The sequence below is a fragment of the Chryseobacterium jejuense genome, assembly GCF_017877355.1.
Taxonomy (GTDB): domain Bacteria; phylum Bacteroidota; class Bacteroidia; order Flavobacteriales; family Weeksellaceae; genus Chryseobacterium; species Chryseobacterium jejuense_A.
This window is the reverse complement of the sequence record NZ_JAGIPR010000008.1, coordinates 115,343-173,013: the sequence shown is the minus strand read 5'-3', so window position 1 is coordinate 173,013 and position 57,671 is coordinate 115,343. Positions and strand designations below refer to the sequence as shown.

62 protein-coding genes and 1 riboswitch (2 of these 63 running past the window's edge) are annotated in these 57,671 nt (G+C 36.0%); of the genes, 34 read left to right on the top strand and 28 right to left on the bottom strand.

The features are described from left to right. Positions 1-708 carry the 5' portion of a DMT family transporter gene (locus J2772_RS16995; protein ID WP_209918804.1) on the bottom strand. It extends 168 nt beyond the left edge of the window, so only the first 708 of its 876 coding nucleotides appear in the window; it begins with the start codon at positions 706-708; its stop codon lies off the left edge, out of view. 98 nt (positions 709-806) lie between these two features. Between J2772_RS16995 and J2772_RS16990 the strand changes: the two genes are divergently transcribed. Then, positions 807-1,253 (top strand): Lrp/AsnC family transcriptional regulator, encoded by a 447-nt coding sequence (locus J2772_RS16990; RefSeq protein WP_209918802.1) that lies wholly within the window; start codon positions 807-809, stop codon positions 1,251-1,253. Between the two features lie 67 nt (positions 1,254-1,320). Here J2772_RS16990 and J2772_RS16985 read toward each other — a convergent pair whose 3' ends face one another. After that, positions 1,321-1,608: a c-type cytochrome gene (locus tag J2772_RS16985; RefSeq protein WP_089738983.1), complete on the bottom strand. Its 288-nt coding sequence runs from the start codon at positions 1,606-1,608 to the stop codon at positions 1,321-1,323. Between the two features lie 24 nt (positions 1,609-1,632). Then, positions 1,633-1,926, bottom strand: coding sequence for a c-type cytochrome (locus J2772_RS16980; protein WP_209918800.1), 294 nt, complete (start codon positions 1,924-1,926; stop codon positions 1,633-1,635). A gap of 197 nt (positions 1,927-2,123) precedes the next feature. On the opposite strand from J2772_RS16980, the gene meaB reads away from it, so the two are divergent. Continuing rightward, positions 2,124-3,116, top strand: a complete 993-nt coding sequence (meaB, locus tag J2772_RS16975; protein ID WP_209918798.1) for a methylmalonyl Co-A mutase-associated GTPase MeaB — start codon at positions 2,124-2,126, stop codon at positions 3,114-3,116. On the opposite strand, the gene J2772_RS16970 is transcribed toward meaB, so the two are convergent. Next, positions 3,113-3,664, bottom strand: a complete 552-nt coding sequence (locus J2772_RS16970; RefSeq protein WP_209918796.1) for a DUF4251 domain-containing protein — start codon at positions 3,662-3,664, stop codon at positions 3,113-3,115. The genes meaB and J2772_RS16970 overlap by 4 nt on opposite strands. 106 nt (positions 3,665-3,770) lie before the next feature. On the opposite strand from J2772_RS16970, the gene J2772_RS16965 reads away from it, so the two are divergent. Together J2772_RS16965 and J2772_RS16960 are read left to right on the top strand one after the other, a co-directional pair. Then, a complete protein-coding gene (locus J2772_RS16965; protein ID WP_045501477.1) occupies positions 3,771-4,577 on the top strand; it encodes a M48 family metallopeptidase in 807 nt (268 codons plus the stop codon). Positions 4,578-4,786: 209 nt separating this feature from the next. Continuing rightward, positions 4,787-5,098, top strand: a complete 312-nt coding sequence (locus tag J2772_RS16960; RefSeq protein WP_045501475.1) for a hypothetical protein — start codon at positions 4,787-4,789, stop codon at positions 5,096-5,098. Positions 5,099-5,135: 37 nt separating this feature from the next. Here the strand turns inward: J2772_RS16960 and J2772_RS16955 are convergent, their stop codons facing one another. From J2772_RS16955 to J2772_RS16900, 12 genes are all read right to left on the bottom strand, one after another. Then, positions 5,136-5,747, bottom strand: a complete 612-nt coding sequence (locus J2772_RS16955; protein WP_209918795.1) for an outer membrane beta-barrel protein — start codon at positions 5,745-5,747, stop codon at positions 5,136-5,138. Continuing rightward, a complete protein-coding gene (locus J2772_RS16950; protein ID WP_089738993.1) occupies positions 5,731-6,540 on the bottom strand; it encodes an ABC transporter ATP-binding protein in 810 nt (269 codons plus the stop codon). Before J2772_RS16950 ends, J2772_RS16955 begins: the two co-directional genes overlap by 17 nt. Then, positions 6,540-7,292, bottom strand: a complete 753-nt coding sequence (locus tag J2772_RS16945; protein ID WP_209918793.1) for an MlaE family ABC transporter permease — start codon at positions 7,290-7,292, stop codon at positions 6,540-6,542. The genes J2772_RS16950 and J2772_RS16945 overlap by 1 nt, the downstream gene beginning before the upstream one ends. 96 nt (positions 7,293-7,388) lie before the next feature. Then, positions 7,389-8,759 (bottom strand): exopolysaccharide biosynthesis polyprenyl glycosylphosphotransferase, encoded by a 1,371-nt coding sequence (locus J2772_RS16940; RefSeq protein WP_209918791.1) that lies wholly within the window; start codon positions 8,757-8,759, stop codon positions 7,389-7,391. 43 nt (positions 8,760-8,802) lie between these two features. Further along, positions 8,803-9,432: a 7-carboxy-7-deazaguanine synthase QueE gene (locus J2772_RS16935; protein ID WP_209918781.1), complete on the bottom strand. Its 630-nt coding sequence runs from the start codon at positions 9,430-9,432 to the stop codon at positions 8,803-8,805. A 7-nt stretch (positions 9,433-9,439) separates the two neighbouring features. Continuing rightward, positions 9,440-10,324 (bottom strand): bifunctional 5,10-methylenetetrahydrofolate dehydrogenase/5,10-methenyltetrahydrofolate cyclohydrolase, encoded by an 885-nt coding sequence (locus J2772_RS16930; RefSeq protein WP_101240560.1) that lies wholly within the window; start codon positions 10,322-10,324, stop codon positions 9,440-9,442. A gap of 26 nt (positions 10,325-10,350) precedes the next feature. Beyond that, a complete protein-coding gene (locus tag J2772_RS16925; protein WP_209918779.1) occupies positions 10,351-11,175 on the bottom strand; it encodes a class I SAM-dependent methyltransferase in 825 nt (274 codons plus the stop codon). A gap of 3 nt (positions 11,176-11,178) precedes the next feature. Continuing rightward, the gene (gene pgi, locus J2772_RS16920; RefSeq protein ID WP_209918777.1) at positions 11,179-12,819 is read right to left on the bottom strand and encodes a glucose-6-phosphate isomerase; all 1,641 of its coding nucleotides are present in this window, start codon (positions 12,817-12,819) and stop codon (positions 11,179-11,181) included. A 205-nt stretch (positions 12,820-13,024) separates the two neighbouring features. Then, complete coding sequence (locus J2772_RS16915; protein ID WP_209918774.1) at positions 13,025-13,630, bottom strand: hypothetical protein; 606 nt, start codon at positions 13,628-13,630, stop codon at positions 13,025-13,027. Next, a complete protein-coding gene (locus J2772_RS16910; protein WP_410494433.1) occupies positions 13,620-14,054 on the bottom strand; it encodes an RNA polymerase sigma factor in 435 nt (144 codons plus the stop codon). The genes J2772_RS16915 and J2772_RS16910 overlap by 11 nt, the downstream gene beginning before the upstream one ends. 101 nt (positions 14,055-14,155) lie before the next feature. Next, positions 14,156-15,031 carry a TraB/GumN family protein gene (locus J2772_RS16905; protein WP_209918771.1) on the bottom strand — a complete coding sequence of 292 codons (876 nt, stop codon included), beginning with the start codon at positions 15,029-15,031 and terminating at the stop codon, positions 14,156-14,158. Positions 15,032-15,183: 152 nt separating this feature from the next. Next, a complete protein-coding gene (locus J2772_RS16900) occupies positions 15,184-16,095 on the bottom strand; it encodes a DUF4349 domain-containing protein (protein WP_209918763.1) in 912 nt (303 codons plus the stop codon). Positions 16,096-16,305: 210 nt separating this feature from the next. Here J2772_RS16900 and J2772_RS16895 point away from each other — a divergent pair, with 210 nt between their 5' ends. Next, the gene (locus tag J2772_RS16895) at positions 16,306-17,664 is read left to right on the top strand and encodes an acyl-CoA dehydrogenase family protein (protein WP_209918760.1); all 1,359 of its coding nucleotides are present in this window, start codon (positions 16,306-16,308) and stop codon (positions 17,662-17,664) included. A gap of 53 nt (positions 17,665-17,717) precedes the next feature. Here the strand turns inward: J2772_RS16895 and J2772_RS16890 are convergent, their stop codons facing one another. Next, entirely contained in the window at positions 17,718-18,095 is a 378-nt protein-coding gene (locus J2772_RS16890) for a MauE/DoxX family redox-associated membrane protein (RefSeq protein ID WP_209918758.1), read from the bottom strand. Between the two features lie 152 nt (positions 18,096-18,247). On the opposite strand from J2772_RS16890, the gene J2772_RS16885 reads away from it, so the two are divergent. Then, positions 18,248-18,490 carry a bacteriocin-like protein gene (locus J2772_RS16885; protein ID WP_209918756.1) on the top strand — a complete coding sequence of 81 codons (243 nt, stop codon included), beginning with the start codon at positions 18,248-18,250 and terminating at the stop codon, positions 18,488-18,490. Between the two features lie 88 nt (positions 18,491-18,578). Here the strand turns inward: J2772_RS16885 and J2772_RS16880 are convergent, their stop codons facing one another. Both J2772_RS16880 and lon read right to left on the bottom strand, forming a co-directional pair. Beyond that, on the bottom strand, positions 18,579-19,691 hold the full coding sequence (locus J2772_RS16880) for an AI-2E family transporter (RefSeq protein WP_209918754.1): 1,113 nt from the start codon (positions 19,689-19,691) through the stop codon (positions 18,579-18,581). A 190-nt stretch (positions 19,692-19,881) separates the two neighbouring features. Beyond that, positions 19,882-22,287, bottom strand: coding sequence for an endopeptidase La (lon, locus tag J2772_RS16875; RefSeq protein WP_209918753.1), 2,406 nt, complete (start codon positions 22,285-22,287; stop codon positions 19,882-19,884). A 261-nt stretch (positions 22,288-22,548) separates the two neighbouring features. Here lon and J2772_RS16870 point away from each other — a divergent pair, with 261 nt between their 5' ends. The 17 genes from J2772_RS16870 to J2772_RS16790 all read left to right on the top strand — a co-directional run bounded on the left by J2772_RS16870 (position 22,549) and on the right by J2772_RS16790 (position 39,105). Further along, a complete protein-coding gene (locus J2772_RS16870; RefSeq protein ID WP_209918751.1) occupies positions 22,549-24,702 on the top strand; it encodes a peptidylprolyl isomerase in 2,154 nt (717 codons plus the stop codon). 127 nt (positions 24,703-24,829) lie between these two features. After that, positions 24,830-25,780, top strand: a complete 951-nt coding sequence (locus J2772_RS16865; RefSeq protein ID WP_209918749.1) for an MlaD family protein — start codon at positions 24,830-24,832, stop codon at positions 25,778-25,780. An 8-nt stretch (positions 25,781-25,788) separates the two neighbouring features. After that, positions 25,789-27,117, top strand: a complete 1,329-nt coding sequence (locus tag J2772_RS16860; protein WP_209918747.1) for a (Fe-S)-binding protein — start codon at positions 25,789-25,791, stop codon at positions 27,115-27,117. Positions 27,118-27,207: 90 nt separating this feature from the next. Beyond that, on the top strand, positions 27,208-27,993 hold the full coding sequence (locus J2772_RS16855) for a (Fe-S)-binding protein (RefSeq protein ID WP_045501437.1): 786 nt from the start codon (positions 27,208-27,210) through the stop codon (positions 27,991-27,993). Between the two features lie 32 nt (positions 27,994-28,025). Beyond that, the gene (locus tag J2772_RS16850; protein ID WP_209918745.1) at positions 28,026-29,162 is read left to right on the top strand and encodes a hypothetical protein; all 1,137 of its coding nucleotides are present in this window, start codon (positions 28,026-28,028) and stop codon (positions 29,160-29,162) included. A 144-nt stretch (positions 29,163-29,306) separates the two neighbouring features. Then, a complete protein-coding gene (locus J2772_RS16845; RefSeq protein ID WP_209918743.1) occupies positions 29,307-30,122 on the top strand; it encodes an FkbM family methyltransferase in 816 nt (271 codons plus the stop codon). 82 nt (positions 30,123-30,204) lie between these two features. Next, the gene (locus tag J2772_RS16840; RefSeq protein ID WP_209918742.1) at positions 30,205-30,693 is read left to right on the top strand and encodes a hypothetical protein; all 489 of its coding nucleotides are present in this window, start codon (positions 30,205-30,207) and stop codon (positions 30,691-30,693) included. 183 nt (positions 30,694-30,876) lie between these two features. Continuing rightward, entirely contained in the window at positions 30,877-32,025 is a 1,149-nt protein-coding gene (locus J2772_RS16835; protein WP_209918740.1) for a glycosyltransferase, read from the top strand. Then, complete coding sequence (locus tag J2772_RS16830) at positions 32,022-33,266, top strand: oligosaccharide flippase family protein (protein ID WP_209918737.1); 1,245 nt, start codon at positions 32,022-32,024, stop codon at positions 33,264-33,266. The genes J2772_RS16835 and J2772_RS16830 overlap by 4 nt, the downstream gene beginning before the upstream one ends. Positions 33,267-33,293: 27 nt before the next feature. Further along, a complete protein-coding gene (locus J2772_RS16825) occupies positions 33,294-33,797 on the top strand; it encodes a hypothetical protein (protein WP_209918735.1) in 504 nt (167 codons plus the stop codon). A 63-nt stretch (positions 33,798-33,860) separates the two neighbouring features. Further along, positions 33,861-35,129: a serine--tRNA ligase gene (gene serS / locus J2772_RS16820; protein WP_209918734.1), complete on the top strand. Its 1,269-nt coding sequence runs from the start codon at positions 33,861-33,863 to the stop codon at positions 35,127-35,129. Between the two features lie 230 nt (positions 35,130-35,359). Then, positions 35,360-35,539 carry a hypothetical protein gene (locus J2772_RS16815; protein ID WP_209918732.1) on the top strand — a complete coding sequence of 60 codons (180 nt, stop codon included), beginning with the start codon at positions 35,360-35,362 and terminating at the stop codon, positions 35,537-35,539. A 54-nt stretch (positions 35,540-35,593) separates the two neighbouring features. Further along, a complete protein-coding gene (gwsG, locus tag J2772_RS16810; protein ID WP_209918730.1) occupies positions 35,594-36,565 on the top strand; it encodes a grasp-with-spasm system ATP-grasp peptide maturase in 972 nt (323 codons plus the stop codon). After that, entirely contained in the window at positions 36,537-36,734 is a 198-nt protein-coding gene (locus J2772_RS16805; protein ID WP_209918728.1) for a hypothetical protein, read from the top strand. Before gwsG ends, J2772_RS16805 begins: the two co-directional genes overlap by 29 nt. Next, the gene (locus J2772_RS16800; protein ID WP_209918726.1) at positions 36,709-37,710 is read left to right on the top strand and encodes a hypothetical protein; all 1,002 of its coding nucleotides are present in this window, start codon (positions 36,709-36,711) and stop codon (positions 37,708-37,710) included. The genes J2772_RS16805 and J2772_RS16800 overlap by 26 nt, the downstream gene beginning before the upstream one ends. After that, positions 37,694-38,302: a hypothetical protein gene (locus tag J2772_RS16795; RefSeq protein ID WP_209918724.1), complete on the top strand. Its 609-nt coding sequence runs from the start codon at positions 37,694-37,696 to the stop codon at positions 38,300-38,302. Before J2772_RS16800 ends, J2772_RS16795 begins: the two co-directional genes overlap by 17 nt. A 5-nt stretch (positions 38,303-38,307) precedes the next feature. Then, the gene (locus tag J2772_RS16790) at positions 38,308-39,105 is read left to right on the top strand and encodes a GLPGLI family protein (RefSeq protein WP_209918722.1); all 798 of its coding nucleotides are present in this window, start codon (positions 38,308-38,310) and stop codon (positions 39,103-39,105) included. Positions 39,106-39,241: 136 nt separating this feature from the next. On the opposite strand, the gene J2772_RS16785 is transcribed toward J2772_RS16790, so the two are convergent. The 9 genes from J2772_RS16785 to J2772_RS16745 all read right to left on the bottom strand — a co-directional run bounded on the left by J2772_RS16785 (position 39,242) and on the right by J2772_RS16745 (position 48,818). Beyond that, positions 39,242-39,979 (bottom strand): hypothetical protein, encoded by a 738-nt coding sequence (locus J2772_RS16785; protein ID WP_209918720.1) that lies wholly within the window; start codon positions 39,977-39,979, stop codon positions 39,242-39,244. 20 nt (positions 39,980-39,999) lie between these two features. Beyond that, on the bottom strand, positions 40,000-40,725 hold the full coding sequence (locus tag J2772_RS16780) for a sulfite exporter TauE/SafE family protein (protein ID WP_045501417.1): 726 nt from the start codon (positions 40,723-40,725) through the stop codon (positions 40,000-40,002). Then, positions 40,716-41,168, bottom strand: a complete 453-nt coding sequence (locus J2772_RS16775; protein WP_209918718.1) for a FixH family protein — start codon at positions 41,166-41,168, stop codon at positions 40,716-40,718. The genes J2772_RS16780 and J2772_RS16775 overlap by 10 nt, the downstream gene beginning before the upstream one ends. A 9-nt stretch (positions 41,169-41,177) precedes the next feature. Beyond that, positions 41,178-42,632, bottom strand: coding sequence for a cytochrome c oxidase accessory protein CcoG (ccoG, locus tag J2772_RS16770; RefSeq protein ID WP_045501415.1), 1,455 nt, complete (start codon positions 42,630-42,632; stop codon positions 41,178-41,180). A gap of 95 nt (positions 42,633-42,727) precedes the next feature. Beyond that, complete coding sequence (locus J2772_RS16765; protein WP_209918716.1) at positions 42,728-43,609, bottom strand: cbb3-type cytochrome c oxidase N-terminal domain-containing protein; 882 nt, start codon at positions 43,607-43,609, stop codon at positions 42,728-42,730. A gap of 10 nt (positions 43,610-43,619) precedes the next feature. After that, positions 43,620-43,820: a cbb3-type cytochrome oxidase subunit 3 gene (locus tag J2772_RS16760; protein WP_045501410.1), complete on the bottom strand. Its 201-nt coding sequence runs from the start codon at positions 43,818-43,820 to the stop codon at positions 43,620-43,622. A 17-nt stretch (positions 43,821-43,837) separates the two neighbouring features. Next, the gene (ccoN, locus tag J2772_RS16755) at positions 43,838-46,099 is read right to left on the bottom strand and encodes a cytochrome-c oxidase, cbb3-type subunit I (protein ID WP_209918714.1); all 2,262 of its coding nucleotides are present in this window, start codon (positions 46,097-46,099) and stop codon (positions 43,838-43,840) included. A gap of 21 nt (positions 46,100-46,120) precedes the next feature. Further along, on the bottom strand, positions 46,121-46,330 hold the full coding sequence (gene ccoS / locus J2772_RS16750; RefSeq protein WP_089739059.1) for a cbb3-type cytochrome oxidase assembly protein CcoS: 210 nt from the start codon (positions 46,328-46,330) through the stop codon (positions 46,121-46,123). A gap of 109 nt (positions 46,331-46,439) precedes the next feature. Continuing rightward, on the bottom strand, positions 46,440-48,818 hold the full coding sequence (locus J2772_RS16745) for a heavy metal translocating P-type ATPase (RefSeq protein WP_209918712.1): 2,379 nt from the start codon (positions 48,816-48,818) through the stop codon (positions 46,440-46,442). An 89-nt stretch (positions 48,819-48,907) separates the two neighbouring features. On the opposite strand from J2772_RS16745, the gene J2772_RS16740 reads away from it, so the two are divergent. The 11 genes from J2772_RS16740 to J2772_RS16690 form a co-directional block, all read left to right on the top strand. Continuing rightward, a complete protein-coding gene (locus J2772_RS16740; RefSeq protein ID WP_045501403.1) occupies positions 48,908-49,621 on the top strand; it encodes a Crp/Fnr family transcriptional regulator in 714 nt (237 codons plus the stop codon). 62 nt (positions 49,622-49,683) lie between these two features. Next, positions 49,684-50,499, top strand: coding sequence for a 3-methyl-2-oxobutanoate hydroxymethyltransferase (gene panB / locus J2772_RS16735; protein ID WP_045501401.1), 816 nt, complete (start codon positions 49,684-49,686; stop codon positions 50,497-50,499). A gap of 3 nt (positions 50,500-50,502) precedes the next feature. Next, positions 50,503-50,826 (top strand): hypothetical protein, encoded by a 324-nt coding sequence (locus J2772_RS16730; RefSeq protein ID WP_045501399.1) that lies wholly within the window; start codon positions 50,503-50,505, stop codon positions 50,824-50,826. Positions 50,827-50,831: 5 nt separating this feature from the next. Continuing rightward, the gene (locus tag J2772_RS16725) at positions 50,832-51,509 is read left to right on the top strand and encodes an RluA family pseudouridine synthase (RefSeq protein ID WP_209918710.1); all 678 of its coding nucleotides are present in this window, start codon (positions 50,832-50,834) and stop codon (positions 51,507-51,509) included. A gap of 137 nt (positions 51,510-51,646) precedes the next feature. Beyond that, a riboswitch (TPP riboswitch) is annotated at positions 51,647-51,742 on the top strand. Positions 51,743-51,799: 57 nt separating this feature from the next. After that, a complete protein-coding gene (gene thiS / locus J2772_RS16720; protein ID WP_209918708.1) occupies positions 51,800-52,006 on the top strand; it encodes a sulfur carrier protein ThiS in 207 nt (68 codons plus the stop codon). A 24-nt stretch (positions 52,007-52,030) separates the two neighbouring features. Continuing rightward, entirely contained in the window at positions 52,031-53,842 is a 1,812-nt protein-coding gene (gene thiC / locus J2772_RS16715; RefSeq protein ID WP_209918706.1) for a phosphomethylpyrimidine synthase ThiC, read from the top strand. Then, the gene (locus J2772_RS16710; protein ID WP_209918703.1) at positions 53,839-54,426 is read left to right on the top strand and encodes a thiamine phosphate synthase; all 588 of its coding nucleotides are present in this window, start codon (positions 53,839-53,841) and stop codon (positions 54,424-54,426) included. Before thiC ends, J2772_RS16710 begins: the two co-directional genes overlap by 4 nt. A gap of 93 nt (positions 54,427-54,519) precedes the next feature. Next, the gene (locus tag J2772_RS16705; RefSeq protein ID WP_209918701.1) at positions 54,520-55,140 is read left to right on the top strand and encodes a thiamine phosphate synthase; all 621 of its coding nucleotides are present in this window, start codon (positions 54,520-54,522) and stop codon (positions 55,138-55,140) included. Next, positions 55,133-55,909, top strand: a complete 777-nt coding sequence (locus J2772_RS16700; protein ID WP_209918699.1) for a thiazole synthase — start codon at positions 55,133-55,135, stop codon at positions 55,907-55,909. Before J2772_RS16705 ends, J2772_RS16700 begins: the two co-directional genes overlap by 8 nt. An 11-nt stretch (positions 55,910-55,920) precedes the next feature. Further along, a complete protein-coding gene (gene thiH, locus J2772_RS16695; protein WP_209918697.1) occupies positions 55,921-57,039 on the top strand; it encodes a 2-iminoacetate synthase ThiH in 1,119 nt (372 codons plus the stop codon). Between the two features lie 9 nt (positions 57,040-57,048). Then, positions 57,049-57,671 carry the 5' portion of a HesA/MoeB/ThiF family protein gene (locus J2772_RS16690; protein ID WP_209918695.1) on the top strand. It continues 88 nt past the right edge of the window, so only the first 623 of its 711 coding nucleotides appear in the window; it begins with the start codon at positions 57,049-57,051; its stop codon lies off the right edge, out of view.

Genomic DNA, 57,671 nt, shown 5'->3' with positions numbered 1-57,671 from the left:
CAGAATACTTATTTTTCCCAGACAATAACTTAGTAATCCCTGTCCTAATATTTGAGAACATAAAGCAAGACCAAGCAATATTCCTACTTCTCTAAAGGTCTGAGGATACATAATTCCTTCAGATACTCCCGCTGTAAGGAACAATACAGGAATTGACCCAAGCCCGCTGATAAACATAATGGAAGCCGCATCCACTTTTAATCTTACCTTGTAAACACTTAATAAGAACAATCCGTAAAAAACTGATGCCAGAAAGGCGAGCAGATCTCCTTTATAACTGCTACCACCGGAAAGACTAAATTTTCCCCACATCAAAACAACGATCCCTATAACAGATATACTCAGACCTATCAGAAAATTTTTCCCAGGCTTTTCTTTAAAGAGAAAATAAGATAAAGGAACGGTAGTGAAAGGGACCAAATTTACAAAAAGGTTGGCATTCGCTACAGAGGTGAACTGAAAGGAGGTGTTCCAAAGAATAAGGTCTATAGCAAGAAACACTCCACTGAACAAAATAATGATCCAGGATTTTCTGTCAATAGTCTGTATTTTTTTATATACAAAAGGAAATAAAAAGAGTAGGGAAAACAGAATTCTGTACAAAGCAGTGTTGATAGGAGACAGGCTGCTCAGCTTCACAAAAATTCCGCCGGTAGCAAGACTCATGACGGCTAAAAAAGCCAAAAGTATATTGATATTCGATTTCATCATATGTTTTTTTGTGTTGCAAATCTCTATATTTGTTGAAAACAAATTACTTTTGTAACTAAAGATTTTAATCAAAAAACTTTCATTTCTAAATAATTATGCAATTAGACTCATTACATTATGCTATTTTGAATGAACTGCAGAAAAATTCCCGTCTGTCCAATACCGATATTGGACGCATAATAGGACTTACTGCACCAGCGGTAGCTGAAAGAATTAGAAAAATGGAAGAAGCTCAGGTAATAAAATCATTTACTGTAAATCTGGACTATGAGCAGCTTGGATTTAATGAAAATGTTATTATAGGAATCGATATTCCATATTGTGATATCCCCCCATTCTTAAAAGAGATTGAGAATATAAACGGTATTCTAAAGGTGATGAAATCTACAGGCGATTTTTGCCTTATTGTTCATCTGGTAGCTAAAAAAGTTTCCGAATTGGAAAATATAATTACCCGTTTCAGTAACCATGGAAATACTTCTACATTTCGGATATTGGCTTTCCCTTTGGAGAGAGATTCCGTATGGTTAGGTAAAAGCTGATTCAGGCATTTTAATGTCTGATAAGAATATGATATTATATAAAAAAAATAAGCTTTCAGATGAAAGCTTATTTTTTATTGGCAGAGATCAGATAGTCATAAACCATTTGATGTTGGTCATCACTAAGCTTGGCTTTAGGAGCCATTCTGCTTAAAGTATTGATCCAGCCCTGATTGTCGTGCTTGGTAGGTTCAGGCAGCTTATGGCATTTTGCACAGGAATTTTCAAAAATGGTTTTTCCTTGAGCCAACTGCTCAGATGAGGTATACTTAGGGCCTGTTACGGCCGTACTTTTAGGTCCGCAGGATACCAGGAATGCTGATGCTGCAATACCGCTTAAGATTAACTTTTTCATACCTTTATTATTTTGTTGGGTGAATTACTTTTTCACAGAAACAATATAATCATAAACCCATTTGTGCTGCTCATCCGTTAGTTTAGCCTTAGGAGCCATAGCATTCATAATTCCTACCCATTGTACAGAATTATGTGACGTAGGATCAGGCAGTTTATGGCACTTTCCACAAGAGTTTTCAAAAATAGTTTTTCCCTGGGCAATCTCCTCAGCAGTAGAAGTTGAAGTTCCTGCTGTAGCTGCAGAAGTTGAAGCTTTAGGAGTACAGGAAACTAATAGAATCCCAGTGAATGATGCCGCAGCAATGATTTTTTTCATGTTTCTTATTTTGATATATAACAAATGTAATAAATTCCAAAACCTGTTGATACTGTGTGTTGTAGTTTTGATTTAGAAGAAATAAAAATTAATATAATACGAATAATGCAAAGTGAAAATTTTTATTATCATTCTTTTATTCAGTCATTGACTCTGAACTCTTGACCATTCGCTTTTTAATTGTTAATTTTGAATCAATGAAATTTTCTACAGAAGAACTTATTGAGGGAATACAGTCAGGTAATAAACGTCTGATTGCAAAGGCTATTACTTTAGTTGAAAGTAAAAAAGCTGAGCATAGAGTACAGGCAGAAGACCTTCTGAAAAGAATTATGCCTTTCGCAGGAAACTCCATAAGAATAGGAGTAACTGGAGTGCCCGGTGCCGGAAAATCTACTTTTATTGAAAGTTTCGGTAGATTGGCTATTGCTCAGGGAAAAAAGGTAGCAGTTCTTGCCATTGATCCCAGTTCTTCAATCAATAAAGGAAGTATTCTGGGAGATAAAACCCGTATGGAAGAGCTTGCAAAAGAAGAGAATGCGTTCATACGGCCTTCCCCAAGTTCAGGATTTTTAGGCGGAGTAGCCAATACCACCTTTGAAACCATGATGATCTGTGAAGCAGCAGGTTATGATTATATTTTAATTGAAACCGTTGGAGTAGGGCAATCAGAGGTTTTAGTCGCAGATATTACTGACGTTTTTCTTTTCCTTAAAATCATTGGTGGTGGTGATGAACTGCAGGGAATAAAACGGGGAATTATGGAAATGGTGGACGTTGTTTTCATTAATAAAGTAGATCAGGATAATCTTCAGAAAGCCAAAAATACAAGACTAGAATTAAAAAGAGCTTTGGATTTTATTCCTCCAAAAGAAAAAGGATGGAAAATCCCGGTGTTACTAGGTTCTGCTTTACACAATGAAGGGCTTCAGGAAATCTATGACAAAATATCGGAGTTTATTGATTTGAAAAAGAAATCCGGACGTTTTGAAGAAATCCGTACCCAACAGGCAGAAAAGCGCTTTGAATATTGGGTTCAGGAATATATTTTATCCTTGATGAAAAAAAGTAATGTGGTAGAAGAAGCCTATCAGTGGCACAAAAAAAATGCTTCAGAGATGGTTTCTAATCCAAGCACTGAAGCAAAATTATTTGTTGAAAAATTTTTATCGGGAGAAAACAGAAATTAAAGTTTTTCCTTTTCCTGCTTTACTTCACTTTTAGAAACATATCCATCATAGGTAATAGGTTGTCTGTCATTACTTTTCATAGAAACGAATGCCTTACCATTTTTAAAGATCTCAATGTTGATCTCTTCAACAGTACTCACATCCTTAGGCTGGATTTTTACAGTCCAGGTTCCTTTTTTATTCTGAGATTTATTGATAACAAAATCCTTTGAGGTAAATCTGTACCCATTTTTATCAGTATTTCCAAAAGAGGGTGTAAATAATCTTCCAAAATACGGAAGCACTACATCTACGGTATTCTTATTGACGTCAATAGTATAATCTCCTGTGTTCAGATTCAAGATTCTGGTTGAAGTAGAATTGGGCATGGAGTTCATAACATTGATAACATCATAATTGGTAGGATTGGCTCTTTGTGCATAAAAAGTAAATTCCTGAGAATCCACTAATGCATTTACTATTGTTGGATCTGATGAACCCTGTGATGCACAACTCTGAAAGCTGAACAGAAACCCAAATATCATCAGAATATAAATATACTTTTTCATGATTGAGATAATTATTAAATTTAAATAGCAAAATGTATGCAAAAATTTCATATCAAAAATATTTTGGAATAAAAATTGTTAAGGTTGAATTATTAACACTCAAACTATGAAAGTTACACATCTATTAGGAATGGGAGCATTTGCTCTATTGGTTGCTGCCTGTACTACAAATCCAATTACAGGAAGATCGTCTTTACAGCTGGCCAATAATTCAGAAATTTTAACAATGTCTGCACAGGAATACAAAACGACATTGTCTAAAGGTAAGCTTATTACCGGAACAGCAGATGCAAAGAGAGTGGTAAATGTAGGAAACAGAATTAAAAGTGCAGCAGAGAGATATTATCAGAGTATTGGAAGATCAGCGGATCTTGCCAATTATAGCTGGGAGTTTGCTCTACTGCAAAGCAATGAATTGAATGCATGGTGTATGCCTGGAGGTAAAGTAGCTGTTTATACAGGAATTTTACCGGTTACCAAGGATGATAACGGACTTGCTGTAGTAATGGGACATGAAGTTTCTCACGCATTGGCAGGTCATGGAAATGAAAGAATTTCTCAGGCTATGATGGCTCAGTATGGAGGAGCTATTCTTGGCGGAGCTATTTCAAATGCACAATGGGCAAGTGTTTTCCAGAAAGTATACCCTATTGGATCACAAGTTGCATTGCTAAAGTATGGCAGAGGCCAGGAATCTGAAGCTGATGAAATGGGATTGTATCTGATGTCTATGGCAGGTTATGACCCAAGAGCAGCTATTCCTTTCTGGAACAGAATGGAAGCCGCTTCTTCAGGAGCAAGACAACCGGAATTCTTATCTACTCACCCGAGCCCGGATACAAGAATTTCAGATATTAATAAAGACTTACCGAAGGCTTTGGAGTATTACAAGGCTGCGGGAGGAAAAATGTAATCTATTAACTTATTATAAAAAACGGACTTATTTCTGAAATGAGTCCGTTTTTTGTTTGATAATATTTTTTCTTTTCACAAGATTTGGAATAATTATGGCATATTGATTATTGGAAATACCAATTAAAGTGCTTATCCAGTATAAAGGCTTATTAATTTTTTAGTAAATTTGGTATAGCTTTTATAACATAATCAATTAAACACAATATTATGAAGAGTTTATCAATTACCGGACTTATCCTCTTAGCAGTTTCTGCTTTATTATTTTATCTTACCACTGATTTTGCCGTAGAGCAGATTAAAATTTCTCACATCATGGGTATCATGGCTGGAGTAGGAATTGGTCTTATTATTGGCGGAATGGTTGGATATCTCAGTAAAGGAAGCGCTATAAAGGCTGAACAGAAGAAAAAAGAATTCAAGCAGCTTCAGAAAGAAAAAGAAGACTTAGAAAAACAGGCGGCAGAAATTGCAAAGCGTCAGGCTGAGCTTGAAAATCAAAATAAAAATCCTCAAATTTAAAATTTGAGGATTTAAAGTTGTTATTTTCGATTGTTGATTAAAATTTATATCCCAAACCAACCATAAATAAGTTAGGTCTGTTATCATATCTGATCTCCGAACCGGAAACTTTGTTGATGAAGTTTCTTTCGTCTTTACTGAAAGCTCCCTCGTATTTTGCATTTACAATAAGCTTTTTAATTTCAAGCTGTGCGCCGAACTGGTAGCCTACTGTAAAGTTATTTTTTGCATTTTCTTTAAAATCGTTGTAAGTATTGTCTTTGCTTAGGTTAAAGCTTCCTACCGGACCTACGAAAACGCCTAACATATTACCTAAAACGTTATATCCTAAAAGAACCGGAACATCAATACGGTTGCTCTTCACATCAAAAGTAGTATTCTCTGTTGTGAATTCATTCTTAAAGTGAGTATAATATACCTCTGGCATTAAGAAAAGTGAAGTAGGTAACGCTACCTTTAATGAAAGTCCTACATTGAACCCTACATTGTTTTTTCCTGTCCCTTCAATAGCATCATTCACTGTTCCTTTGATATTGGACCATGATGGTGAGCCTGTAGGAAATATTAAGTTGGCCTTACCTGCCAGTGAAATTTGTGCAGAAGCCCACATTGAAAACCCTATTAACGCTATACTAAGTACCTTTTTCATTATCGTCTAATTTTGTATTCTCAATTGTTTTGTTATTCTCAAGTAAATATTCTCTCAGCTCTTTAAATAGTTCTGAAGAATAAACGAAGTCAATCAGGTTTTTATTGCCTGCTGTAATCAGGATGTCTTTATTCCCTTCCCATTCCTTGATTCCAAGTCTTAGGTATACAATTTTCTCGCCAATCGTCATTACAGAGTTCATATCATGGGTATTGATGATTGTTGTAGTATTATATTCTTTGGTGATTTCATATAGAAGATCATCAATGATTTTTGAGGTATATGGATCCAGCCCTGAGTTAGGTTCATCACAGAACAAATATTTAGGATTGTTCACAATTGCTCTTGCAATGGCAACCCTTTTCTGCATTCCACCGGAAATTTCAGAAGGATATTTTTTATCAGCCTTGTCAAGGTGTACTCTGCCTATTACTTCAAAAACCCTTTTCTTTTTTTCTCTATAAGTAAGGTTAGTGAACATATCCAACGGAAACATAATATTTTCCTCCACTGTTAAAGAGTCAAACAGCGCACTTCCCTGGAATACTGTTCCAATCTCTGAACGAAGATGCTGTTTTTGATCACGGGTCATGGTATTAACATTACGACCATCAAATAATATTTCTCCGGAAGACGGCATATAAACATTCAACAGACTTTTCAGAAAAACTGTTTTTCCGGAACCACTTTGTCCAATAATCAGGTTTACCTTTCCTTTATCAAATGAAGTTGAAATTCCCTTAAGCACTTCAACATCGCCAAAACTTTTCTTAAGATCTTTTACCTCAATCATTAGCTTAATATTAATTGGGTTAAAATTAATTCAGAGATGATAATGAATACCATTGTCCATACCACAGCCTGTGTACTGGCTCTACCTACTTCCAGTGAGCCTCCCTTTACAAAGTATCCGAAATAAGCCGGAACTGTTGCAATGATGAAAGCGAAAACAGCGGTTTTGGTAAATGCATAATAAATGAATAAATTAGGCATGTACATTTGAATACCGGTGATATAATCGTTTGCCGTCCAGTTTCCTGTCAAAAGCCCGGCAATATAACCTCCGCAAATACCAAATACTATACTGATGGCAATCAAAAGAGGATTAAAAATCATGCAGGCAATGATCTTTGGAAATATCAAAAAGTTGGGTGAATTTACTCCCATGATATCCAAAGCATCAATCTGCTCAGAAACTCTCATTGTTCCGATACTGGAGGCAATGTATGAACCTACTTTGCCTGCTAAAATTAAACTGATGATGGTAGGAGCAAATTCCAATACAAGTACAGCTTTTGTTGCATATCCTACAAATGAAGGTGGGATGGGAAACGAAGAGGCATCAAAGTTGTTGAACATCTGAATAGCCACTACAGCCCCCACGAAGATTGATGTGAAGACTACAAGTCCGAAAGAATTTACTCCCAAATCATTAATTTCTCTCATGAACAGCTTCCAAAAAACCCTCATTTTCTGGGGTTTCTGCAGGGATTTTCCTAAAAGAATAATATATTCCCCTATTGCTGTGAAAAACTTTTTTAACATACCGCTAAATTAGACTTTTTTATTGAATTAGGCTAAGGTTGAAATGAAGACAGAAGTCTGGAAAATGTTAAAATTATCCTAACCTTAGCGATTGCTTTATTTTGCATTTTTGTCCCCGCCGATAACCAGTAAAATGGTTTTTAATATGATAATCAGATCCAGAACAAAACTCCAGTTCCTTACATAGAATGCATCTGCGAGAACCCTTTTTTTCATTTCTACTTCCACATCTCCCAGATCACCGCGTAATCCGCTTACCTGTGCAAGCCCTGTAATTCCCGGGGTTACCATACTTCTTAAGCTATATCTTCCGATTTTTGGTTTGTAGTAATTATCAACAGCTAACATGTGAGGACGTGGTCCTACCACAGACATTTCGCCTTTCAGTACGTTGATGAATTGCGGAAGCTCATCAAGGCTGGTTTTTCTTAGAAATTTACCCACCTTGGTGATTCTTGTATCATTTTCTTTGGTTGTACTGGTTGTAGATTCATCATTCACCACCATGGTCCTGAATTTTATGCAGCTGAATACCTCTTCATGGAAACCATATCTTTTCTGCAAGAAAAAAACAGGTCCTTTAGAACTTACCCGGATTAAAATAGCAATAATCGGGAATAGCCAGGTACAGACGAAGGCCAATACGAATATGGAAAAAAAGATGTCAAAAGCTCTCTTCATCAGGAAATTGGAATAATAATCCAATGGGTACCTTGCCTGATTAAGAATTGGTTGAGTTTGTATATAAGCAAGGTCATACAGGAAAAAGTCACTCTGAGTAATACTCGGGATCAATGAAATATGAACCTTATTGTCTTCTGCCAGTTTGAAAATCTCCGATTCTATGCTTTCACTATAAGAGTTTTCTGTAGAGAAAAACAGGGTGTGTATTCCATTTTTTTTCCAGAAATTAACAAGTTCTGCTGTATTGGCATCTGCATTCTCATATTCGAATATCCTGTATCCATAATCTTTACGTTCCTTAAAAATATTTTTAAGGATCTCAGTAGAATCACCATCTCCTAAAAACATGATATTTCGGTAGTTAACCCCTAAAGATCGTAAGTATTTAATAGAGAAGTAGATAAATGATTTTGCTAAAAAGATAAATATAAGCAGATAAAATGACAGCCAATAAATATCTGAACTGAAGAATACATTATTACTGACCTTCCCAATGAGCAGAACACCAAGTATAAAGGAGATGAAATGGATCAAAAGCCTTTCCAGAAAGAGCGTATACGTAAGGTTCCTCGGAATATTGTATATTTTTGTCCTACCGCTGAGAAGCACCCAGAACAAAAACAGCAAAACCAGGGAAAAAGTGTTCTGGTACCAGGTTTCCTTATGATACTTCAGATTTTCGTTTCTGCTTATAAAAAAGAATATGAAGATAGATGCAATAACCATGAGGTCAAGCAAAATAATGATCGATTTCAGGTATCTAGAGTATCGAATTCTCTGCATCTATCGGTATTATTACAGGAACGGCCAGCTAATGTACGTATTTTTAAGGTATATTCAGATATTTATGGGTTTGTACTGAAGCCTGCCATTCCGGATGTTCCAGAATAAAATCTGTAATCTTAGGATACATATCATCTCTTTTGCTCCATTCACTTTGAAGATAAAGCTTACAGTTTTCAGAAACTTTGGCAGCCTGTTCCTGTGCAAATGCAAAATCATGATTGTTGAAAACGATGACCTTAAGCTCGTGAGCCTTTTGATAAATCTCTTCTTTCGGTAATCCTGTTTTCTTCGGAGAAAGGGTAATCCAGTCCAGATGTCCACTCATAGGATATGCTCCTGAAGTTTCAATGTGAATAGTACAACCAAGTTCCTTTAATTTAGACGTCAGGATCTCCAGATTCCATGTAAGAGGTTCACCTCCTGTAAGAACGATGGTTTTACAATGCTTAGCAGCTGTTTCTGCAATTTCCACAGCATCCATCAACGGATGAAGCTCCGGATCCCAGCTTTCCTTTACATCACACCAGTGGCAACCCACATCGCAACCTCCTAATCTGATAAAATAAGCGGCTTTTCCTGTGTGTGCTCCTTCTCCTTGTAAAGTGTAAAAATGCTCCATTACAGGGAGCATTTTACCTTCTTTTAATAAAATATCTTGTTCTTTATTCATTTTAAAATTAGTCGTTATAGACCGAAGTTTTATAAGCAATGATGGTGTTTTTCATCAACATCGCTCTTGTCATTGGGCCTACTCCTCCAGGAACCGGGGTAATCCAGCTTGCTTTTGCTGCACAGCTGTCAAAATCTACATCACCAGCAAGGTAATATCCTTTTGGAGAATCATCGTCTACTCTTGTGATGCCCACGTCAACAATTACAGCACCATCCTTAATCATTTCTCCTTTTAAGAAATGTGGATCTCCCAGTGCTGTAATAACGATGTCTGCCTTTTTAGTATATTCTTCAATGTCTTTTGTGTATGAGTGTGTAAGAGTCACCGTTGAGTTTCCAGGGAAATCTTTTCTTCCCATTAAGATACTCATTGGTCTACCTACAATTTTACTTCTTCCGATGATTACACAGTCTTTTCCTTTAGTCTCAATATTATATCTTTCCAATAATGTTAAGATCCCGAAAGGAGTTGCCGGTAAGAAAGTATCCATCTCAAGAGCCATTTTTCCGAAGTTTTCAGGGTGGAATCCATCCACGTCTTTTCTTGGGTCAATAGCATTGATAATCTTCTCCTGGTCAACCTGATCCGGTAAAGGTAACTGAACGATAAAGCCATCAACAGCTTTAGATTTATTCAGTTCGTCAATTGTCTCCAATAATTCAGATTCCGAAACAGTGCTAGGGAATTTGATTAAGCTGGATTGAAATCCTACTTCTTCACAGTCTTTTACTTTAGCATTTACATAAGCTTTGCTAGCTCCGTTGTTTCCTACAAGAATTGCTACCAAATGAGGTGCTCTTCTTTTGCTTGCAAGGATTTTTTCTACTTCAGCCTTAATCTCTGCTTTAATTTCCTTGGATACTTTAAGTCCGTCAAGAATTTCTGCCATTTTTTACTTTTTACTTTTATTTAGATTTAGATTTTTTCAAATACTACAATATCCTGAAATTCATCGGCGCCTTCCTTTTCTACATCATTTCTCCAGAAACCTCCTTGTATTGTTTTCACTTTCAGACCTGCCTCATGAACCATTTGATTCAGTAATGGAACACTCACGGCAATATTGGCAGCCGTTACTTTATCATCCATTAATCTGTAGCCCTCATATTGATGTGGGAAATGCATGCTTCCCCCTTCTTTTTTAGACTCATCATACAGAAAGAAGGTAGCCAGACATTGTCCGCCGCTTTTTAAAACCCTGCTGATCTCATTCAGATATTGTCTGATTTCGGGAATCTGCATGTGAGTGAATACAGAGAATAGAAATGCTTTATCAAACTGAGCATCATCATAAGGGAAGGTGAAATTTTCTGCTTTCTGACTGAAAGTATTATACAGATCATTATAAATCGGTGTAAACTTAAAGTTGAAATTCGGATATTTTCTATGAATGTGTTTGTCACACCATTTAATTCCTTTTTCTACTGCATCAAAACCATCGTAAGTTCCCTTATCTATAAATCCGGACAGGGCAACAGCTGTTCTTCCGATTCCGCAGCCAATATCCAGAACATGGTCTGTGTTTTTAAGGGCGATATGTTTTTTTAGAACATTCATCTGACGGATCCCATGGGGAATAAAATCGCTGCTCCCCACATAAATGTCTCCCTTTTTAGGCTCATTTTCAGCTCTTTTTCCGGTGATCCCTTCATAGAGGTCTATAGGAAAATAATATAGTTTTCTTCCCAAAAGTCTAAAACCGGGGGGCAGTTTATAATAATATGATCGTAATGCAGACATCTGCTATTTATTTCCTTTATAATAATTAATCAATCCGTTCGTAGAGCTGTCGTGTGAAGTAATAATCTCGTTGCTTTCAAGCTCTGGTAAGATTTTGTTAGCAAGTACTTTACCTAATTCCACTCCGAACTGATCGAAGCTGAAAATATTCCAGATAACACCCTGAACGAAGATTTTGTGTTCATACATGGCAATTAACTGACCTAATGAGAAAGGAGTTAATTCCTTGAATAATATTGAGTTAGTAGGGGTGTTTCCGTGGAAAACCTTAAAATTTAATAATCTATCTATTTCCTCATCAGATTTTCCTGCATTTTGAAGTTCTTCTTCCACTTCTTCTTCTGTTTTTCCGAAAGCAAGGGCTTCTGTTTGTGCAAAGAAGTTGGCTAATAATTTATCTTGATGGTCAGAAACCTCATTACAGCTTTTAGCGTAAGCAATAAAATCTGCAGGAATCAATTCTGTACCTTGGTGGATCAGTTGATAGAATGCATGCTGTCCATTGGTTCCGGGTTCACCCCAAATGATTGGCCCTGTTTCGTATTCTACGAATTCACCGCTTCTATCCACACATTTTCCGTTACTTTCCATATCTCCCTGCTGAAGATAAGCTGCAAATCTGTCCAGATATTGTGAGTAAGGAAGAATTGCATAGCTGGTTGCTGCATAGAAGTTACGATACCAGATACCTAAAAGTCCCATTAATACAGGAACGTTTTCTGAGAAATCTTCTGCCTGGAAATGTTGGTCTGTATCAAAAGCTCCTTTTAAAAGCTGTTCAAAGTTTTCATAGCCTACAGCCAATACAATGCTTAATCCGATAGCGCTCCAAAGTGAGTATCTTCCACCTACCCAATCCCAGAATTCGAAAATGTTCTCTTCTGCGATTCCGAACTGCTTAACAGCTTCAATATTAGTGGATAAAGCTACGAAATGCTTTGCTACATCTTCCTGTTTTCCAGCTTTAAGGAACCAGTCTTTTGCTGAGTTAGCATTCGTCATTGTTTCCTGAGTGGTAAACGTTTTAGAAGCAATAATGAATAGAGTAGTTTCCGGGTTTAGGTTTTTAACAACCTCTGCAATATGATTGCCATCCACATTGGAAACAAAATGAACATCCAGCCTTGTTTTAAAATGCTTTAAGGCCGAACAAACCATTACAGGCCCCAGGTCTGAACCTCCGATTCCGATGTTTACTACATCTGTGATTTCTTTTCCGCTGAAACCCTTATGTTCTCCTGAAATGATTTTTTCAGAAAAAGCTTTCATGTGGTTTAATACTCTTTTGATCTGAGGCTTGATATTTTCACCGTCTACTAGTATTTCACGATCAGAAAAATCCCTCAAAGCAGTATGTAAAACAGCTCTTCCTTCTGTTTCATTGATTTTATCCCCAGAGAACATTTTAGAAATAGCGTCTTTTAACTGACATTCTTCTGCCAGTTGTAATAAAAGTTCTTTTGTTCTGGAATCAATAAGGTTTTTAGAATAATCGAAAAGATAGTTATCCTTTTGTAGAGAGAATTCTTCAAAACGGTTCGGGTTATACTGGAAAAGACTTCTTAGCTCAAGATCATTAGAAGCAAAATGTTCATCAAGGGCTTTCCAGCTGTTGGTTTGTAGAGGATTTATTTTTGATAGCATGTTGTTGAGAATTTATAATTCAGAAAATAATGTACCGGATCAAAATCTTTATAAATCCATAACGATTTATTTCTGATTTGCAAATTTAAGGAAAAATAAAACCTCAAATAAATTTGAAGATGATAAATAACGATTTTTTAAAAAACAAAACCCCAGAATTGATCTGAGGTTTACTTTTTATGAGATTAATGACTTTTTCTGAATGTTATTCTTCCATCTCATTCAAAATGTTTTCCAATTGCTTAGCGTGGCGGCCATAAATATACTTTGTCCATAAAACAATATTCAGGATCATTGCGATTGTTCCAATCAGAACAGAGATAATAAGAGTGTGCTGATAAGAATTGGTTACATTTTCAAAGGTCATTCCTTTTTTTGCCAACACCTTATAAAATTCAAGACCCAGTGTAATCATAAAGTGAGGAAGAAGTAGGAAGCCAAAAGATTGGTATCTTTCCATATTAAGTTTTAATTCGTGGTAGATTTTCCAGAGACTGTTCTTAGTATTGCCTGTATAAAGTTCAGTCTGCTTGTAAAATTTGTAAAATCCAAATGAATAATAAGAAGATATAGCGACAAGCATAACATAAGAGGTGTAGTAAATAACATATTGTGAAATGGGAAAATTCAGTATTTGAGGAAAGAATGCTAAAAGAATAATAGCAAAGACCTGCATTGGGAATTCCTTTTTCATACTTTTCTGAATTTTTTCGATAGGGTGTTTGCTTTCCTTTAATTGTTCTATAGTGTCAGGAATATGGACGTTGTTGTCCTCATTATTCCACTGTTCTTTTAGTTGATCAAAATTCATAACCTGATTTTTTTATGATTTGCTGTATTTTTTCTTTTGTTCTGTTAAGTTTTACACGGGCATTGCCTTCACTGAGCCCGAGGTTGCTTCCAATTTCTTTATGTGACATTCCTTCCATGAAATAAAAAATGACGGCTTTCTCCAATGAACTTAATTCCTGAACGGCACGATAAAAAACTTCCAGCTGTTTATCTTTTGTTGGATTATAATCCTCCTGTTGTACCTCAAAATGATGGGGTGAGTCTGTATGGTTTTTCGCTCTCTGCTTTTCTTTCTTTAAATAAGTGATCGCAGTATTAATGGCGACGCGATACATCCATGTAGAAAACTCACTGTTCCCTTTGAAGTTTTGATAGGATTTCCACAGCTGGATAAGGATTTCCTGCTGAAGATCTTCCCGGTCTTCGATAGAATCGGCATAGATCCGGGATGCTTTATATAAGATGCCTTTGTGCTGATTAACAAGCTGTAAAAAGGCTGTTTCAGTTGAAGTACTCACAATAGTTTCATGGTTGGGGGTTATTGTTACAAGCTTGATACAGGCTTTACGGTATATCCTTTTGCTTTAAGGAGAGTGATGAGACCCTTATTACCCCATAAATGACCGCTTCCTACTGCAAAGAATGTACTTTGTTTTTTCATGATTTCGGGCATTTTTTCTACCCATTTTGTATTTCGGTCAGTCAGCATTAATTGTTCCTGCTTTTTATTCATGAATTTTGGGTTCTTAATGAGCTGATCCAAACTTTTTAAATTTTCATTTTTAAAGGCTTCCGTCATTTTTTGTGAAGCGATGGTGTATTCATTACTTAATTTCAGTTGAGATATTACTTCTTTCAGATTGTATGACTGGCCAATTGCATTAATTTGGTCTTCAACCTTTTCCAGCCCATTCACGCTTTTCTTGTTTTTCAAAACCTCTTTTAGCAGTTCAATTTCATACATCTTCACTTCATTCGGAGGGCATGGAATGGCTTTTGTGGCTACAAGAGTATAAAGGGCTTGTGGGCTGTGGTTGTCAACGTTTTTCAGGTTGGTTCCGTAATCAGCAAGTATTTTATCCAGCTCTTTTGCTTCTTCAGAAGTCAATTGCTCGGATATTTTTTTATCGGTAGCCATCATTTTCTGCATCGCAAGCACTTCATTTTGATCTGTGTAATTGATTTCCATTACAAAGTTTTCAGTTTTATTAAGGGCATTCCAGGTTTTAGGTTTTATCTCAAAATCTTTGTTGCATAAGATATGAAATGTTCCGGCAATATAAGATGGCTTAGAAAGTCCGTTTCCGGAAACTTCCCATAGCAGACTATTTTCATTCTCTGTGTTCTTATGCTGTGCATTTGTAGTCGTGAAATGTATTGATAGTAATGCTGCGAATCCAAGTTTCATTAAATTTTTCATAGTATTTATTTTTTTTGATTTTCTGTTCTTTTAAACAGTAGGTAAGAGGTGCATTGCAATCGTTACAGTTTTTTTTCAAAAAAATAAAAACCTCCCGAAAACAGGAGGCTGTAAAATCTAAAATTATGATGATAACCTATAGGTTAGGAGTTTTATTCTGAAGATTTAGGCAGTTCAGATTTTTTTGATTTTCTTTTTCTTAAGAAATAAACCACTCCGGCTGCGATTAATACGATGGGCCATATGTTGATAAGTCCTACAATAATTCTCTGAATCAGATAAAATCCGTAGACGAAACCGTCTTTTGCATCATAGATAAAATTGTATTTATATTTATTGTCAATGCGGTCTGTATTGGTTACAGCAATTTCAGCGATGCGAAGTTTTGGTTCTTTGATGTAGATGTCAACTGTGCTGTATTTCAGGTTATCAGCCATACTCATGGTATTCAGTTTTTGAAGATTTCCTTCAGACATGTTATTGTCATCTAAGGTTACTTTGTCTTTATTGGTTTTTATCGTCTCTATATTTTCTGAAGTCTTTTGATTTCTTTTCGCTTCCAGTTCCGAATATTTGATATTGGCAGTAACATCTTCCGCATTGATGGATCTTGAATTCAAAAATAACTTGTTATTATTGATAGATGTCAGGAGTTCTCCTAGTTTTTCAGTAGGGACTCTTACCTGCATTGTATTTTCGGTCTTGTATTTTTTGATCAGCATGGCTTCAGTGTCAGAAGTATTGTAAGTATCTTCATAAGCAACATTGCTCTGAAGATTACTTTTGGTAACAAAACCTCCAAGCTCCTGTACAGATTTTTCAATGGCAATAGTAGCATTATAAACATCTTTCACTTCCATATTGACATCTGCCGTTTTGATAAACTTTTTATCCTTAACTTCCATGCTGGCAACAGATGAAACACTGTCTGCCACAACGGACGCAGAATCTGCTGAAGCTTCATAACTTTTAAGTTCGCTGGTGGTTGCTTCTCCTTTTTTACATGAATAAATTCCCAGTAAAAGGACGGCTGATAATGATAATGTAATGTAATTCGTTTTCATAGTGTAAGATTTTTGAGATTTTGCTTGAGTCAAAGTTCAGTCAGGATTCTTTGTAATCCTTGAAAATGGGAAGTAAAAAACTTGTAAAGAGAATATTCTGTTTTAATTAGTTGAATATTAGTTATTTGTAAAACAAGTTAAAGAATTGAGCATTGTTTTCGGAGTAATTTTTGCTTATCTTTTTACAAACCAAAATCACAATATATCATTATGTCAAATACCTTTTCTAAAATCAGAAATGCAATAGGGTTATTCACAGCCATAGATTTTGATCAGCTAAGTGCTATTTCACAAAAAGTAGATCTGCCCAAACTGATGCATAATTTTTCAAAGCTTGACGATAAGCAGCTTACCGGGCTTATGAAAATGCTTGATCCCGATAAGAAAAAAAAAGAACTTCCTCCCATTGATGGTGATTTTTATGATATTTACCACACTCTAACGCCTGAGCAACGGGAAATACAGCTTAAAGTAAGAGCTTTTATGGAAAAAGAAGTGAAACCTTTAGTCAATCATTACTGGCTCAGAGATGAATTTCCTTTCGAGTTGATTCCAAAATTTCAAAAGCTGGATATTTGTGGAGTTACTTATGAAGGGTACGGTTGTCCGGGAATGCCTTTTTTGATGGAAGGCGTTATCGCTATGGAAATGGCAAGAATTGATGCTTCTATTGCTACGTTTTTTGGGGTACAGTCAGGGTTGGCAATGGGTTCTATTTATATCTGCGGTTCAGAAGAACAAAAACAGAAATGGCTTCCGCAGATGCAGAAGTTTGAAAAAATAGGAGCTTTTGGATTAACTGAACCGGAGGTTGGCTCCGGAGCTGCAGGTGGGCTTACTGTTACATGCAAGAAAACAGAAGAGGGCTGGATTTTAAATGGTCAGAAAAAATGGATAGGAAACGCCACCTTTGCAGATCTTATTATTATCTGGGCGAGAGATTTGGATAGCGGAGAAGTAAAAGGATTTATTGTTGAAAAGGATAATCCGGGATATTCTGTAGAGAAAATCAAAGGAAAAATGGCTTTGAGGATTGTCCAGAATGGATTGATTACGCTTAAAGACTGCCTGGTTACAGAAGAAAATCGCCTGCAGAATGCCAATTCATTCAAAGATACCGGAAAAGTGCTGAGGATGACGAGAGCAGGAGTAGCCTGGATGGCAACAGGATGTGCAAGAGGAGCGTATGAAAGCGCTTTGGCATATACCAGAACAAGAGAACAGTTTGGAAAGCCGATTGCTTCCTTTCAGATGATTCAGGGGCATTTGGTGGAAATGTTATCCAATCTTACCGCCATGCAGACTATGGTTTTCAGATTGTCTGAAATGCAGGATGAGGGAATTTTAAAGGATGAACATGCTTCATTGGCTAAGGTTTTTTGTACATTAAGAACCCGGGATATTGTTTCCAGAGCGAGAGAAGTGATGGGGGGGAATGGTATTCTCCTGGAATATGATGTAGCTCGTTTTGTAGCAGATGCAGAAGCTATTTATTCTTATGAAGGAACAAAAGAAATTAATTCGCTCATCGTAGGACGATCGATTACGGGATTCAGTGCTTTTATATAGTGGAAGATAGCTGATGATATTTGGTTTCATCAGCTAAGTATAAGTTTCAATTGCTATCCAACCAGATTTTTATACTTTTCTCTGTTATCAATCAATATCCAGATATTAATCAGAAATAGTATTCCGGAAATACAGATTCCTGTGGTAGAAGGGTCTCTGTAAACGTTATGGATTAAAATTCCTGTCAAAACCGGCAGAATAATGAGAGCACCCAGTGCTCTTGTTTTTGGAAAAATAAATAAAAGTCCACCAATTACTTCTACAGTTCCTACGAGTGGCAATAGCCATCCTATTTCTCCAAATGCTGCATATAGCTTCATTTGCGCATCAGTGAGTGGAGGAACCGGGTTGTAATGAAAGAACTTGTCTAACCCTGCATTAATAAACATAACCCCAAATAAAATGCAGATGATGAGTTTAATGATTTTCATAATAATATTTTATATCAAATGTAGAATAAAAATATAATTCTATTATGATTTTTTTAATAAAAAGTAAGATTATTTGTGTTAATAATTGGTTGGTATGGGCTTTTATATCATTTTATTATTTATATTTGAAAACAAACTAAACTAATAATATTATGTTGAAAAATCTTAAAAAACTAAATCGAACAAACTTAAGAGAAATTCAGGGTGGAGCTGGTATTGGCAAATGTGATATTGGTCCTATAGGATGCCCATGTAAAATACCTCCTGGTGATCCTTGTTTGGGTGGTCCTGGAGGAGGAGGGCAAGATTATGGATATTGTCCGGATATACAATCTAATATTCTTTGTACAGAAACCTGTCCAAATGGAATGCACCCATATTGTGCTCTTCCATAAATCGAATAATAAAAAAGGCTGTCCTGTTTAAGGGCAGCCTTTTTTATTGAGATTGTTTTTTACTACTCATCACTTACTACTCATAATATCAGTCCATTTCTTTCAAAGTAATATTCTTTGAAATCTTATAGCTTTTCTTCTTTTTGTTAGGTCTTTCTTCTTCTCCAAGTAGTTTTCCCCAAGGCTTTAAATCTTCAACTTTTTCGCAGATAATCTTAATAATGGCAATGGCGGGAATACAAAGGAACATTCCGGCAATTCCCCAAAGGTGTTCTCCTAAAAGAATGCCTATAAAAGAAAATAATGCATTGATTTTCACTCTGGAGCCTACAACAAATGGAAGTACAATATTTCCATCTATAGCATGAATACCAATATATCCGATAGCTGCATAGATACATGTTGAAGGGCTGCCGGTAGCAAATGCGATAAAGCAGGATATAAGAAGCGATATGAAAATACCCAAATAGGGAATTACATTTAATAAACCTGTTAAAACCGCTAAAAGAATAGCATATTTTACTCCTAAAACGGTAAGTACAATAGAGGTTAGGATAGACACAATAATAACCTGAAGGCAAAGTCCGAAGATGTATTTCTTGGTCATGACACGAATTTCATTTACAGCAGCCTGCACACTTGATTTATGTCTCTCTTTGAAAACGGTAACAATAAAATTGTTTAACAGTCTTCTGTAATTTAAGATGAATATGAAAAATAGGGTAAAGAATGTGATAAACCCAAATCCTGTTGAAAAAATACCGAAAGTAAAGCCTAAAATAGCACCGGAAGATGATAAAAGCTTATTCAGCCCCTGGTTGATGTAATCTACCTGCTCATCTACCTTTACATTGAAGGTTTTGGAAACCCAATGTTGAGCATTATTAAAAACGGTAGTAAGCTGCTCTCTCAGGTGAGGAAGATCCTTGCTGAAATCAGATAATTGATTGGTGAAAAAATAGATGATTCCTGCTAAAATCATCAACATAATGAATACGGAAGTCATCGTTGATACAGATCTCGGAAATCTTAGTGTTTTTTCCATGAAAGTGGCTGCCGGTAAAAACAGCATAGCCATCAGGAATGCAAAGAAAAAAGGAGCTAAAATGGTCTGGCCTAATGCTAAAAGATACCCGATTCCTATAATCGAGATAACAACAAGGGTAAGCTTAACAATGAAAGGAAGTCTGAGAAAATTCATAATCTAAAATCTGCAGTAAGGAATAAAAATAAGAAAAACCCATCGAACTTAAGAATTTTTTATTCAAACACTGTGGATTTTTATTTCTGCATATCAAAATTCATTCCTAAAATCACCTGTAAAAAGAGAAACACGCCTGAATTTCAGAGCGTGTTTCTTATTGAGACGTTAATATGTAAATAAGTTGTTTTTATTTTTCAATGGCGATGTCTATGACCTCTTCCATTCTGTTGACGTAGTGTACTTTCAGATTTTTTAAATAATCCTTCTTAATTTCTTCTACATCTTTTCTATTGGCCTCACAAAGAATAACATCTTTTACTCCCGCTCTGGTTGCAGCAAGAAGTTTTTCCTTAATTCCTCCTACAGGAAGTACTTTTCCTCTTAAAGTAATCTCTCCTGTCATCGCAAGGTGAGGTTTGATCTTTTTATTTTTAAAAGAAGAAACCATTGAAGTCAACATGGCAATACCGGCAGAAGGTCCGTCTTTAGGAGTAGCTCCTTCAGGAACGTGAACGTGGATGTTTTTCTTGTCCAGATCTTCCTGAGCAATCCCTAATTCATTATGTTTAGCCTTAATATATTCCAATGCAATAGTAGCGGATTCTTTCATAACAGTTCCCAGATTTCCGGTCATGGTTAAAGCTCCTTTTCCATTGCTTAAAATGCTTTCAATATATAAAATATCACCACCTACGCTTGTCCAGGCAAGACCTGTTACTACACCTGGGGCATCTGTAATTTCAGATAAACTTCTTGGTCTTGGAACTCCAAGAATTTCATCTACTTTTTCCAATGAAATCTTTGGATCATACTCTTTTACCAAAGCAGTTTGTAATGCTACCCATCTTGCAACAGAAGCAATTCTTTTCTCTAGGGTTCTTACACCGCTTTCAGAAGTATGTGCCTCAATAATATGTTTAAGTTCAGCATTTCCAAGTTTGAAAGATTTGGTATCCAAACCGTTCTCTTCCTGCTGTTTTTTGATTAAGTGTCTCTTAGCAATCTCAATTTTTTCTTCAAGAGTATATCCTGCAATCTGAATAATTTCTGTTCTGTCCAAAAGCGGAGTCTGAATGGTTGAAAGCGAGTTTGCTGTGGCAATAAACATTACTTTCGACAGATCATATCCCATTTCAAGGAAGTTGTCATAGAAAGATTTATTTTGTTCAGGATCAAGCACTTCTAAAAGTGCAGAACTTGGGTCTCCGTGAAGTCCCTGCGCAATTTTATCAATCTCATCCAAAACAATTACCGGATTAGAAGTTCCAGCCTTTTTAATAGACTGAAGAATTCTTCCGGCCATCGCACCAATATAAGTCTTTCTGTGTCCACGGATTTCACTTTCATCATGAAGACCTCCTAAAGATAGTCTTACGTATTTTCTGCCTAAAGCATCCGCAATAGATTTTCCCAGGGAAGTTTTACCTACTCCCGGAGGCCCTACCAATAATAGGATAGGAGACTTCATGTTGTTTTTTAATTTTAAAACAGCCATGTGTTCCAGAATTCTTTTCTTAATATCTTCAAGTCCGAAATGGGCTTTATCTAACACTTTTTCAGCCTTAGCAATATCAAAAATATCTTTGGTGTAAGTTTCCCATGGAAGATCTGTGAAGAAATCCAGATAATTTCTCTGTACATTGTAGTCCGGAGAATTAGGATTCTGTCTTTGTAATCTTCCGATTTCCTTTTGGAAATGATCCTCAACTTCCTGGTTCCATTTCTTTGTTTTCGCCTTAGCAATAAGATCTGCTACATCGCTTTCAGGTCCACCGCCCAATTCTTCCTGGATTGTTCTGATCTGTTGGTTCAGGAAATATTCTCTTTGCTGTTTATCAAGATCTTTTGAGGTTTTCTGATGGATCTGACTTCTCAATTCCAGTTTTCTGAAGTCCTCATGCATCATTTCATAGCATTTATTAGCTCTTTCCATCATGCTTTTTTCTTCAAGCAGTCTTTGCTTTTCTAAAGACGGGAAGCTGGCATTGGTACAGATGAAGTTCAGCAGATCATCATTGTTGTTGATGTTTTTGATCGCAAAATTAGCAGCATTAGGAATATTAGGATCCAGCTCAATAATTTTTAAAGCGAGATCTTTAATGTTTTCCAGTAATGCTTCGTATTCTTCCTGATTTTTAGGTTTACTGTCCTTTAGTTTGGTTATTTCGGCTCTGAAATAAGGTTGGTTTTCAACAATTTTTTTGATTTTAAATCTATGGAAACCTTTGGTGATAGCAGTAATGTTACCTTCAGGAAGTTTTATAATCTTAATAATCTTTGCTAATGTACCGGTTGTATAGATGTCCTTTTCGGTAGGTTGCTCAAGATCAGAATTCTTCTGGCTTACAATTCCGATGAAATCTCCGTTTTTCTGCGCTTCCTCAAGGAGTTGTATAGATGTTTTTCTTCCTGCAGTAATAGGAATTACCACATTCGGGAACATGACCATATTTCTTACCGGAAGTATTGGGAATATTTTCTGTTCGGAATTTTTTTCAGTCTCCCCAAAGTCGGAAAGATTGATTTCTTCAGTGACGATATCAAAACCGTCGCTGATCATTTCTTCTAAACTTATATCTTCAAATTCTGTCATAATGGATCGAATGACAAATTGTCATTTTCGTTTTTAATCGTTAAATGGATTTTTTATAATAAGCCCTGAAAACGTGTGCTATATTATAATGTACTAGAATGCACAATACTTATGCCATTTGTTTTTTGCTAAAAAATATGGTCAAAATTTCCTTTTTTAGATAATCTTTAGGAATTAAAATGAAAATAAAGAACTTCTGCTTCTCTAATTTCTTAAAAATGTGTATTTTCGCAAACTGATATAAAAACTATAATTTATAAAATGGCAATTTTAGGACAGATTAGGAGTAAGCCTTGGCTTTTAATGGGAGTAATAGCCTTAGCGCTTTTGGCGTTCTTGGTGAACCCAGATAGTATCGACAAGGTTTTTGGTAAGAATCCTGACGTTTTAGGAAAAGTAAACGGTGAGAAAATCACCCGCGAAGAGTTCAATGATCAACTTTTCGTGCTGCAGCAACAGGCTGAACAACAAGGTCGTCCAAAGAATGGTCTTGAAGAGCAGGCTTGGCAGTTACTTGTTCAATCTAAACTTATCAAGCAACAGTTTGAGAAATTGGGCTTTGAAATGACTGATGATTATTTCTGGAATCAAATCCAGTACGATCAGATGTTCGCTCAAAATCAACAGTTTTTTGATGAGAAAGGGAACTTTAAAACTCAAGAGCTTAAAAAAGAAATTGAAACATTACAGAACACTAACCCTCAGGGATATGCTCAATGGTTGAAAACTAGAAAATCAATTGAGTACAGACTGATGGCGAGACAAGTGTTTACCAATATTTCAGCAGGAATTACTACCGGTAAGAAAGAAGCTGAAGAATTGATGAAAGAAAGAGATCAGCTTGCTGACATCGACTTTGTAAAGGTAGACTATGCAGCTTACCTTCAAAAAACAAAGATCAATGTTACTACAGAAGATCTTGCGAACTACATCAAGCAGCACCCGGTAATGTTCAAAGCTGAGCCTAGCAGAAACTTAGGTATTGTGTTTTTCCCTTCTAAGCCAAGTGCAGCAGATGATGCAGCCGCTTTAAAGGAAATTACAAAATTATACTCAGGAGGTACAGATGCTAGTGGAGGTGCTGAAAACTTCCAGAATACAAAGAATGATTCTATGTTTGTAATGGCAAACTCAGATTCACCTTTCAATCCTCAGTATGTTAAGCCTGCACAATTGCCTGCTACTATACAAGGTCAGATCGCAACAGCTGCGGTAGGACAGACATTTGGTCCATATAAAGAACAAAATTTCTACGTAGTTTCTAAGCTTGTAGGTAAGAAGACTTCAGATTCTACATTGTCAAGACATATTCTGATTGCTTTCAAAGGAAGCCCTGCAGGAGAAGGAGTAGCAAGATCTAAAGAGCAAGCTAAGAAATTAGCAGACTCTATTGGAGCTATCGTAAAAGCAACACCTGCTAAATTTACAGAGTTCCTTAAGCTTTCAAATGATCCAAACTCTGCTGCACAAGGAGGTAGCCTTGGTTGGACAACTCCGGAAACGCCTTTCGTTCCAGAGTTCCTTACTTATCTTGCAAACAATCCTAAAGGAGCAACAGGGGTTGTGGAAACTCAGTTTGGTTACCACATTATCAATATCGAAGATAAAAAATCTGGATCAATGGGGTATAAGGTGGCCAATCTTGTAAAAGAAATCAAGCCTTCAGATGCTACAGAAGCTGAAACAGATAAAAACGCTAGAAAATTCATTCAGCAGGTTCAAGGGAAATCTTTCAACGATTTCGTGAACATTGCTAAGAAAGGAAACTTCCAGTTCACTAACCCTAAAACAGCGAAGAGATTCGAAGGACAACTTCAGGGATTAGGTACTGAAAAAGACGGTGAGATCCTTACTTGGGCTTTTGATAAGAAAAGATCTAAAGGAGATACAGAATTATTCAATGTAGAAGGAACAGGAGACAAAATTGTTGTATTCATGAACGGAAAACAAGACGCTGGTCTTGCTGATCCTGAATCTGTAAGAGATCAGATTGAAGTGATAGTTAAAAACAAATTAGCTGCAAAACAAATTTCTGATAAAATTGCAGGAGCGAAAGCTTCAGGTTTAGATCAGATTGCTGCATTGTTTGCTACTACGAAACAAACCGCTCAGGTGAACCTATTAAACCCTTCAGTTAATGGAGCTATGGAGCCTAAAGTTGCCGGTGCAGCCTTTGGTGTTGCAAAAGGTAAACTTTCTAACCCGGTTGAAGGTGGAACAGGTGTTTATGTACTGATTAAAAAATCAGAGACTGTAAACAAACAGCCAGGTGATGTTAAGCAATTTACAGAGTCTATTTCTCAGAGAAATGCAGGAATGTTCGGACAGGCTTGGTTGAAGAGTCTTCAGGATAACGCAGATATCCAGGACTACAGAATCGAGATCTGGAACAAGCTGGGAAATCAGCAACAATAAGAGGTTCATATTTATCAATATAAAAGCGACAATTTTTTTGTCGCTTTTTTTGTATTTAACGCAGAATAATAAAGGAAAAGATTTATTTAAAATGTATTATATTTGCTTATTAGAAAAAAATTAGCAAGTGAAGTTCAGTAAAGAATTAAAAGCGGGTGTGATTGCACTTCTAGCTATCGTAGGCTTTGTGGTGTTGTTTCAATTTATGAAAGGAAAGAGCCTTTTTACTACCGACAATATCTTTTATGCAAAATATGACAATGTAGAAGGCCTCGCGCAATCTTCAGCAGTCTCTATTAATGGTCTTAAAGTAGGCCAGGTTGATAAGATCATTCCTCAGACAGCAAAGGATGGTAAAATCAGTTTTGTGGTAAAAATTACAGTTGATAACAAATTCGAATTTTCAAAAAACTCATCACTGGAGATTTTCGAACCGGGATTAATGTCCGGTAAAGAAATGAGAGTAAATCTGGTTTATGGTGGAGTTACAGCAAAAGATGGAGACACTCTGAAAGGGGCTTTCAAACTTGGAATGATGGGAAGTTTATCTTCTCAGGTAGGTCCGGTAAAAGACCAGTTACAGGTTGTTTTACATAGAGTAGACTCTTTAATGGCGAATGCCAACCAGCTTGTAGATGCTCAGAACAGAGCAGAAATCAAAGCATTATTATCCAACCTTAATAAGACAGTAGGAGCATTGGAAACCACTGCAGGAAGTGTAAACAGCCTTGTAGGTCATAATGATCCTAAACTACAGAAAGTATTGGACGATGCAAGCCTTACCATGCAAAGTGGCAAGACAACCTTGGATAAATACGGAAATCTTGCACAAAGCATTGATACAAAGCAATTGAATGCAACAATTGCCAACCTTGATGCTACTGTAGGAAAACTGAATCAGGTGATTGGCGGAATAGACAAAGGAGAGGGAAGCTTAGGAAAGCTGATGAAGGATGATAAATTATACAACAACCTGAATTCAGCATCTTCTAACTTGAATTCATTGATTGAAGATATGAAAGCGAACCCTAAGAGATATATCAATTTCTCAGTTTTCGGTAAAAACAATAAAGACTAATACGCCTTATGCAGTACATCGATAACATTATTTTCCTGATTTTATTAGTGGCCGGATTTGGACTGTTTGCCAAAAGCCTGCTAAAGATCTATAGAAATGTCAGACTTGGTCACGAGATCAACAGAAACGATAGAAAATCTGAACGCTGGAGTACCATGGCTAGAGTAGCTATGGGGCAGAGTAAGATGGTGAAACGTCCTGTTGCTGGGATTTTACACCTTTTCGTGTATGTTGGTTTTGTTATTATCAATATAGAACTTATTGAAATTATTGTTGATGGACTGTTTGGGACACATCGTTTCCTGGCCTCAGTTTTCGGAAACGGATTCTACAGTTTCTTTACAGCAACATTAGAAATTCTTGCTCTTCTTGTTGTGATAGGAGTGGTGGTGTTTTTCATCAGAAGAAACTTCTATGGAGTGAAGAGATTAACCATGAAAGAACTTTTCGGATGGCCAAAACAGGATGCCAATTGGATTCTTATCATTGAATTTGCTTTAATGATGGCTTTCTTTAAAATGAACGCTGCTGATTGGGTGCTACAGCAAAGAGGGGTAATGCCTGCATTGGGAAGTTTCCCGATTAGTTCTACGATCTTAGGCCCTATTTTCAGTGGTTTTGGGGACGGATTTTTACATTTTACAGAAAAAGGAGCCTGGTGGTTCCACTTTGTAGGAATTCTGTTCTTCATGAATTATCTGTATTATTCAAAGCATTTACACATTATTTTAGCTTTCCCAAGTACTTGGTATGCTAATCTTGATAAAAAAGGAAAATTCAATAATCTTGAATCTGTAACAAAAGAAATCAAGTTGATGATGGATCCTAATGCAGACCCATATGCTGCGCCGGCAGAAGGAGCTGAAGCAGATGCCCCTTCTAAATTTGGAGCGGAGGATATCTTTGATCTTAATCAGGTACAATTGCTTAATGCCTATTCCTGTACAGAATGTGGACGTTGTACTTCTGTTTGTCCTGCTAATATTACAGGTAAAAAACTGTCTCCGAGATTGATCTTAATGAAGACAAGAGACAGATTGGAAGAAGTAGGAAGAAACATTGATAAAAACGGAAAATTTGTAGACGACGGCAAAAAGCTGTTGAACGACTATATCACTAAGGAAGAACTTTGGGCTTGTACTACATGTAATGCATGTACCGAGGCTTGTCCGGTATTGTTAGATCCGCTTTCTATTATCTTCGAAATGAGAAGATTCCTGGTAATGGAACAGTCAGCTGCTCCACAGGAACTGAATCTGATGATGACCAATGTGGAGAACAATGCTGCTCCTTGGCAGTATAACCAGGCAGACCGCCTTAACTGGGCCAATGATTAATAAATGTACCAATGTATCAATTTAAAAATTGACCAATAGATTGTTACATTGATATATTGCTAGATTGTTACATTATTTAATTTAAAAGAAATGGATTTCAATATAAAAACAATGGCAGAATATGCTGCCGAAGGAAAATCACCGGAAGTTTTATTTTGGGTTGGATGTGCGGGCAGTTTTGACGACCGTGCCAAAAAAATTACAAAAGCATTTTGCAAGATATTGAATAAAATAGGGGTGGAATTTGCAGTGCTGGGACAGGAAGAAAGCTGTACCGGAGATCCTGCGAAAAGAGCCGGAAATGAATTCGTTTTCCAGATGATGGCCCTTACCAATATTGAAGTTCTGAATGCTTACGAAGTGAAAAAAATTGTAACAGCATGCCCACACTGTTTCAATACCCTTAAAAATGAATACCCAAGCCTTGGAGGTCACTTTGAAGTAGTTCATCACACTCAATTCCTTAAAACCTTAATGGAAGAAGGAAGGCTTAAAATTGAAGGCGGAGCATTCAAAGGTAAAAAGATTACCTTCCATGATCCTTGTTATCTTGGACGTGCAAATGATGAATATGAAGCACCAAGAATCTTACTTGAAAAGCTTGATGCAGAGCTTGTAGAGATGAAGCGTTGCAGAACAAATGGTCTTTGTTGTGGAGCTGGTGGTGCACAGATGTTTAAAGAGCCTGAAAAAGGAAATAAAGACATCAATATTGAAAGAACTGAAGAAGCTTTATCTTTTGAACCTAAAGTGATTGCGACCGGATGTCCGTTCTGTAATACGATGATGACAGATGGGGTAAAACATTTCAACAAAAATACTGAAGTTGCAGTAAAAGATATCGTTGAGCTTCTTGCTGAAGCAGACGATCTATAATCTTACCAGTCACCAGACTGTAATATTGTTGTATGAAGGTTAAATGGGGTATATCCCTTTTGTTCATAATATCCATACTAGCGTTTCTGACCTATCGGAATTATAACAACAGAGTATATGATTGGGATATGCCGGGATACCTGGGGAGTATGTTCACAACTGAGCTTCCGGATTCACCGGATAAAGTTCGTGAACTTACATACTCATCTATAAAAAAAGAGGCTTCTGCAGAGCAGTACAACAACCTTATAGGGATTAAACCCTGGGTCATAACCAGACAATATTTTGCAAAAAATACACAGTCTTTCACAGAACAGTTACCTTATTTTCAGATAAAAATAGGGTATGTCCTTGTGATTACCCTTTTTTATAAGCTGGGGCTTTCACCACCAATGTCTGTGTTGTTTACCAGTCTTATTTCTTACTTTATTTCAGGATTATTAATCTTCTATATCTTAAGAATCCTTTTTCCGGAAAAGTATATTCTTGCAGCCCTTTTAACAGTTGGGATTATGCTTATGCCTACAATTACTTTTATGTCAGGAGAGTCTACTCCGGATATGTTTATTTTTCTGTTTATATTAATGTTTGTGATAGGACTCATAAAAAAATGGGGACAATGGAGTATGTTCTTACTTCTTCTGATCATGACCTTTACCCGTCCTGACTATATTACATTTGCCTTAACCTACCTTGGTGCCGTTTTTTTATTTGAGTACTTTACAGAAAAGAAAATTGATATTGTTCTTATGGTACAAGGCATTGTGATCTTATCAATGTATGTATTCATCATGAGATTTTATAATTATCCGGGTTGGATAGACCTTTTTTATGACTCATTTATTCATAGAAGACCTATCATCTCGGCCCAGCCGGCCCATGTAAGCTTATCTACTTATTTACAGGTTGTTTACAGTAAAGTTATTGCTTTTAAAAAAGTAACTCTTGCCGTTTCTGTCATGATAGGCTTGATTTTTTGGATGTCGAAAGAGGCTTGGGTAAGAATGATTTCGGTTCTTTTTCTTGGGAATGTGTACATCAAATTCTTTTTCTTTCCGCAATCGGCAGACTTAAGACTTTTCTTTCCGTTTATCTTCCCTATTTTTATTATGATTCTTTATGTATTGAGTCAAAAATATAATAATTCTAGACTCTCAAAAATTGCGTAATTTTATCTTTAAGAAAAGGAGTTGAAGTTATTATTGGTTACTATTTATTGTAAAAGCAAATGTATAATATCGAATTATAAACTTCAAAAACAATCCCGGTTTTTTTATTCAAAATGCTGTATATTGCAGACAGATAAAACTAGTATGAGAAGTCTTCTAGCTTCATTTTTTAAAATTATTTTAAGCATCCCTTTTTTCAGACAAAAATATTTTACTTTTCACAAGTATATTTTCAATCCATACCATCTTTTTGATGGAGTACAGAAAAATATTGTTTATAGAGATTCTATACAACTTAATTTAGATCTCGGTGATTGGATTCAACAGCAGCTTTATTTTATAGGAGATTATGAAAAGAATGAGATAGACTATGTGTATTCTGTTTTGAAGGATGGAGATACCTTCATAGATGTAGGAGGAAATATTGGCATATTTTCATTAAATGCATCTACAATTGTTGGAAAAGAGGGCAGAGTGTATGCTTTTGAAGCCTTTAAACCTAATTATGAAAAATTCTTTCAGCATCTTTCTATTAATCATTTCAACAATGTGATTCTGGAGCATCTGGCTGTTTCGGATAACAATGATTATATTGAAATTTTATACAACGAAAGTTATGGGAATGTAGGAATGGCTTCGTCTTATCTTAAGAATTTCACTGCAAAAGAGAAGGTAAAAAGTATTATTCTGGATGAATATGTGAAAAATCAACAGATTACAAAGATTGATCTTATTAAAATAGATATTGAAGGCGGTGAGTTTTCAGCATTACAAGGAATGCAGGAAATTCTTGCTCATTATCAACCTAAAATTATCATAGAAATAAACAATATTGCGTTGAAAAACTCAGATCACAGTGAAGAGGAACTAATTCGTTTACTGCTTGATAAGGGCTATTCCCAGACAAAAGTATTGAGTAGGAATGAGAACTCTTACAATGCCGTATTTGAATGTCTTTAACAGGGAAGAATACAGTTATAGGATATAAGTCACATTCTGTCTGAATAAAAAATCGTAATTTTATCCTCTAAATTGATTAGATATGAAAATTGAAGAATCAAACGTTGTAGAAACAAACGACTACAGAGTCATTATATATCCGGCTTCAAGACCATTTGAAACTAAAGAAGCAAAGGCCATCACGGAAAGACTATTTGATTTCCTGGCCACTTGGGCTGCTCATGGAAAGCCACTTTCTTCATCATTTAAAATTGAAAAAAATCAATTCATTATTGTATGTGTTGATGAAGAGAAAGAAATGGCATCAGGATGCAGTATTGATGCTTTAGGAAAGGTGATGAGAGAAATTGATGAAGAGTATCAGTTGGGATTATTTGACAGAATGAAAGCCAGCTTTGTAGAAAACGGAGAAGTGAAAACATTAAAACTTCTTGATTTCAAGAACAAATTAAGAAATGGTGAATTGTCTAAAGATATTGAAGTTTTTGACTTTTCTAAAAATACCTATCTTGATTTTTTAAGCCATTTTCTTCTTCCATTGGAGAAAAGCTGGGCTGGAGGTATCAGTTAAGTATTTTATAATCAACAATAACATAAGGATGATATATTTCGTCCTTTTTTTATGCCCGGAAGTATAGATATTTTGATATTCTGAACAGTTCGGATAAAAGAGGGAAATTTATTACCTTTAACCATTGTTTGCAGCGATGTTGTTTGCATTAATAGCCAAACACAGATACAACTTAATAACATTTTGAAAAGAAAAAAGATACTCTTCATCTCGTCATGGTTTCCTAACAGATTAGAGCCTACCAATGGCAATTTTGTGCAACGGCACGCGGAAGCCGTTTCATTATCATGTGATGTTGAAATACTGCATGCTATTGGTAATTTTGAGCAGGAAGAGCTATATGTTTATGATGACAGAATGATTAATGATATCAGAACCTTAATCATTTATTATAAAAACTCAAAAAATCCGGTTCAGAACTTTTTAAGAAGAATGAGAGCCTATTTAAATGGGTTTGCTAAACTGAATATGCCGGATCTTGTTCATGCTAATGTATTGCATAACAATATGTTGTTTGCTGTTTATCTGAAAAAGAAATTTAAAATTCCATTTGTAGTTACAGAGCACTGGACAGCTTTACAGAAGCAGAATCTGTCCGAAACATCAGGTAATATTAAACGTATTGCAAAATATATTGCAAAACACGCCGGATATATTTTACCGGTTAGCTACAACCTAAAAGACAGCCTGACACACCTGGGAATCACCACACCAATGAAAGTTATTTCGAATGTGGTAGATACTGATATTTTTACCATTAGGCCTAAAAATAAGGATTCAGAACAGATAAAGTTTCTTCATGTATCAAGTTTGATTCCCCGTAAAAGACCTAAAGATATCATTAATGCTGTCCATTTGTTACGCAAAAACGGATATCAGGTAAGTTTGGAAATAGGAGGAGATGGAGATTCTGAATCTTTACTGGCATTAGTTAGAAGCCTATCTGCAGAAGAATATATACACGTTTTTGGCGCCATAAGTTATGCTGAAGTTGCTGAAAAAATGCAAAACTCAGATTATTTTATCTTATTCAGTGAAAATGAAACTCAGGGATGTGTCATTCTGGAATCCTATGCGTGTGGAAAGCCTGTGATCTCAACCATGGTGGGAGGAGCCGCAGAATTTATCATAAAAGGCTTAGGAATTGGAGTTGAAAAAGATAATACTGATCAGCTTTACCATATTTTGGAGAAAGTTTGCCAACAGGAATATGTCTTTAAAAGTGAAATAGAAATCAGGAATTTTTGTGTTGATAAATATTCCCGAAAGGCTATAGCCGAACAGTTTACAGCAGTTTATGATGAAGTTATTTCTAAAAATAGTATCCTGTGAAAAGCCTGAGAGATTTTTTAAGAAATTTTTTCAGTAATAGTGGACATCATGTTTTCTTTTCGTTTCTTATTGCTAAAATCAGTAGTTTTCTAGGATCTTTATTGATTATCAGGATGTTGCCTGAAAACGAGTTTGGGATTTTAAGTATTGTTCTTTCTGTTCTCACTATTTTTGCTCCGTTTACTGGTTTTGGAAGCAGCCAGAGTTTAATGCGTTTCGGATCTATTTCATCCGATAAAGAAGAGAAATTAAAAATCTCATCTTACTTTTTTTTCAAAGGAATTCTTTTCGAGCTGATCCTTATTATCCTGTTTCTGAGTGCTTCTATCTTCTATTTTCATAAGTATGAAGATATATTCATTATTTTTATTGCCTGTGCTGTAAGGCTTGGAGGGTTTTATTTCCTCAATCATATTCAGGTTTTTTATAGAATTATGGGGAGTAATCAGATATTCGCGAGAATCAATAATGTTGTAAATATCGGCGGATTATTGTTGATTTTAGTTCTTACTTACTTCTTTAAATTTTACGGTTATCTTATCGCCATCAGTATTGCACCGTATTTATCTTTACTATGGCTAAAGAAAGATATTTATTCTCATGAGGCATTTAAGCTTAAGAATTATAAAGAAATGTGGAGATATGGAATTTTTACAGCACTTACATCACTTACATCTGATGCTCTGTATTCGTTGGATATCCTGTTACTTGGATTTATGATGAATGAGAATGCTGTTGCCAATTACAGAACAGCTATCCTGATTCCTTCTAATATCATATTTTTAGCGACCAGTTTTTTACAGAGTGACTTCCCGGTTCTTTCAAAGAATTTTAAGGATAAGAAGTTCCTGCAGTCCTATGTGGTGAATTTTAATAAATTTTTCATTCCCATTTGCCTGGGCATCCTGCTTTTCTTTTATCTATTTAAAAAGTACATTATTATTCTCTTTTTTGGAGACGCTTATGTAGAGAACACGACACTATTTATGATTTTATCAGTGGGCTTTACATTAGGAATGCTAACCAGAAATTTGTATGGAAACCTTTTACCTGCAGTAGGGAAGGTTGAGATTAATACATGGCTCAGCAGTGGTTCTCTTATATTTTTGGCGGTGCTTGCCTATCTATTGGTTCCTGCTTATGGTGCTATTGGGATGGGAATTGCAATGACCGCAACACTGCTTATTTCAGGGTTGGGTTTTCTGTTTTTTTTCTTTTCCTACTTAAGGAAACTGCCTTAATAACAAAATCTTTTTATCTTTGCTGGAATGAAAAATATCTTTCTTTATATTTTATTATTAAGCGGTGTGGTTATCAGCTGTGGAAGTGATGACGATTCTTTACAAAGAATTGATCAGATCCTGAATATCTATATGAAGTCTGATACCAATCCGGATTTATTGAATGCTAAAAAGAGTGGATCTTTTACAAGTTTTTCAGTAAATGATATGTTGGGAGCTAAAGATATCTCTCCTGTTACCTCTATTCCTCTGAGAATGAGACAGGATTCTGTTTTTTATATAGAATATGTTGGTGGAGCCCAAAGAAAGAAATTTGATTCTGCCGGTACCACTTATTATTCGAGAATGGAACTTACCTTAAACAAGACTGTTAATAATACGACTCAGTCAGTTAAAGATATTCTTGAAATCCGTTATAGGAACACACCGGAAGTATTCCAGGTTTCTGAAGTTTTATACAATAATAAATCTGTATTTTCAAAAGATGCGGGTACCCCTAATTCGATAAATAACGTGACTATCACAAAATAGTTTTAAATTTGTAAAATTATTAGCTTATATTAGGCTGAATTTAATATTTAACATCTAAATAAAATGTTACAAGTCAATTTTTTACGCGACAACAAAGAACGCGTTTTAGAAGGTCTTCAAAAGAGACAATTCAAGAATCTTGAGTTGGTAGACGAAGCTATTGCTACTGACGATGAAAGAAAAAGAATCCAATTTGAATTAGATTCCCAGCTTTCCGAGATCAATAAAATCTCCAAGGAAATTGGACTTTTAATGAAGGAAGGAAAGAAAGAAGAAGCGGAATCGGCAAAATCTAAAACAGCACAGTATAAAGAGTCGAGTTCAGAATTGAAATCCCAGCTGGAAGTAAAAGAAACTGAATTATTAAATATTCTGTATCAGCTTCCAAACATTCCAAATGAATTGGTAAAAAGCGGCGCTTCTGCTGATGACAATGAAATTATTTTCCAGTCTCATACGGTAGAAGGTCTTGGTGAAGGAGCCATTCCTCACTGGGAGCTGGCAAAAAAATATAACCTTATCGATTTTGAATTAGGAGTAAAAATCGCTGGAGCAGGTTTCCCTGTTTATTTAGGAAAAGGAGCAAGACTGCAAAGAGCTTTAGTTCAGTATTTCCTAGATAAAAACGTAGAGAAAGGGTATACAGAAGTAAACCCGCCTCACGTAGTGAATGAAGCTTCTGGTTTTGGAACAGGACAGCTGCCTGATAAAGAAGGGCAGATGTATTATATCAACGAAGATAAATTATATCTGATTCCTACAGCTGAAGTTCCTGTAACAAACCTTTATCGTGATGTATTACTGGATGAAAAAGATCTTCCGATTAAAAATACGGCTTTCTCACAATGCTACAGAAGAGAAGCAGGAAGCTACGGAGCTCATGTAAGAGGTCTGAACCGTCTTCATCAGTTTGAAAAAGTAGAAATTGTAAGAATTGAAAAACCTGAAAACTCTTATGCTGTATTGGAAGAAATGGTAGAACATATCAAGGAAATTCTTACAGATCTTGAGCTTCCATTCAGAGTATTAAGACTTTGTGGTGGAGATACAGGTTTTGCATCTGCAATGACATATGACTTCGAAGTATGGAGTGCTGCACAGGAAATGTGGTTAGAAGTGAGTTCTGTTTCAAATTTTGAGACATTCCAGGCTAACAGACTGAAGTGCCGTTACAAAGCAGATGGTAAATCTCAGCTGGTTCACACCCTGAACGGATCTGCGATGGCGTTGCCAAGAATTATGGCCGCGTTATTGGAGAACAATCAAACCGCAGAAGGAATTAAACTTCCTAAGAAGATTGCTGAATACGCGAGATTCGATATCATCAACTAGAAGAAATTTTTTATATAAATAGATCCCCTTTCAGTAATGAGAGGGGATTTTTATTTTTTAATACTTTTTTGATATTTTTATTCTGTTTTTTTTAAGAAAAGGTTATTAACATAATAAAAAATATGAAATTTCATTATTATTCCTTTTGTGGAGAGTTATGATTTTTATATATTCGTCATAAGCGAAATCCGAAAAGCTTATAGAGTAGGACCAAAACAAAATTAATTACTATGAAAAAATTAAAATCATTAAAAAATGGGAAAGTCCTTGAAACAGGTAGTCTGAAACTAATCCACGGAGGATTAAGAAAGTTGCTTCCTGAAGGAGTATGCAGTGGTTCAGGAACTGCGAATGACCCTTACGTACTTGAAAGTGTTGTAATACCTTCTGGTGCATCTGACGGATGTTAATTTAAAAAACTTATCAGGGTTGTTTCAGAAATAAGAATCAACCCTTTTTTTATTATGATTTTAATTTTATCTACTTCATGGGATGATGATACGAATGTTGTTATAGAACACCTAAATAATATGGGTGAGCCGTATATCCGTTTAAATGATATAGATCTGTTTAATGGAAAAACACAGATGTATTATGCGGTGAACTCTCATGGGCAGTTAATCATTCAAAATGAATTTTTCGGCAAAATAGATGTTTCAGAGATAACAACTGTATGGTATCGCAAATGGGGAAATTTTGATAAGTATAAGGAAATGTTTGAAGAAGATCTTTCTTTAGACATGCTACAATATCTATATTCAGAATATTCAGGGGTTTTGAACATAATCCTTTTTGCTTTAAGGAATAAGAAATGGGTTAATCATTATACATCTGTTGTGGGTTTAAGTAAGATAGAAATGCTTACAAAAGCTGAAATAGCGGGGCTTAAAATTCCTTTTACAATCATTACCAATCAATTTGAGCAAGAAGATCGATTATGGATTACTAAGTCTGTAAACGATGGAAAGATGATTAATTATAAAAATAAGAATTTTCCTGTAATGACGTTGGAATATAATACTCCTACAGAGTCTTTTTTTCCGGGATTATTTCAGGAACAGATTATTAAGGAATATGAACTAAGAGTCTTCCATCTTAAAGGGAAAAATTATTCGATGGCAATATTTTCTCAAAATGACTCTAAAACATCTGTTGATTTCAGGAATTATAACCAAGAGAAACCCAATCGGTTTATCCGTTATCAGATGCCCAAAGATCTTGACCGTAAAGTTACAAAGCTAATGAAAGCACTGAATTTACAAACAGGATCAATAGATATTATAAAAGGAAGTGACGGAGAATATTACTTTTTAGAAGTAAATCCTTTTGGACAGTTTAGAATGACATCCTACCGCTGTAATTATAATTTACACTATGAAATGGCTTTGTTATTAAAGAAAATGAATCATGGAAAAAACTCTTCTTCAAGAAATTAACCCAGCAAAGAAAAAACTATTACCTCCGATTTTTTCACAAGTGGTAGAAACTGGCACAAAATCTTCTACTCATGAACCCTTACTCAGAAAAATTGAAGCTAAGAAGTATCAATCAGAAATATTGTGTTTAAGAACTTTTAAAGATGGAATTAACCCGCCTAAGCCATAATCGTAATAAAAAACTATTTCTGTTTTCATGCTGCATGCCGGTTAAAGGTTCTGCAAGAGGAGCTATTTATGATTTGCAGAGAGATGATATTGAGTTGGTTCCTAATTCTTTAATTGATTTTATCAGCTATATCAATAAGAAGCCCGTTCAAAGTATTTTAGATGAATGGGGAGATAATGAAATAGCATGGGAATATTTGGAACTTCTTATTGAAAAAGAATTTGTTTTCTTTTCTTCAGAAGATCACTTTCCAAAACTTTCTAACAAATGCTTTAATGATGATACTTCTAAAATTGAATATATGACACTGGTAGTGTCTGATTTCGTAGTAAATAATTTCAAAATGATTTTGGAAAGAATTGAATATTTAGGAGTAAAGCGCCTGCATCTTCATTGGCCTCTGGAAACTGATAAGGAAAAAATATTGGAACTTATTCATGTTCTTAAGCATAGCAGTGTTGTTAATCTTTCAATATCATTACCTTATCAAAAAGATTTTAATCCAAATTCAATTAAGGAGCAAAGGCTTACAAACCTATATTTCTATAACTCACCTTATTCGGAAAGCATAGAAATCTATAAAGTTAATTTATACTTTTTAAAACATAGCGAACAGGACTTCCTACTTCCTAAAGCAGGTATCAATACAATATCAATAAACCATAGGGCTTTTCTTACGGGTAGAAATGCTAATCTGGGATTGTATAAAACAGTTTTTGTGAATGCAAATGGGATGTTGCAGCTCAATTCTATTGACTTGAAAGAGTATGGCAATATTTTAGATTCAGAAATAGAAAATAATTTATTTCTCCTTTCTGAGGTATGGAATCTAAAAAGAGATAAAATTATGCCATGCAGAAAATGTGAACTGAAATATGCATGTACTGCTAATTTTATTCCAGAATATGATCATGAAAAGAAAACGTATTTTGTAAATTGTAACTATAATCCCTATACTAATGAATGGTCTAATTAAAATAATAGCAATATTCTCTCTGTTATCACTTATGAGCTGTAAAAATTATTATTATTTCAATGGACAGCAAAAAGTGGAGACCGATCATCCGGACATGTATGATAAATTTGTTTTAACCTTTGATGGCGGAAAACAAAATATACCATTCTATACTTATGCAGATTATCGGTTTAAAAAAATAGATAAACAGTATATCTTTTTTAAAAATTCTGAAATGCACAAACTACTGCATTACAAGCTTCCTAAAAAGAAAGGTGAACAATTTCTGTTTATGTATACCAATCAGCCTACGTTTTCAAATATTTTAGGTTTTTTTTATAAAGATATGAACATTGAAGACGTAAAAAAATTGTATACTACAGTTAAACATAAAGAAGATGAAAATCAAGTTTTTTCCCGGTACAATTTCGATAAATTTCAGGTCTATGACTTCTATAAAACTGTAAAAGGAGGAGTTATTCGATTTGTAGCAGTCAATAATCCAGGCTATTCTAAAGACCCGGATTATAAATGGTTTAATAGAGAAATTAACACCATGTTCTTTGATATTAATCATTCTCTATGGGAAGGTTATATTGAACCTCTTAATTAATGCACATGAAAAAAAATATTTTAAACTTTTTAATTGTTTTGATATCCATCTCTTTTTTACAAGCACAGACATACAGGGTATATTATCAGATGGCTTATAAAATAGACTCCACTAAGGATGGAGCAATTAAAAAAAAGATGATTTTGGATGTAAAAGATGATGTTTCTAAATTTTATTCCTACAATTTATATCATATTGATTCACTAGGGACCAATGAGATTAGAAAGAAGGCGGCTGATTATGATTTTATGGTGTTCAAAAACAAAAAGGATAATAAAACTGAGAAATATTATGCAGTAGGTCTGGATAAGTATTCGTTAAAAGAAGATGCAGCTATATTTGATTGGAAGATTACTGAAGAAGTTAAAAAAATACATGATGTCAATTGCCAGAAAGCGATCCTGAATTATAAGGGGAGAAATTGGGAAGCATGGTTTGCGAAAGACATTCCTTTTCAGGAAGGACCGTATATCTTTAATTCTTTGCCTGGTTTGATTGTAGATATGAGAGACTCTGGCAATAATTATATTTTTACAATGACTGAGCTCAAGAAAAATGTTGGAGCAGTGAATACAATATCAGAAACTATTCCTGTTACCAGAAAACAGTTAACCAAAGCTTACCTGGATTACTATAATGATCCTTATAAAGAACTTAAAGCCGGAAAGGCTGTAGTAAAGGTGGTAGATGAATCTGGAAGGCAGGTAACTCCCAATTTTAATCAACTTACAGAACTTAAACAGAAAGATATAAAAATGAAGAATAATCCTATTGAACTTACGGATGCCATTAAATATCCTTAATGTTTGATGTAGGTTAAAGTTTTGCTGTCTGAAAGCTTTATTGGATTACCAATGGCTTGAAATTAATACTTCACTTCAGATGATGCCAAGACATGTTTTAATAAATATCCCACCGGAATTCGGTGGGATATATTTTTTATTCGGTGACAATAACAATTTTTTTATCAGCATTTTTAAATTTTGAATCCTTGTCGTACAGAGTTTTTATATCGTATTCTATCCTTACTGAATGGTCGTCAACCTGTTTTAGCCAGTCATGTGAGCCTGAAATGGATTTTATTTTGTTATCAAATCTTAAAGTACTACCAATATTTTTGAAAAACATCATCATCATACCTTCCATTTTTTCTGATTCTTCTTTTGAACTTTTGGCTTTGATCGCTGCCTCAAGAGCTTTAAGATTGAAATTGTCCGTATCTATAGTCAGCGTTTTTCCATCCCAATTGTTATAGACATTCTGATCTAAAGGTAATTTTTCTGTCTTAGTAAAGCTTTTTAAAGACTGATGATCTTCTGGAGTAAAATGTTCCATTTTAAAAGAGAAACCAGCTGGTTTATTGGCCTCTTTTATGGATTTTACAAACACTTTTTTCATGATCTTGATGGAATCCTGATTTTCAGTTTTCAGCTTTCCTTCGTGTTTCGCCAGATCATACATATTTGTCCAGGTGGTTGGAAGTTTATCCAATTCTCCAAATTCCTTTTGTTTTAATGAATCGGGGGTCATGGCCATCATTTCAGCCATAAATTCTTTTGTATCGATATCTGTTATACAAGTAAGAGCCTTATCTGTATGATAAACTATTTCAGAATTAATACTACAGGAGTGCAGCATAAATAAGCCTATTAGAAATAAGACAATCGTTTTTTTCATGGGTATATGGTAAGTTTTAATTAATGGCAGTTAACAGCCCCGTTAGGATCTTTTGAAATAGTCATAGATTCGGCTTTTGGAGAAACATAAGGAATACCAAGTTCTAAACCTCTGAGAATAAAAAGTCCACCCAGAATAATCATAATGATAGGAACTGCCTTTAAAACCTTTGTTCTGAAAGCCTGATTCATAAGATTTCCGGCCAGAACGATGGCAAACATGAATGGAAGGGTTCCCAAACCAAATAAAGCCATATATAAGGCTCCCTGCCATATTCCTCCGCCAGCTAGACTTGCTGTAAGGGCCATATAAACCATTCCGCATGGTAAGAATCCATTAAGAATTCCGGTTGTAAATCTTGAACGGTAATCTGCCTTTTGGAGCAAGCGCCCTAAATTAGATTTAACAGAGTATAAAAATTTGGACAGAAAAGGAATCTTTGAAGCAAAATCTTTTCCGCCAAATGAGAATACAGCCATAATAATAAGCAGAACGCCGGCAGTGATGGTCAGGTATTTCTGAAAACCAGCCATCTCAAATCCTTGCCCTATAATTCCAAGAAGTGCACCTAATAATGAATAGGTAAAAATTCTTCCGAACTGATAGGTAAGATTTTGAAGATAAAAATTAGCCGCCTGTTTCTTGGTTAATCCCATCGATAAAGCAATAGGCCCACACATTCCGATACAGTGAAAACCGGAAGCAAAGCCTAAGGCAATAGCCGATACAATAAGTCCTATTTCCATATCACATCATAATCCATTCTATAGTCTGTTTTATCTTTTGTCCAGCTCAGTCTTAAGGTATAGTTACCCATTTTCAATACCTGTGCAGGGATAATGAAAGTGTTGTTGGCATCAAGTTCTACAGATTTTTTGATATCTAAATTCTGGTCGTCGGTTCTGTTTAAAACAAATTTTACCGTTGTGTTTGAATGAGTATAATCCTTTGGAAAAGTGATTTTAATTCCATTGGTGTCTTGGCTGAATACAGGTTTTTCCTGCAGTTCGTCAGCTCTTTTCTTAGAATCAATTACATCCTGGTACTGCAATTCCTCTTCGTAATAATTATCTGTTACCATTTCAGAGTTTTTTTGCCCGTTCGGGAAAAGAAACAACATGGATAATATGAAAATAATAAATGCTAATAATGCAATTACAACACCGTGTCCCCAACTAAAGTTCTTCATTTTGTCTAATTAAAATTGTAATTTGAATGGTCCTTCAAAATAAGTTTGATAAGAATCGATAAGCTTACCTTTCATGTCATAAACTCCGATTGTGATGTTCTGTTTAGAAAGCTTCATTTCATCTTCCGGGAAGCTGATATTAATTGTTCCTTTGGATATTTTATCCCTGTCTACAGGAATTTTACTTGAAGCACTATAAGTAATCTCTCCATGAGCAGGTGCAATTACCTTGATGGTAACCATTTTCTTCTCATTGGTTTTATTCAGGAAGGTATAATTATAGGTATTGATAATTTTTCCTTCTTTCACAAAGAATGTACTTCCTGCCGGTTTAATGAATTTAGCTTCCATTTCTCCACGGCTGTAAAGCAGATACCCTAAGAATCCTACCAAAAGGAATAAGAAGATACTGAATCCTTTCATTCTTCCGGTAAACTTGAATGGAATTTCTTTTTCAATTTCATTTTCAGAAGCATATCTGATGAGACCTTTCGGAAGGCCTACTTTTTCCATGACTTCATCGCAGGCATCAATACATGCTGTACAGTTGATACATTCCAACTGTTGTCCGTCTCTAATATCAATTCCGGTAGGACATACCACTACACACTGATGACAATCAATACAATCTCCTTTACCTGCAGCTTTTCGATCTTCTCCCTTTCTCCATTTTGATCTTCCTTCCCCTCTTTTGAAGTCATAGAAGACATTGATGGTATCTTTATCAATTAATACGCCCTGAAGTCTACCATATGGACAAACCAATGTACATACTTGTTCTCTGAACCATGCAAATACAAAGTAAAATGCTGCGGTAAGGAGAATCATTACTATAAAATTGGTAGGATGCGCAAATGGCCCTTCAGACACAATCTTGAATACTTCTTCATAGCCCACAATATACATGAACATAAAGTGAGTAATGATTAATGAAATAACAATGTAAACAGACCATTTTAAAGTTCTTTTCCAGATCTTCTCACTGTTCCATTCCTGTCTGTCCAGCTTCATTTGCTTGTTTCGATCACCTTCAATCAGATATTCGATTTTACGGAAGATAGATTCCATAAAAATTGTCTGAGGGCAAATCCACCCGCAGAAAATTCTTCCGAATGCAATCGTAAAAACGATAATAAAGATTAATGATGCGATGGCACCTAAAGTAAGGATAAAAAAGTCCTGTGGATAGAAAGGTTGTCCAAAAATGAAAAACTCTCTGTCTATCACATTGAATAACAATAATGGATTACCATTGATTTTGATGAATGGTAATGAAAAATAAATAATTAGTAATAGATAGCTTACAATGTTTCTATAGTTAGTGTATTTTCCTTTTGGTTTTCGTGGAAATACCCATCTTCTTTTACCGGATTGCTCCATTGTCCCTATAGAATCTCTGTAAGTTTCAGGGTCCAGAACCTGTCCCTGTCCGCCTCGTACTTCTATTTCTTCTATGTCTGACATATTGTAATATATTTAAAAAAGAAAAAACATAATTCGTTACTATTTTTAAGGTAATAACAAATTATGTTTTTTTCATATGTTTCTAATTTTTTAGATTATTCTTTTTCCCAGTGTGCTTCAGTTCCTTGAGGAGCAGCTCCTCCTTGAGCCGGAGTTACTGGTGGTAATTCCTGGTTGATGTGATATACATACGCTGCAATCTTTTCAATTTCAGCTCCAGAAACTTCTCCGTTTTTACCGAATGCTCTCATCGCAGGGTTAGTAGGAGAACCATTCCAGTCCATATGGAATACGTTTTTGAATAACGTCTTCTCTGGCATGTTGATCCAGTGATTATCCGTTAAGTTTGGACCGATACCTCCACTACCATCTTCTTTGTGACAAGATGCACAGTTTGTTTTGAATAATTCTTTACCTTCTGCAATGTTATCTGCTGAATATTTAGCAGTTTCAATAGTTACAGGCGGCTGGCTCGCTTCATAAGCTGCAATGCTTGCCAATTGCTCTTTATATTCTTTTTCATACTCGCTTAACGGGTGAGCAAAATCTGTAAATGAATATGCTGCAATATATACAATACAAAAAGCAGTCCCAAAGTAGAATAAACCTACCCACCATTTTGGTAATTGGTTATCCAACTCCATGATTCCATCGAATCCATGGTCAATAAGGATATCTTTTTCTTCTGTATCAGATTGCTTTTTGAAGGCCGCTTCATACATTCTTTTGAAGAAAGGAATTTTCTTTTCAGCTAAATAAGCCGCTTTCTCTTCCGGAGATAATTTTTTGAATTTGTTGTTTTCAATCAAGTCTCCAATAGCACTGTGGATAAAGGCAAGGATACTACCAATAACAACAGTTCCCCAGAAGTAAGGCGAAGCTAGGAACGCGTAGCTCTGCACAAACAAATAATAAAAAACTATTAAAAGTCCGATTATTATCAAGATGTTTACAACAACAGGTGTTCTTTGTTTCATAAAAAATAGTTTAATTTTTTAAATTAAAATCGTCGTCTTCATCCTCTCCAAGGGGAGCTTCTTCTTCCTCTTTGTAATATTTCTTAGGCTTGCTAAAAACATAGATTACCAGAGCTACGAAGAACAGCATAAAGAAAATCAGAGCCAGGGTCTGGTAGAAGCCAGCATTTTCTGTATTGGATAATATATCTTTAAAGTTCTGAGGAATCATACTAACCTTTTAATGTTTTAGTTATTACTTGCTGTTTTAATTTCAGTTGTTTTAATATCTGTTCCTAATCTCTGTAGGTAAGAAATAAGAGCTATAATTTCTTTTTTCTCTAATTCTCCCTGAGGTTTCTTAGCATAAGCCTCTTTCAAGTCATTTGCTTCAGAGAAGATATCTTTTACAATTTTAGCCGATTGGTTGTCTGCCCACTTATCTGCAGAATCGATTTGAGCTTTTGTATAAGGTACATCAAATGTATTCTTCATAAGCTTCATCTTATCTACCATTTTAGATCTGTCTAAGTTAGTAGCAATTAACCAAGGGTAACGAGGCATAATAGAACCTGCAGATGTAGATCTTGGGTTATACATATGCTTGTAGTGCCAAGAACTTGGGTTTTTACCACCTTCTCTATGTAAATCCGGTCCTGTTCTCTTAGATCCCCAAAGGAATGGTCTGTCGTATACGAATTCCCCTGCTTTAGAGTACTGTCCGTTTTTACCGTTAAATCTTGTAATCTCATCTCTGAACGGTCTGATCATCTGAGAGTGGCAAGCGTTACATCCTTCACGGATATAAATATCTCTACCTTCAAGTTCAAGCGGAGAATAAGGCTTCACTGCTGAAATGGTAGGTACACTTTTCTTAAGTGATAGAGTAGGAATAATTTCTACCATACTTCCGATGGAAATAGTACATAATGATAATACTGTTAAAAGCATTGGCATTCTTTCTAACCAAAGGTGGAATCCTTCTCCTTCTTTACGTTTGTTTCCGATATTTGCTAATGCAGGTGCTTCAGCAGGAACTTCTTTCTGGAACGATCCTTTTCTTACGGTAGCAATTACGTTAACGATCATTAGGATAGCTCCTGAAATATAGAATATACCTCCTAAGAATCTCATTTTAAAGTAAGGAATAATTGCAGTTACTGTATCCAACCAGTTTTTCCATAATAATGTTCCGTCCGGGTTGAATTGTTTCCACATTAATCCTTGTGTGAATCCTGAAATATACATTGGTACTGCATAGAAAATAATTCCTAATGTTCCTAACCAGAAGTGCCAGTTAGCTAATTTTACAGACCAAATTTTTGTTCTCCACATAATAGGTACCAAGTAATAGATAACCCCGAATGCCATGAAACCATTCCATCCAAGAGCTCCTAAGTGTACGTGACCGATAACCCAGTCTGTAAAGTGACCAATTTTGTTGATGTTTTTAGTTGCTAAAAGCGGTCCTTCAAATGTTGCCATACCATAACAAGTAACAGCTACTACGAAGAACTTAAGGATAGGATTTTCTCTCACTTTATCCCAAGCTCCTCTTAAGGTAAGAAGACCATTTAACATTCCTCCCCAAGATGGTGCGATAAGCATGATAGAGAAACCTGTTCCTACTGCCTGTGCCCATGCTGGTAGAGCGGTATACTGAAGGTGGTGAGGACCAGCCCAGATATATACGAAGATTAGTGACCAAAAGTGAATAATAGACAGTTTATATGAGAATACAGGTCTGTCTGCTGCTTTCGGTAAGAAGTAATACATTAAACCTAGAACCGGAGTTGTCAATACGAATGCTACCGCATTGTGACCATACCACCATTGTACGATGGCATCTTTTGCTCCTGCATAAGCAGAATAAGACTTCCAGCCAGAGAAAGATAATGGAACTTCAAGGTTGTTGAAGATGTGAAGCATTGCTACTGCTACCCAAGTTCCAAGATAGAACCAAATAGCAACATAAAGGTGTCTTACTCTTCTCTTTGAAATAGTGAGAATCATGTTTACTCCAAAAATGATCCATGAGAACGCAATCAAAATATCGATCGGCCACTCATGTTCAGCATATTCCTTAGAAGTATTAATACCCATAAAGAACGTAATGAACGTAGCAACGATCATAAACTGCCATGTCCAGAAGTGAATCCAAGATAATGTATCACTGTACATTCTTGTCTTCAATAATCTTTGCGTAGAGTAGTATACCCCTACATAAACAATATTACACACGAACGCAAAGATCACGGTATTGGTGTGCAACATCCTGATTCTACCAAAACCAAAGGCTCCATGAGTGTTTATTAACCCTTGAATATTACCCGATGCTAAACTTTTAATGGTTGTATCATCTGTACCGAATAAGAATTCAGGTAATTCAGGGTAGAAAAGCATTAATGCCGCCGTAAGCCCAAACGTAAATCCTATGAAACCAAAGATAATGGTTGCATAGAGGAACGCACGGACAATACTATTGTCATAACTAAACTTTTGTGTTTCCATATCAACTATTCACTATTTTTCTCAATTTTTATTATTTTCTCCTATTTCTTTTTCGTCTTTATCCTTGTTGCCAGTTTCATTTTTTTCTTTGACTTCATCATCGAAAAGAATTCTGACAGCCGGAGATTCATCATCTTCAAACTGCCCTTTTTTGGCATACACTATAAATACGACCAGGAAGATCGCAGCTAAAGAAACACTGCAGACGATCATTAAATATAGAATATCCATTGGACAACAAAATTAACCTATTTTCGGGGTTCAAATTTAGTGAAAAATAATGACATTCATCACGAAATGCCGATTTCAGCTAATTTAAAATCAGTCTAAATAAGCGGGTTTAAGCCTGTTTTTTGAAGTGTTTTCGACCCAGTATCCAAGTTGAAACTGTAGTAAATGTAACTACTGTGATGGAGCTTACCGGCATGATGATAGCCGCGAAAAGCGGATGCATGTGTCCTGTAACTGCGTAACTTAACCCGACGATATTATAAAGAAAACTGATTATAAATGTCATTTTCACAATGGTGATGGAGCCTTTGCAGACGTTCAGGTAGTTGTCTAAAGTGACTACTTTATCACCGTTCATGATAACATCAGAAGATGGAGTAAAGCTGTTGGTATCATCTGCAATAGCAATTCCTACATTACTCTGTTTTAGCGCTCCTGCATCATTCAGTCCGTCACCCAGCATAGCCACTTTCATGTGCTGATCCTGAAGGTTTTTGATGTAGTTCAGCTTGTCTTCCGGGCTTTGGTTGAAGGCCATTCCTTTGTAGTTTGGAATAAGCTCTTTAAGCTGGTTTTCTTCTGAGGAATTATCTCCACTCAGAATAAATATTTTGTAGTTGGTGAGTTTATTAAATAAGTCTTTAAGTTTAGGTCTGTACTCATTCTTAAAGATAAATTTTCCTAAAAATTCGTCATTTTTGCTGATATAAACAGCAGTTTCCAGGTTTTTAGGTTCCTGATTGTTATAACGGGCAGAACCAATTTTATAAACGTTTCCTCTTATGTTGGCTACATATCCTTTCCCTGAAATTTCCTGGAAGTCTTCAACCGGGAAATAACTGTCGTTAAACTCTATGAATTCATAAAGAGACTTAGATAGAGGGTGGTTGGAGTTTTTTAATAAGGTTTTGATGTTCAGTTGATCGAATTCATTAATTTCGGAACCCTGATACTTGATATTTGATTTTTTTCTGTGGGTAATAGTTCCGGTCTTATCAAAAACAATCGTATCTAATTTTGCGATTTTTTCAATCGTTAGAGTGTCTTTTACATAAAACTTATTTCGGCCTAAAATCCTCATAATATGTCCGAAAGTGAACGGTGCGGACAATGCCAATGCACACGGACATGCAATAATCAGAATTGCTGAAATAACCTGAAACATCTTCTCTAAATCGATGAATGCCCAATAAATTCCGGAAATAAGTGCGATGCCTAAAATAATGAATGTGAAATATTTACTGATGTTGTTGGTCAGCGTATCAAGACCTGTCTCGTGTTTTTTGAAAGCTTCTTTATTCCAGAGTTGAGTAAGGTAACTTTGGTCTACATCTTTAATAACTTCAAGCTCTAAAGATGATCCTACCTGCTTACCTCCGGCAAAAATTTTGTCTCCGGGTTGTTTGCTGATGCTTTCACTTTCTCCGGTAATAAAGCTATTGTCGATGTTTCCTTCTCCGTTGATAAGAATAGCGTCTACCGGAATGATTTCCTGGTTTCTAACTAAAATTCTGTCACCAACTTTTACCTCAGAAAGAAGGATGTTTTCCTGTTTTCCTTCGAAGTCAACCTTAGTTACAGCAATAGGGTAGAATGATTTGTAATCTCTGTCGTAAGAAAGAGCGCTGTATGTTCTTTTCTGGAACAGTTTACCCATCAACATGAAGAACAGAAGTCCGCAAAGCGTGTCAAAATATCCCGGGCCGTAATCTGTTGCTACTTCGTAAATACTTCTTCCGAAAAGAACTAATATTCCCAATACAATAGGAACATCAATATTGACGATTTTATTTTTTAATCCATACCATGCAGATTTATAATAGTCTGAAGCAGAATAGAAAACTACCGGACATGCCAATAAGAACATCAGAACTCTGAAAAGACCTTTATAATGTTCCATCCAGTAATCTTCACCTCCTACATATTCCGGGAATGCTAAAAACATTCCGTTTCCGAAAGCAAAACCTGCAATCGCAAATTTTACAAGAAGAGATTTATCAAGATGGTCAACATTTTTTTCGGCGGTTTCAAGGCTGATAACAGGTTTATATCCTAAATTCGTTAGAAAATTAGCTAGTTCGCTTAATTTCAAATCGTTATGGTTGAATGAAATCTGTAAGGTCTTTCTTGTGAAGTTGACCTGAGAGTATTTAATATAAGGATTAAGGGTATGAAGGCTTTCTAATAACCAGATACATGAAGAACAGTGAATTACAGGAATCTTAAAGGTAACAAGGCTGGTATTTCCTTCAGAGAAATCGGTGACTTTTTCAAAAATTTCCGGAGTGTCCAAATAAGCGAATTGGGTAGAACTTTCATCACTCGGACGAATTCCTGCCCCTTTATTAAGTTCATAGAAATTACTTAAATTATTTATATTCAGAATTTCATAAACAGACTTACAGCCATTGCAACAGAAAGTCTTTTCATCAAACAAAATTCTCTCTTTTTCTATCCCTTGACCACAATGAAAACAGTTCTCGCTCACCTCCCTAAATTATTGAACTACAAAATTATAACAATTTTTTTTGTTTATCGAGTTAAAAAGTTCTATTTTTGTGATAAATATCATATAAAATGCCGCAGGAACAACAGATAGCTATTGAAGAGAGGTTCGCCAGAGTTTTTAATGATAAATCATTTAAGGAAAGACTTTCTAGCGCAGATTTTGAAAAATATATTAACGGTAAAAAAAGATTGAGTTTTCAGAAACACGATACTATTTTCGAAGATGGGGAAACGCCGAAAGGTGTATTCGTACTTGAAAAAGGAGCCGCTAAACTTTCAAAATCGGGAGCATTTGGGAAAGATCAGATTTTAAGATTTATCAAAGAAGGGGATATTATCGGCTATCGTTCTTTGCTTTGTGGGGAAAACTTCCAAGCCAAAGCAGAAGCCATGACAGACATTGAGTGTGTTTTCTTACCAGCAGATATCTTTATGTATCTTCTGGAGGTAGATCCGCAGTTGTCTTTTGTAATGCTTCAAAAAATTTCTTACGAATTAGGAGAATCATCTAATACCATAACATTCCTTGCCCAGAAAACGGTAAGAGAAAGGCTGGCTGAAATATTGCTGCTTTTGGAACAAAAATTAGGGGTAGATCCGGAAGGCTTTATCAAGATCTCGTTAACCAGAGAAGAAATTGCCAACATCATCGGTACTGCTACTGAAAGTGCGATCCGTCTGATCTCGGAATTCAAACAGGATAACCTGATAGAAGTTGACGGGCGAAACATCAAGATTCTAAATCACGATAAACTCATGAAACTCGGTCACGTAGTTTTATAAAAATCATAAAAACTTAAGTCGGCTACAGGCCGACTTTTTAACTTTTAAAAAATAGATAAATTATGTCTGTTCACTCTGAAATTAAAAAAGTTACGACTGAAACCTTGCGTAAAATGAAATTCGACAAGGAAAAAATAACAATGCTTACTGCCTATGACTTTACCACGGCAAAGATGGTAGATGCGGGTGGAGTAGATGCTATTTTGATTGGAGACTCTGCAGCCAATGTAATGGCAGGTTTTGAAACTACATTACCTATTACATTAGACCAAATGATTTACCATGCTCAAAGTGTGGTAAGAGGAACTGACAGAGCCTTAGTGGTAGCAGATTTGCCATTCGGAACTTATCAGAGTAACCCTGAGAAAGCATTGGAGTCTGCAGTAAGAATGATGAAAGAAGGTGGAGCTCATGCTGTAAAAATTGAAGGCGGAAAAGAGATTTCAAAATCTATTAAAAAAATCATCAATGCTGGGATTCCTGTAATGGGACACTTGGGATTAACACCACAGTCGATTTATAAATTCGGAACTTATAAAGTAAGAGCAAAGGAAGAAGCAGAAGCTGAAAAACTGATTGCTGATGCACAGCTTTTAGAAGAATTAGGATGTTTCTCTGTAGTATTGGAAAAAATTCCTGCTGAACTAGCTAAAAAAGTGACTGAGAGTATTTCTATTCCTACCATCGGAATTGGTGCAGGAGCAGATTGTGATGGTCAGGTTTTGGTGTATCATGATATGGTAGGGATGAACAAAGGATTCAGTCCTAAGTTCCTGAGAAGATACCTTGATCTTTACACAGAAATTACAGGAGCCGTTTCTCAATATGTAAAAGATGTAAAAAATGTAGACTTCCCTAACCAAAACGAAAGTTATTAATTCATGCAAAATCAACAACAATCTATTCAGGGAATATTATCTATTGCTGCATTAATCTGTCTTGCTATAGGCTGGTTCAATTTATTTTCACCTGAGATCAATCATTTACTTTCAAGAAAAGTGTTCTATGTTCTGATTGGAGCAAGTTTCTTCATTCAGGCCCCTATGCTGACCAATAAAAACTTTATGTATGCCATGTATGCAGCAGCAGGAGTTTGCGTGGTTGGAGCTTTATTGCCGGATAGTTCAATGATTTCAGGGCTTAAAACAATTGGTCTTTTGGCAGGGATTATTCTTTCAATGTCAAATAGAAACAGAAACAGATAGACTGAATGAAGGAGCAGATTGTATATGAAGACAACCATCTTCTGGTAGTGAATAAAAAAGTCGGTCAGCTTGTACAGGGCGATAAGACCGGTGATGAATCATTATTGGAATCTATCAAAAATTTTATAAAAATAAGAGATGCTAAGCCGGGAAATGTTTTTCTCGGCTTGGTTCATCGTATAGACCGTCCCACTTCAGGGCTGGTTATTTATGCTAAAACCTCAAAAGCACTTTCCCGTCTTACTCAGATGGTGAAAAACCGTGAGGTTAAAAAGACCTATTGGGCGGTAGTAGGGAAAGAATTAATTCCACAAACCCAAAGACTGGTTCATTATTTAAAGAAAAACGAAAAGAATAACAAAGCGATTGTTTTTCCAAAAGCTACAGAAGATGCTAAGGAAGCAATATTAACTTATAATATTATCAAAACTTTAGATAATTATCTGCTTCTTGAAATAGATCTTGAAACCGGAAGACATCACCAGATCAGGGCTCAGTTATCCAAAACAGGGATTCCGATCAAAGGAGATTTAAAATACGGTTCTCCACGGTCCAATCCGGATGGAGGAATTAATCTCCATGCCAGAAAACTGGAATTCATTCATCCTGTTACTAAGGAAAAAATTGAAATTATAGCTCCTGTCCCACAAAACGATGCTGTTTGGAGAGCTTGTGAAGAATAAATTAAGAAAATCCTGCTGATGATATATGGACTGCCCCTAAAAAGTGTCTAACTTTTTGGGGGCAGTCTAATATAAGCGGGATTTTTTATTTCCATAAAATTTGATTTTGCCCATTCTCAAAAAATAACTAACTTCGTCACACACTTTAGGGGTGTCTGTGTTTACAGACTGAGACTTTACCCTTTGAACCTGATCTGGATTATACCAGCGTAGGGAAAAGTAGATGACTTTTGCTGTACATTCTATTGTACAATAACAGCCATTCCTAAAGTATATTTAAATAATTAGGAATGGAACTTATAATTAATCACACCCGAAAAACATTTAATGTACTTCCTGAAAATCTGGAAGCATTATTGGCTATGGAGCTACCCGGAAAAAAGAAAGGTATTGCCGTAGCACTCAACAATCGCATTATTCCACAGTCAATCTGGGCGGAAACTCCCCTTAACAATCTGGATTCAATTTTAATCATTACCGCCACTCAGGGCGGATAATTCTCATACTTAATACCAATATTTATGGCCCATTCAATTACATGTTCGCCATTTCCGAACTCAAAGAAAATCTATGTTGAAGGAAAAATTCATCCTATCAATGTAGCAATGCGTGAAATACAACTTAGCCCTACTAAGCTGACTAACGGAAATTTTGAAGAAAATGCTCCGGTAACAATCTATGATACATCGGGGCCCTATACCGATGAAAATACAACAATCGATATTCAAAAGGGACTTCCAAGGATAAGAGAACAATGGATTCTTGATAGAGAAGATGTTGTTATTCTGGATGGAATCACCTCAGAATATGGAAAAGCCCGTCTGGCAGATCCTAAACTTGATGCATTACGTTTTTCTTACGATCATAAACCTAAAGTAGCGAAGGAAGGAAAAGAGCTTACTCAGCTTTATTATGCGAAACAAGGCATCATTACTCCTGAAATGGAATATATTGCCATCAGAGAAAACCAAAGAATAGAACAATTGCAGTTGGTCCCAAAAGAAATGGCCTGCCAGCATATTGGAAACAGTTTTGGTGCCAATACCCCGAAAAGTAAGATCACTCCGGAGTTTGTAAGAGATGAAATTGCTGCAGGAAGGGCCATTATTCCGAATAACATCAACCACCCTGAAAGTGAGCCGATGATTATCGGACGAAACTTTTTGGTAAAAATCAATGCCAATATCGGAAATAGTGCTGTGTCATCAAGCATTGATGAAGAAGTGGAGAAGGCTGTTTGGGCTTGCCGATGGGGAGCAGATACAATTATGGACCTTTCCACAGGAAAAAATATCCATGAAACCAGAGAATGGATCATCAGAAACAGTCCGGTTCCCATTGGTACAGTGCCGATTTATCAGGCGCTGGAAAAAGTAAAAGGAGTACCGGAAGATCTGACATGGGAGGTTTTTAAAGATACTTTGATTGAACAGGCAGAACAGGGAGTATCTTATTTCACTATTCATGCCGGAGTTTTGTTAAGATACATTCATTTAACAGCTAACAGAGTAACAGGAATCGTATCCAGAGGAGGTTCTATTATGGCAAAATGGTGTCTTTATCATCATAAGGAAAATTTTTTATACACTCATTTTGAAGAGATTTGTGAGATCATGAAGAAGTATGATGTGGCTTTCTCTTTAGGAGATGGTTTACGCCCAGGTTCTATTGCTGATGCCAATGATGCCGCTCAGTTTGCAGAGCTGGAAACGTTGGGTGAACTGACCAAAATTGCCTGGAAGCACAATGTACAGGTGATGATTGAAGGTCCGGGACACGTTCCAATGCATATGATCAAAGAAAACATGGAAAAACAATTGGAAGTGTGTGACGAAGCACCTTTCTATACCTTGGGGCCTTTAACCACAGATATTGCACCTGGTTATGATCATATTACATCAGGAATCGGGGCTGCTATGATCGGATGGTTCGGATGTGCAATGCTTTGCTATGTAACACCGAAAGAACATTTAGGGCTTCCGAACAAAGACGATGTGAAAGTGGGAGTAATTACTTATAAATTAGCAGCCCACGCTGCAGATTTGGCAAAAGGACATCCGGGAGCACAATACAGAGATAATGCATTGAGTAAAGCAAGATTTGAATTTAGATGGGAAGATCAGTTCAACCTTTCATTAGATCCGGATACAGCAAGAGCTTATCATGATGAGACTCTTCCTGCTGACGGAGCTAAAATTGCTCACTTCTGTTCTATGTGCGGGCCAAAATTCTGCTCGATGAAGATTACACAGGAAATCCGTGAATCTGCAGAGCAGGGAATGTTTGATAAGTCGCAGGAGTTTATTGAAAAAGGAAAGGAAATTTATATATGATTCTCGTCATCACTCCTGAAATCCTCGTTCCAAACGAATCAGAGATCATCAATCAGATGTTTCATGATGGGCTGGATCTGCTTCATATCAGAAAACCATGGATCAGTCCGGAAAAGATGACTGATTTTATCAACAGTATTGATGAATCATTTTATGGACAATTGGTGCTACATAATCATTATGATCTTGGACAAGATTATGGGATTTCAAGATTTCACTTTAGAGAAGAAGACCGAAAGGAAGAAAAATATAAACCTTTTATGAAGGGAAATATAGTTTCAACCTCTGTTCATGAAATTACTACCTATAATACGCTGGAAAGAGAATGGGAATATGCTTTCATAAGCCCATTCTTTCCAAGTATTTCCAAAAAAGGATATGGAATTGATTCAACAGTTATGGAAAGCTTGAACAAAAGAAATAATCCGGATGTAATGCTGATTGCCTTAGGAGGTATTGATTCCAATCGTATTCAGGAAGTTTTTGATCTTGGAGTAGATGGTGTGGCTTTATTAGGAGCTGTTTGGGAGAGTGATGAACCTTTAAGCGTATTTAGAAAATGCAGGATAGCTATCAAAAGGTGAAACTCTGGAAATAGCCTGTAGAAAAGGGAAATTATATATCGAACAATTTTTAAAAAGCAATCCCTCTTTATTGGGAACATATTCATAGTTAATATGGAAAAATTACAATACATCTCACAGGGAATTACAAGGCAGGAACAGGAACTGAATATTCGAAAAGCCTTAGATAATGGGATCAAATGGGTACAGATCCGCTGGAAAAATGCCCTTGAAAATGAGTTAGTAGACTTTTGTGAAATCACAAAACAGCTTTGTTCAGAATATCAGTCAATCTGCATCATCAATGATCATGTTCAGCTGGCGAGAACAATAGATGCTGATGGAGTTCACTTAGGATTAAATGATGGATCCATTGAAGAAGCAAGAATCACTTTAGGCGAAAATAAGATCATTGGCGGAACAGCGAATACCCTTTCAGATGTTCTTCAAAGAATGAAAGAACCATGTGATTATATTGGGTTGGGACCATTAAGATTCACATCTACGAAAGAAAAACTGAGTCCTATTCTTGGGTTTGAAGGGTATCAGGAAATTATAGACAAGCTTCATGAAAAATCAGTGGTGATTCCTAAAATATTTGCCATTGGAGGGGTGAGCCTTGAAGATATTCAGTTGTTACAGCAGATCGGAATTTATGGAGTGGCAGTTTCAGGGCAGATTACTAACCAGCCTACCCTCATTAATGAATTTAAAAAAGCAATGATATATGCATAATCAAAAATTAATAATAGCAGACAGAACTTTTGAATCGAGATTGTTTTTAGGAACAGGAAAATTCGGAAGCCTTGAAGATATGGCAGCCTCTGTTGTGGCTTCAGAATCCAATATGGTCACAATGGCTTTAAAGAGAATTGACGCTCAGTCAGCAGAAGATGATTTATTAGATTCATTAAAAGGAACGAATGTTCATCTTTTACCCAATACGTCAGGGGCAAGAACAGCTAAAGAAGCAGTGTTGGCGGCACAATTAGCCAGAGAAGCATTGGAGACCAACTGGGTAAAACTGGAAATTCATCCGGATCCGAAATATTTATTACCAGATCCTATAGAAACACTGTATGCCACTGAAGAATTGGCCAAATTAGGTTTTGTAGTGATGCCTTACATTCATGCAGATCCGGTTTTATGCAAACGTCTTGAAGATGCAGGAACAGCTGTGGTAATGCCTTTAGGAGCACCTATCGGAACCAATAAAGGTTTGAGAACACTGGATTTCTTAGAAATCATCATTAGCCAAAGTAATGTTCCTGTTGTTGTAGATGCTGGAATTGGCGCACCATCAGATGCTGCAAAAGCAATGGAAATGGGAGCAGATGCGGTTTTGGTTAATACAGCTATTGCTGTTGCCAGAAATCCGGTGAATATGGCTGTTGCCTTTAAAGAAGGCGTTATGGCAGGAAGAAGAGCCTTTGAGTCAGGGTTGGGAGCTATAGCCAATCATGCTGAAGCATCCAGCCCGTTAACTTCGTTTTTGTTTGAATAAAAATCAGAATAATGAATAGTTTTAAGGAGGTTTTCGAGCACTACCAATGGGATGAGATAAAAACCAGACTTGAAAAAGTAACAATTTCCGAGGTTCGAAACAGTCTTCAGAAAAGAAACAGAACACTGGATGATTTTCTGAATATGCTTTCACCAGCAGCGTCACAGGAATTGGAACTCATGGCCAATATGACAAGAGCTCTTACCCAGCAGCGTTTTGGGAAGACCATTCAGCTGTATGCACCATTGTATCTCAGTAATGAATGCCAAAATATATGTACTTATTGTGGATTCAGTCTGGATAACAATCTCAGGAGAAAAACGCTCACTGATGCAGAATTGATGATTGAAAGTTCTGTGTTGAAATCCATGGGGGTCAATCATGTTCTGTTGGTAAGTGGAGAAGCTAATAAAATAGTAGGCGTTCCTTATTTTCAGAACGCGGTTCGTTTACTGAAGCCTCATTTCTCCAATATTTCCATTGAAGTACAGCCTTTAGAGGAAATGGAGTATAAACTTCTTCATGAAGAAGGAGTTCATTCGGTGTTGGTATACCAGGAAACCTATCATCAGGAAGTCTATAAAGAATATCATCCGAAAGGTAAAAAATCCAATTTTTATTTTCGCTTAGATACTCCTGATAGAATTGGACGGGCTGGAATTCATAAAATGGGGCTGGGGGTGCTGCTTGGGCTGGAAGATTGGCGTGTAGACAGCTTTTTCAATGCGCTTCACATCGATTATCTGCAGAAACAGTACTGGAAAAGTAAATTTTCAGTGTCATTTCCAAGACTCAGGCCGGCAGAAGGAATCATTGAACCTAATTTTATGATGGAAGATAAAGACCTGCTGCAACTGATCTGTGCCTACAGAATATGGAATGAAGATATTGAAATATCCATCTCCACAAGAGAAAACGAAACATTCAGAAATCATATTGTAGCATTGGGAGCCACCACCATGAGTGCAGGTTCAAAAACCAATCCGGGTGGATATGCTGTGGATAAAGAATCTCTGGAACAATTTGAAACCAGTGATGAAAGGAGCATGGAAGAAATTAAGAGTATGATTAAAAAATCAGGGTATGATCCGGTGATGAAGGATTGGGATTCTGTCTATAGTGGATTTTAAGAGTTCAATATGCAACAAGAAGATCTTTTTAAAAGATACAGCCGCCAGATCTTTATTGATGAAATAGGACTGGAAGGACAAAAAAAAATAATGGCTTCAAAAGTTCTTGTTATAGGGGCTGGAGGTCTGGGTAGTCCGGTGATTCAATATCTGGCAGCTGCAGGAGTTGGAACCATAGGTGTTGCTGATTTTGACCATGTGGAGCTTCATAACCTGAACCGTCAGATTATTCATACCGAAAAAGAGGTAGGAACACTGAAAATCAAGAGTGCTGAAAGATTTGTGAACAATTTGAACCATCAGGTAAACGTAATAGGAATTGAGCAAAAGATTGATGTTTCCAATATCTTGGAGGTACTTTCCCAATACGATATTATTGTAGATGGCTCAGATAACTTCTCCACAAGATATCTGGTGAACGATACCTGTGTTGCATTGGATAAAACATTGGTGTATGGAAGTATCTTAGGATTTTCCGGACAAGTAGTTGTATTTAATCATCAGGGAAGTAAAAACCTGAGGGATATATTTCCTGAACCTCCTTATGATGAAGATATGCCGGATTGTGATAGTCTCGGCGTTCTTGGGGCTCTTCCAGGAATTGTGGGAAGTATGATGGCACTTCAAACTTT

Excerpts from the sequence above, each read along its gene's own strand:
- J2772_RS16860 (WP_209918747.1), top strand. The coding sequence starts at position 25,789 with ATGCAGTACATCGATAACATTATTTTCCTGATTTTATTAGTGGCCGGA.
- J2772_RS16895 (WP_209918760.1), top strand. The coding sequence starts at position 16,306 with ATGTCAAATACCTTTTCTAAAATCAGAAATGCAATAGGGTTATTCACA.
- ccoS (WP_089739059.1), bottom strand. The coding sequence starts at position 46,330 with ATGGATATTCTATATTTAATGATCGTCTGCAGTGTTTCTTTAGCTGCG.
- J2772_RS16845 (WP_209918743.1), top strand. The coding sequence starts at position 29,307 with ATGAGAAGTCTTCTAGCTTCATTTTTTAAAATTATTTTAAGCATCCCT.
- J2772_RS16950 (WP_089738993.1), bottom strand. The coding sequence starts at position 6,540 with ATGATTGAGGTAAAAGATCTTAAGAAAAGTTTTGGCGATGTTGAAGTG.
- J2772_RS16790 (WP_209918722.1), top strand. The coding sequence starts at position 38,308 with ATGAAAAAAAATATTTTAAACTTTTTAATTGTTTTGATATCCATCTCT.
- J2772_RS16800 (WP_209918726.1), top strand. The coding sequence starts at position 36,709 with ATGGAATTAACCCGCCTAAGCCATAATCGTAATAAAAAACTATTTCTG.
- J2772_RS16940 (WP_209918791.1), bottom strand. The coding sequence starts at position 8,759 with ATGCAGAGAATTCGATACTCTAGATACCTGAAATCGATCATTATTTTG.
- J2772_RS16955 (WP_209918795.1), bottom strand. The coding sequence starts at position 5,747 with ATGAAAAAGGTACTTAGTATAGCGTTAATAGGGTTTTCAATGTGGGCT.
- pgi (WP_209918777.1), bottom strand. The coding sequence starts at position 12,819 with ATGCTATCAAAAATAAATCCTCTACAAACCAACAGCTGGAAAGCCCTT.
- gwsG (WP_209918730.1), top strand. The coding sequence starts at position 35,594 with ATGATTTTAATTTTATCTACTTCATGGGATGATGATACGAATGTTGTT.
- J2772_RS16930 (WP_101240560.1), bottom strand. The coding sequence starts at position 10,324 with ATGGCAGAAATTCTTGACGGACTTAAAGTATCCAAGGAAATTAAAGCA.
- J2772_RS16710 (WP_209918703.1), top strand. The coding sequence starts at position 53,839 with ATGATTCTCGTCATCACTCCTGAAATCCTCGTTCCAAACGAATCAGAG.
- thiC (WP_209918706.1), top strand. The coding sequence starts at position 52,031 with ATGGCCCATTCAATTACATGTTCGCCATTTCCGAACTCAAAGAAAATC.
- J2772_RS16990 (WP_209918802.1), top strand. The coding sequence starts at position 807 with ATGCAATTAGACTCATTACATTATGCTATTTTGAATGAACTGCAGAAA.
- J2772_RS16805 (WP_209918728.1), top strand. The coding sequence starts at position 36,537 with ATGGAAAAAACTCTTCTTCAAGAAATTAACCCAGCAAAGAAAAAACTA.
- J2772_RS16855 (WP_045501437.1), top strand. The coding sequence starts at position 27,208 with ATGGATTTCAATATAAAAACAATGGCAGAATATGCTGCCGAAGGAAAA.
- J2772_RS16730 (WP_045501399.1), top strand. The coding sequence starts at position 50,503 with ATGCAAAATCAACAACAATCTATTCAGGGAATATTATCTATTGCTGCA.
- J2772_RS16850 (WP_209918745.1), top strand. The coding sequence starts at position 28,026 with ATGAAGGTTAAATGGGGTATATCCCTTTTGTTCATAATATCCATACTA.
- lon (WP_209918753.1), bottom strand. The coding sequence starts at position 22,287 with ATGACAGAATTTGAAGATATAAGTTTAGAAGAAATGATCAGCGACGGT.
- J2772_RS16945 (WP_209918793.1), bottom strand. The coding sequence starts at position 7,292 with ATGTTAAAAAAGTTTTTCACAGCAATAGGGGAATATATTATTCTTTTA.
- J2772_RS16700 (WP_209918699.1), top strand. The coding sequence starts at position 55,133 with ATGCATAATCAAAAATTAATAATAGCAGACAGAACTTTTGAATCGAGA.
- J2772_RS16725 (WP_209918710.1), top strand. The coding sequence starts at position 50,832 with ATGAAGGAGCAGATTGTATATGAAGACAACCATCTTCTGGTAGTGAAT.
- J2772_RS16980 (WP_209918800.1), bottom strand. The coding sequence starts at position 1,926 with ATGAAAAAAATCATTGCTGCGGCATCATTCACTGGGATTCTATTAGTT.
- J2772_RS16935 (WP_209918781.1), bottom strand. The coding sequence starts at position 9,432 with ATGAATAAAGAACAAGATATTTTATTAAAAGAAGGTAAAATGCTCCCT.
- J2772_RS16765 (WP_209918716.1), bottom strand. The coding sequence starts at position 43,609 with ATGAAACAAAGAACACCTGTTGTTGTAAACATCTTGATAATAATCGGA.
- J2772_RS16885 (WP_209918756.1), top strand. The coding sequence starts at position 18,248 with ATGTTGAAAAATCTTAAAAAACTAAATCGAACAAACTTAAGAGAAATT.
- J2772_RS16840 (WP_209918742.1), top strand. The coding sequence starts at position 30,205 with ATGAAAATTGAAGAATCAAACGTTGTAGAAACAAACGACTACAGAGTC.
- ccoN (WP_209918714.1), bottom strand. The coding sequence starts at position 46,099 with ATGGAAACACAAAAGTTTAGTTATGACAATAGTATTGTCCGTGCGTTC.
- J2772_RS16965 (WP_045501477.1), top strand. The coding sequence starts at position 3,771 with ATGAAAGTTACACATCTATTAGGAATGGGAGCATTTGCTCTATTGGTT.
- J2772_RS16870 (WP_209918751.1), top strand. The coding sequence starts at position 22,549 with ATGGCAATTTTAGGACAGATTAGGAGTAAGCCTTGGCTTTTAATGGGA.
- J2772_RS16925 (WP_209918779.1), bottom strand. The coding sequence starts at position 11,175 with ATGTCTGCATTACGATCATATTATTATAAACTGCCCCCCGGTTTTAGA.
- J2772_RS16900 (WP_209918763.1), bottom strand. The coding sequence starts at position 16,095 with ATGAAAACGAATTACATTACATTATCATTATCAGCCGTCCTTTTACTG.
- J2772_RS16760 (WP_045501410.1), bottom strand. The coding sequence starts at position 43,820 with ATGATTCCTCAGAACTTTAAAGATATATTATCCAATACAGAAAATGCT.
- meaB (WP_209918798.1), top strand. The coding sequence starts at position 2,124 with ATGAAATTTTCTACAGAAGAACTTATTGAGGGAATACAGTCAGGTAAT.
- panB (WP_045501401.1), top strand. The coding sequence starts at position 49,684 with ATGTCTGTTCACTCTGAAATTAAAAAAGTTACGACTGAAACCTTGCGT.
- J2772_RS16785 (WP_209918720.1), bottom strand. The coding sequence starts at position 39,979 with ATGAAAAAAACGATTGTCTTATTTCTAATAGGCTTATTTATGCTGCAC.
- J2772_RS16960 (WP_045501475.1), top strand. The coding sequence starts at position 4,787 with ATGAAGAGTTTATCAATTACCGGACTTATCCTCTTAGCAGTTTCTGCT.
- ccoG (WP_045501415.1), bottom strand. The coding sequence starts at position 42,632 with ATGTCAGACATAGAAGAAATAGAAGTACGAGGCGGACAGGGACAGGTT.
- J2772_RS16740 (WP_045501403.1), top strand. The coding sequence starts at position 48,908 with ATGCCGCAGGAACAACAGATAGCTATTGAAGAGAGGTTCGCCAGAGTT.
- J2772_RS16985 (WP_089738983.1), bottom strand. The coding sequence starts at position 1,608 with ATGAAAAAGTTAATCTTAAGCGGTATTGCAGCATCAGCATTCCTGGTA.
- thiS (WP_209918708.1), top strand. The coding sequence starts at position 51,800 with ATGGAACTTATAATTAATCACACCCGAAAAACATTTAATGTACTTCCT.
- J2772_RS16775 (WP_209918718.1), bottom strand. The coding sequence starts at position 41,168 with ATGAAGAACTTTAGTTGGGGACACGGTGTTGTAATTGCATTATTAGCA.
- J2772_RS16905 (WP_209918771.1), bottom strand. The coding sequence starts at position 15,031 with ATGAAAAATTTAATGAAACTTGGATTCGCAGCATTACTATCAATACAT.
- J2772_RS16915 (WP_209918774.1), bottom strand. The coding sequence starts at position 13,630 with ATGAATTTTGATCAACTAAAAGAACAGTGGAATAATGAGGACAACAAC.
- J2772_RS16780 (WP_045501417.1), bottom strand. The coding sequence starts at position 40,725 with ATGGAAATAGGACTTATTGTATCGGCTATTGCCTTAGGCTTTGCTTCC.
- J2772_RS16815 (WP_209918732.1), top strand. The coding sequence starts at position 35,360 with ATGAAAAAATTAAAATCATTAAAAAATGGGAAAGTCCTTGAAACAGGT.
- J2772_RS16795 (WP_209918724.1), top strand. The coding sequence starts at position 37,694 with ATGAATGGTCTAATTAAAATAATAGCAATATTCTCTCTGTTATCACTT.
- thiH (WP_209918697.1), top strand. The coding sequence starts at position 55,921 with ATGAATAGTTTTAAGGAGGTTTTCGAGCACTACCAATGGGATGAGATA.
- J2772_RS16825 (WP_209918735.1), top strand. The coding sequence starts at position 33,294 with ATGAAAAATATCTTTCTTTATATTTTATTATTAAGCGGTGTGGTTATC.
- J2772_RS16705 (WP_209918701.1), top strand. The coding sequence starts at position 54,520 with ATGGAAAAATTACAATACATCTCACAGGGAATTACAAGGCAGGAACAG.
- J2772_RS16890 (WP_209918758.1), bottom strand. The coding sequence starts at position 18,095 with ATGAAAATCATTAAACTCATCATCTGCATTTTATTTGGGGTTATGTTT.
- serS (WP_209918734.1), top strand. The coding sequence starts at position 33,861 with ATGTTACAAGTCAATTTTTTACGCGACAACAAAGAACGCGTTTTAGAA.
- J2772_RS16880 (WP_209918754.1), bottom strand. The coding sequence starts at position 19,691 with ATGAATTTTCTCAGACTTCCTTTCATTGTTAAGCTTACCCTTGTTGTT.
- J2772_RS16970 (WP_209918796.1), bottom strand. The coding sequence starts at position 3,664 with ATGAAAAAGTATATTTATATTCTGATGATATTTGGGTTTCTGTTCAGC.